At 69.2% G+C, this 55,413-nt stretch carries 57 protein-coding genes and 5 pseudogenes (2 of these 62 cut by a window edge); 37 read left to right on the forward strand and 25 right to left on the reverse strand.

The features are described from left to right. Positions 1-937: the 3' portion of an NAD(P)/FAD-dependent oxidoreductase gene (locus KVT45_RS27610; protein ID WP_217551803.1), read on the forward strand. 458 nt of this gene lie to the left of the window's left edge; only the last 937 of its 1,395 coding nucleotides appear in the window; the start codon falls outside the window, past its left edge; its stop codon occupies positions 935-937. A 34-nt stretch (positions 938-971) separates the two neighbouring features. After that, on the forward strand, positions 972-2,201 hold the full coding sequence (locus KVT45_RS27615) for a cytochrome P450 (protein ID WP_217551804.1): 1,230 nt from the start codon (positions 972-974) through the stop codon (positions 2,199-2,201). Between the two features lie 7 nt (positions 2,202-2,208). On the opposite strand, the gene KVT45_RS27620 is transcribed toward KVT45_RS27615, so the two are convergent. Beyond that, positions 2,209-2,724, reverse strand: coding sequence for an immunity 21 family protein (locus KVT45_RS27620; protein ID WP_217551805.1), 516 nt, complete (start codon positions 2,722-2,724; stop codon positions 2,209-2,211). A gap of 47 nt (positions 2,725-2,771) precedes the next feature. Beyond that, entirely contained in the window at positions 2,772-3,245 is a 474-nt protein-coding gene (locus tag KVT45_RS27625) for a rhodanese-like domain-containing protein (RefSeq protein WP_217551806.1), read from the reverse strand. A gap of 135 nt (positions 3,246-3,380) precedes the next feature. Here KVT45_RS27625 and KVT45_RS27630 point away from each other — a divergent pair, with 135 nt between their 5' ends. Beyond that, the gene (locus KVT45_RS27630) at positions 3,381-3,827 is read left to right on the forward strand and encodes an Lrp/AsnC family transcriptional regulator (protein ID WP_217551807.1); all 447 of its coding nucleotides are present in this window, start codon (positions 3,381-3,383) and stop codon (positions 3,825-3,827) included. Between the two features lie 132 nt (positions 3,828-3,959). On the opposite strand, the gene KVT45_RS27635 is transcribed toward KVT45_RS27630, so the two are convergent. From KVT45_RS27635 to KVT45_RS27660, 6 genes are all read right to left on the reverse strand, one after another. After that, entirely contained in the window at positions 3,960-6,950 is a 2,991-nt protein-coding gene (locus KVT45_RS27635) for an AAA family ATPase (RefSeq protein WP_217551808.1), read from the reverse strand. Positions 6,951-7,005: 55 nt separating this feature from the next. Beyond that, positions 7,006-8,169: an exonuclease SbcCD subunit D gene (locus KVT45_RS27640; RefSeq protein WP_217551809.1), complete on the reverse strand. Its 1,164-nt coding sequence runs from the start codon at positions 8,167-8,169 to the stop codon at positions 7,006-7,008. A 131-nt stretch (positions 8,170-8,300) separates the two neighbouring features. Beyond that, positions 8,301-8,927: a YigZ family protein gene (locus KVT45_RS27645; RefSeq protein ID WP_217551810.1), complete on the reverse strand. Its 627-nt coding sequence runs from the start codon at positions 8,925-8,927 to the stop codon at positions 8,301-8,303. Between the two features lie 26 nt (positions 8,928-8,953). Further along, positions 8,954-9,496 carry a histidine phosphatase family protein gene (locus KVT45_RS27650; RefSeq protein ID WP_217551811.1) on the reverse strand — a complete coding sequence of 181 codons (543 nt, stop codon included), beginning with the start codon at positions 9,494-9,496 and terminating at the stop codon, positions 8,954-8,956. Then, on the reverse strand, positions 9,493-10,224 hold the full coding sequence (locus tag KVT45_RS27655) for a hypothetical protein (RefSeq protein ID WP_217551812.1): 732 nt from the start codon (positions 10,222-10,224) through the stop codon (positions 9,493-9,495). The genes KVT45_RS27650 and KVT45_RS27655 overlap by 4 nt, the downstream gene beginning before the upstream one ends. 399 nt (positions 10,225-10,623) lie before the next feature. Further along, entirely contained in the window at positions 10,624-11,199 is a 576-nt protein-coding gene (locus KVT45_RS27660; RefSeq protein ID WP_217551813.1) for a hypothetical protein, read from the reverse strand. Between the two features lie 1,456 nt (positions 11,200-12,655). Between KVT45_RS27660 and KVT45_RS27665 the strand changes: the two genes are divergently transcribed. Beyond that, positions 12,656-13,579: an RNA polymerase sigma-70 factor gene (locus KVT45_RS27665; protein WP_217551814.1), complete on the forward strand. Its 924-nt coding sequence runs from the start codon at positions 12,656-12,658 to the stop codon at positions 13,577-13,579. Positions 13,580-13,711: 132 nt separating this feature from the next. On the opposite strand, the gene KVT45_RS27670 is transcribed toward KVT45_RS27665, so the two are convergent. Beyond that, entirely contained in the window at positions 13,712-14,602 is an 891-nt protein-coding gene (locus KVT45_RS27670) for a sigma factor-like helix-turn-helix DNA-binding protein (protein WP_217551815.1), read from the reverse strand. Between the two features lie 460 nt (positions 14,603-15,062). Beyond that, positions 15,063-15,236, reverse strand: a pseudogene (locus KVT45_RS56550) (transposase); the annotation flags it as partial. Between the two features lie 124 nt (positions 15,237-15,360). On the opposite strand from KVT45_RS56550, the gene KVT45_RS27675 reads away from it, so the two are divergent. Beyond that, on the forward strand, positions 15,361-15,735 hold the full coding sequence (locus KVT45_RS27675) for a hypothetical protein (protein ID WP_217551906.1): 375 nt from the start codon (positions 15,361-15,363) through the stop codon (positions 15,733-15,735). A 164-nt stretch (positions 15,736-15,899) separates the two neighbouring features. On the opposite strand, the pseudogene KVT45_RS27680 reads toward KVT45_RS27675, so the two are convergent. Then, positions 15,900-16,109: pseudogene (locus KVT45_RS27680) on the reverse strand (leucine zipper domain-containing protein); the annotation flags it as partial. Between the two features lie 71 nt (positions 16,110-16,180). Then, positions 16,181-16,546 (reverse strand): VOC family protein, encoded by a 366-nt coding sequence (locus KVT45_RS27685; RefSeq protein ID WP_217551900.1) that lies wholly within the window; start codon positions 16,544-16,546, stop codon positions 16,181-16,183. Between the two features lie 92 nt (positions 16,547-16,638). Here KVT45_RS27685 and KVT45_RS27690 point away from each other — a divergent pair, with 92 nt between their 5' ends. From KVT45_RS27690 to KVT45_RS27705, 4 genes and pseudogenes are all read left to right on the forward strand, one after another. Further along, positions 16,639-17,604 (forward strand): YafY family protein, encoded by a 966-nt coding sequence (locus KVT45_RS27690; protein ID WP_217551816.1) that lies wholly within the window; start codon positions 16,639-16,641, stop codon positions 17,602-17,604. A 46-nt stretch (positions 17,605-17,650) separates the two neighbouring features. Further along, a pseudogene (locus tag KVT45_RS27695) lies at positions 17,651-18,016 on the forward strand (PP2C family protein-serine/threonine phosphatase); the annotation flags it as partial. A 26-nt stretch (positions 18,017-18,042) separates the two neighbouring features. Next, a complete protein-coding gene (locus tag KVT45_RS58150) occupies positions 18,043-18,534 on the forward strand; it encodes a prolyl oligopeptidase family serine peptidase (RefSeq protein WP_308310876.1) in 492 nt (163 codons plus the stop codon). 240 nt (positions 18,535-18,774) lie between these two features. Beyond that, positions 18,775-19,452 carry a hypothetical protein gene (locus KVT45_RS27705; RefSeq protein WP_254647431.1) on the forward strand — a complete coding sequence of 226 codons (678 nt, stop codon included), beginning with the start codon at positions 18,775-18,777 and terminating at the stop codon, positions 19,450-19,452. On the opposite strand, the gene KVT45_RS27710 is transcribed toward KVT45_RS27705, so the two are convergent. The 6 genes from KVT45_RS27710 to KVT45_RS27735 all read right to left on the reverse strand — a co-directional run bounded on the left by KVT45_RS27710 (position 19,374) and on the right by KVT45_RS27735 (position 23,887). Then, positions 19,374-19,691, reverse strand: a complete 318-nt coding sequence (locus tag KVT45_RS27710; RefSeq protein ID WP_254647432.1) for a tyrosine-type recombinase/integrase — start codon at positions 19,689-19,691, stop codon at positions 19,374-19,376. The two genes, KVT45_RS27705 and KVT45_RS27710, sit on opposite strands and share 79 nt — an antisense overlap. Positions 19,692-19,762: 71 nt before the next feature. Further along, complete coding sequence (locus tag KVT45_RS27715) at positions 19,763-20,482, reverse strand: NADPH-dependent F420 reductase (RefSeq protein ID WP_217551819.1); 720 nt, start codon at positions 20,480-20,482, stop codon at positions 19,763-19,765. A gap of 49 nt (positions 20,483-20,531) precedes the next feature. Then, positions 20,532-20,873, reverse strand: coding sequence for a helix-turn-helix transcriptional regulator (locus KVT45_RS27720; protein ID WP_217551820.1), 342 nt, complete (start codon positions 20,871-20,873; stop codon positions 20,532-20,534). Between the two features lie 357 nt (positions 20,874-21,230). Beyond that, positions 21,231-21,569, reverse strand: a complete 339-nt coding sequence (locus tag KVT45_RS27725) for a hypothetical protein (protein WP_217551821.1) — start codon at positions 21,567-21,569, stop codon at positions 21,231-21,233. Next, a complete protein-coding gene (locus KVT45_RS27730) occupies positions 21,556-22,410 on the reverse strand; it encodes an SDR family oxidoreductase (protein ID WP_217551822.1) in 855 nt (284 codons plus the stop codon). Before KVT45_RS27730 ends, KVT45_RS27725 begins: the two co-directional genes overlap by 14 nt. A 121-nt stretch (positions 22,411-22,531) precedes the next feature. After that, on the reverse strand, positions 22,532-23,887 hold the full coding sequence (locus KVT45_RS27735) for an NAD(P)/FAD-dependent oxidoreductase (RefSeq protein WP_217551823.1): 1,356 nt from the start codon (positions 23,885-23,887) through the stop codon (positions 22,532-22,534). 231 nt (positions 23,888-24,118) lie between these two features. Here KVT45_RS27735 and KVT45_RS27740 point away from each other — a divergent pair, with 231 nt between their 5' ends. Then, positions 24,119-24,376, forward strand: coding sequence for a DUF5133 domain-containing protein (locus tag KVT45_RS27740; RefSeq protein ID WP_217551824.1), 258 nt, complete (start codon positions 24,119-24,121; stop codon positions 24,374-24,376). Between the two features lie 273 nt (positions 24,377-24,649). Here KVT45_RS27740 and KVT45_RS27745 read toward each other — a convergent pair whose 3' ends face one another. After that, entirely contained in the window at positions 24,650-25,015 is a 366-nt protein-coding gene (locus KVT45_RS27745) for a MarR family winged helix-turn-helix transcriptional regulator (RefSeq protein WP_254647433.1), read from the reverse strand. A gap of 181 nt (positions 25,016-25,196) precedes the next feature. Here KVT45_RS27745 and KVT45_RS56560 point away from each other — a divergent pair, with 181 nt between their 5' ends. The 5 genes from KVT45_RS56560 (at position 25,197) to KVT45_RS27770 (ending at position 28,822) form a co-directional block, all read left to right on the forward strand. Further along, a complete protein-coding gene (locus tag KVT45_RS56560; RefSeq protein WP_254647434.1) occupies positions 25,197-25,349 on the forward strand; it encodes a patatin-like phospholipase family protein in 153 nt (50 codons plus the stop codon). Positions 25,350-25,821: 472 nt separating this feature from the next. Then, a complete protein-coding gene (locus tag KVT45_RS27755) occupies positions 25,822-26,295 on the forward strand; it encodes a carboxymuconolactone decarboxylase family protein (protein ID WP_217551826.1) in 474 nt (157 codons plus the stop codon). A gap of 359 nt (positions 26,296-26,654) precedes the next feature. After that, entirely contained in the window at positions 26,655-27,056 is a 402-nt protein-coding gene (locus tag KVT45_RS27760; RefSeq protein WP_254647457.1) for a cupin domain-containing protein, read from the forward strand. Positions 27,057-27,123: 67 nt separating this feature from the next. After that, on the forward strand, positions 27,124-27,747 hold the full coding sequence (locus KVT45_RS27765; protein ID WP_217551827.1) for a DUF5134 domain-containing protein: 624 nt from the start codon (positions 27,124-27,126) through the stop codon (positions 27,745-27,747). Between the two features lie 577 nt (positions 27,748-28,324). Continuing rightward, positions 28,325-28,822, forward strand: coding sequence for an Ohr family peroxiredoxin (locus KVT45_RS27770; RefSeq protein ID WP_217551828.1), 498 nt, complete (start codon positions 28,325-28,327; stop codon positions 28,820-28,822). Between the two features lie 257 nt (positions 28,823-29,079). Here KVT45_RS27770 and KVT45_RS27775 read toward each other — a convergent pair whose 3' ends face one another. Continuing rightward, on the reverse strand, positions 29,080-29,610 hold the full coding sequence (locus KVT45_RS27775) for a DUF1003 domain-containing protein (protein WP_217551829.1): 531 nt from the start codon (positions 29,608-29,610) through the stop codon (positions 29,080-29,082). A 617-nt stretch (positions 29,611-30,227) separates the two neighbouring features. On the opposite strand from KVT45_RS27775, the gene KVT45_RS27780 reads away from it, so the two are divergent. The 3 genes from KVT45_RS27780 to KVT45_RS27790 all read left to right on the forward strand — a co-directional run bounded on the left by KVT45_RS27780 (position 30,228) and on the right by KVT45_RS27790 (position 33,485). After that, on the forward strand, positions 30,228-31,928 hold the full coding sequence (locus KVT45_RS27780) for an L-aspartate oxidase (RefSeq protein ID WP_217551902.1): 1,701 nt from the start codon (positions 30,228-30,230) through the stop codon (positions 31,926-31,928). 39 nt (positions 31,929-31,967) lie between these two features. Continuing rightward, positions 31,968-32,138 carry a hypothetical protein gene (locus tag KVT45_RS27785; RefSeq protein WP_217551830.1) on the forward strand — a complete coding sequence of 57 codons (171 nt, stop codon included), beginning with the start codon at positions 31,968-31,970 and terminating at the stop codon, positions 32,136-32,138. Between the two features lie 396 nt (positions 32,139-32,534). Further along, positions 32,535-33,485: an alpha/beta hydrolase gene (locus KVT45_RS27790; protein ID WP_217551831.1), complete on the forward strand. Its 951-nt coding sequence runs from the start codon at positions 32,535-32,537 to the stop codon at positions 33,483-33,485. 600 nt (positions 33,486-34,085) lie between these two features. On the opposite strand, the gene KVT45_RS27795 is transcribed toward KVT45_RS27790, so the two are convergent. Next, a complete protein-coding gene (locus tag KVT45_RS27795; protein WP_217551832.1) occupies positions 34,086-34,691 on the reverse strand; it encodes a TetR/AcrR family transcriptional regulator in 606 nt (201 codons plus the stop codon). 121 nt (positions 34,692-34,812) lie between these two features. Between KVT45_RS27795 and KVT45_RS27800 the strand changes: the two genes are divergently transcribed. After that, positions 34,813-36,030 carry an ABC transporter permease gene (locus tag KVT45_RS27800; RefSeq protein WP_217551833.1) on the forward strand — a complete coding sequence of 406 codons (1,218 nt, stop codon included), beginning with the start codon at positions 34,813-34,815 and terminating at the stop codon, positions 36,028-36,030. A gap of 151 nt (positions 36,031-36,181) precedes the next feature. Here KVT45_RS27800 and KVT45_RS27805 read toward each other — a convergent pair whose 3' ends face one another. Further along, positions 36,182-36,385, reverse strand: a complete 204-nt coding sequence (locus KVT45_RS27805) for a hypothetical protein (protein WP_217551834.1) — start codon at positions 36,383-36,385, stop codon at positions 36,182-36,184. A gap of 5 nt (positions 36,386-36,390) precedes the next feature. On the opposite strand from KVT45_RS27805, the gene KVT45_RS27810 reads away from it, so the two are divergent. From KVT45_RS27810 to KVT45_RS27820, 3 genes and pseudogenes are all read left to right on the forward strand, one after another. Beyond that, on the forward strand, positions 36,391-36,792 hold the full coding sequence (locus KVT45_RS27810; RefSeq protein ID WP_217551835.1) for a helix-turn-helix domain-containing protein: 402 nt from the start codon (positions 36,391-36,393) through the stop codon (positions 36,790-36,792). Positions 36,793-36,987: 195 nt separating this feature from the next. Beyond that, positions 36,988-37,653, forward strand: a complete 666-nt coding sequence (locus KVT45_RS27815) for a nitroreductase (protein WP_217551903.1) — start codon at positions 36,988-36,990, stop codon at positions 37,651-37,653. A gap of 46 nt (positions 37,654-37,699) precedes the next feature. Continuing rightward, positions 37,700-37,837: pseudogene (locus tag KVT45_RS27820) on the forward strand (transposase); the annotation flags it as partial. Positions 37,838-37,841: 4 nt separating this feature from the next. On the opposite strand, the gene KVT45_RS27825 reads toward KVT45_RS27820, so the two are convergent. Genes KVT45_RS27825 through KVT45_RS27835 form a run of 3 tightly spaced genes read right to left on the reverse strand, consistent with a single transcriptional unit; the run spans position 37,842 to position 41,775 of the window. After that, positions 37,842-38,636: a ferritin-like domain-containing protein gene (locus KVT45_RS27825; RefSeq protein ID WP_217551836.1), complete on the reverse strand. Its 795-nt coding sequence runs from the start codon at positions 38,634-38,636 to the stop codon at positions 37,842-37,844. Further along, positions 38,636-40,951, reverse strand: coding sequence for an HAD-IB family hydrolase (locus KVT45_RS27830; protein WP_217551837.1), 2,316 nt, complete (start codon positions 40,949-40,951; stop codon positions 38,636-38,638). Before KVT45_RS27830 ends, KVT45_RS27825 begins: the two co-directional genes overlap by 1 nt. After that, on the reverse strand, positions 40,948-41,775 hold the full coding sequence (locus KVT45_RS27835; RefSeq protein WP_217551838.1) for a hypothetical protein: 828 nt from the start codon (positions 41,773-41,775) through the stop codon (positions 40,948-40,950). Before KVT45_RS27835 ends, KVT45_RS27830 begins: the two co-directional genes overlap by 4 nt. 504 nt (positions 41,776-42,279) lie before the next feature. Here KVT45_RS27835 and KVT45_RS27840 point away from each other — a divergent pair. The 15 genes and pseudogenes from KVT45_RS27840 to KVT45_RS27905 all read left to right on the forward strand — a co-directional run. Further along, positions 42,280-43,059, forward strand: a complete 780-nt coding sequence (locus tag KVT45_RS27840; RefSeq protein WP_217551839.1) for an SDR family oxidoreductase — start codon at positions 42,280-42,282, stop codon at positions 43,057-43,059. A 51-nt stretch (positions 43,060-43,110) separates the two neighbouring features. Beyond that, entirely contained in the window at positions 43,111-43,821 is a 711-nt protein-coding gene (locus tag KVT45_RS27845) for a lysophospholipid acyltransferase family protein (protein ID WP_308310877.1), read from the forward strand. After that, complete coding sequence (locus tag KVT45_RS27850; RefSeq protein ID WP_217551841.1) at positions 43,818-45,518, forward strand: FAD-binding oxidoreductase; 1,701 nt, start codon at positions 43,818-43,820, stop codon at positions 45,516-45,518. The genes KVT45_RS27845 and KVT45_RS27850 overlap by 4 nt, the downstream gene beginning before the upstream one ends. Before the next feature lie 115 nt (positions 45,519-45,633). After that, positions 45,634-45,930 carry a WhiB family transcriptional regulator gene (locus KVT45_RS27855; RefSeq protein ID WP_217551842.1) on the forward strand — a complete coding sequence of 99 codons (297 nt, stop codon included), beginning with the start codon at positions 45,634-45,636 and terminating at the stop codon, positions 45,928-45,930. A gap of 198 nt (positions 45,931-46,128) precedes the next feature. Further along, entirely contained in the window at positions 46,129-47,754 is a 1,626-nt protein-coding gene (locus KVT45_RS27860; RefSeq protein WP_217551843.1) for a cytochrome b N-terminal domain-containing protein, read from the forward strand. 297 nt (positions 47,755-48,051) lie between these two features. Continuing rightward, positions 48,052-48,534, forward strand: coding sequence for an HAD-IA family hydrolase (locus KVT45_RS27865; RefSeq protein WP_308310878.1), 483 nt, complete (start codon positions 48,052-48,054; stop codon positions 48,532-48,534). A 620-nt stretch (positions 48,535-49,154) separates the two neighbouring features. Beyond that, positions 49,155-49,586: a GntR family transcriptional regulator gene (locus KVT45_RS27870; RefSeq protein WP_217551844.1), complete on the forward strand. Its 432-nt coding sequence runs from the start codon at positions 49,155-49,157 to the stop codon at positions 49,584-49,586. Next, positions 49,583-50,494: an ABC transporter ATP-binding protein gene (locus KVT45_RS27875; protein ID WP_217551845.1), complete on the forward strand. Its 912-nt coding sequence runs from the start codon at positions 49,583-49,585 to the stop codon at positions 50,492-50,494. The genes KVT45_RS27870 and KVT45_RS27875 overlap by 4 nt, the downstream gene beginning before the upstream one ends. Continuing rightward, a complete protein-coding gene (locus KVT45_RS27880) occupies positions 50,491-51,447 on the forward strand; it encodes a transporter (protein WP_217551846.1) in 957 nt (318 codons plus the stop codon). The genes KVT45_RS27875 and KVT45_RS27880 overlap by 4 nt, the downstream gene beginning before the upstream one ends. A 94-nt stretch (positions 51,448-51,541) precedes the next feature. After that, a complete protein-coding gene (locus tag KVT45_RS27885) occupies positions 51,542-51,925 on the forward strand; it encodes a hypothetical protein (protein ID WP_217551847.1) in 384 nt (127 codons plus the stop codon). Positions 51,926-51,943: 18 nt separating this feature from the next. Then, positions 51,944-53,092 carry an acyltransferase gene (locus tag KVT45_RS27890; protein WP_217551848.1) on the forward strand — a complete coding sequence of 383 codons (1,149 nt, stop codon included), beginning with the start codon at positions 51,944-51,946 and terminating at the stop codon, positions 53,090-53,092. 30 nt (positions 53,093-53,122) lie between these two features. Next, positions 53,123-53,902 (forward strand): polysaccharide deacetylase family protein, encoded by a 780-nt coding sequence (locus KVT45_RS27895; RefSeq protein ID WP_217551849.1) that lies wholly within the window; start codon positions 53,123-53,125, stop codon positions 53,900-53,902. 204 nt (positions 53,903-54,106) lie between these two features. Continuing rightward, on the forward strand, positions 54,107-54,514 hold the full coding sequence (locus tag KVT45_RS27900; protein WP_217551850.1) for a CoA-binding protein: 408 nt from the start codon (positions 54,107-54,109) through the stop codon (positions 54,512-54,514). A gap of 30 nt (positions 54,515-54,544) precedes the next feature. Further along, a pseudogene (locus KVT45_RS56565) lies at positions 54,545-54,628 on the forward strand (CoA-binding protein); the annotation flags it as partial. Positions 54,629-54,866: 238 nt separating this feature from the next. Next, a protein-coding gene (locus tag KVT45_RS27905; RefSeq protein WP_302832558.1) for an APC family permease crosses the window boundary here: on the forward strand, positions 54,867-55,413 show its start. 1,091 nt of this gene lie beyond the right edge of the window; only the first 547 of its 1,638 coding nucleotides appear in the window; the start codon lies at positions 54,867-54,869; its stop codon lies beyond the right edge, outside the window.

Below are 55,413 nucleotides of genomic sequence, written 5' to 3' on the forward strand. Positions count from 1 at the left end.
GCCGCGCCGGGTGTTCGTGATCGGCGCCGGGTTCACCGGGTCGGAGATCGCCTCGGCCTGCCGCGAGCAGGGCATCCCGGTCACCGTCGCGGAACGCGCCGGCGCACCGCTGGTGGGCGCCCTCGGCGGGGTGATCGGCGCGGTCGCGGCCGAGATGCACCGCGAGAACGGGGTGGACCTGCGCACCGGGGTCATGGTCACCGCGCTGGAGGGCGATCCGGTCGGGCGGGTGCGGGCGGTCCACCTGTCCGACGAGAGCATCGTCGAGGCGGACGTGGTGATCGTGTCGCTCGGCGCGACCCGCAACACCGAATGGCTGACCGGTTCCGGTCTCGGCGCGGGCCCGCGGGGCATCGCCTGCGACGCGGGCTGCCGTGCCTTCGACTTCCGGGGGATCGTCACCGACGACATCTTCGTCGCCGGCGATGTCGCCCGGTCCCCGCACGCGCTGTTCGGCTACCAGTTCCTGTCCCTGGAGCACTGGGGCAACGCGGTCGCCCAGGCCGAGATCGCCGCGCACAACATGATCAGCCCGAGCGCCGAGCGCAGGCCGCACCTGTGGGTGCCGGCGTTCTGGTCCTCGCAGTTCGGCGTGAACATCAAGTCGGTCGGAGTGCCGCCGATGGGCGAGCAGATCATGATCACGCAGGGTTCGCTGGCCGAACGCAGGTTCGTCGGGGTGTACGGCCACAACGGCCGGACGATCGCCGCGGTGAGCTTCGACAACACGCGGTGGCTGGAGTTCTACCAGCGGGAGATCGAGCGGGGCGCGCCGTTCCCGGTGGAGTTCCCGACGGTGGACCGCCGTCCCGAGGGCCGGGTGCCGGTCGACTCCGACTTCCCGGACCCCGCCCTGCCGACGCACGGCCCCATGGTGACCCTCAGCGGTTACTCGCCGACCGACCAGCAGCTGGTCTTCCACCCCGCCCGCCACTGACCGCGCCCCGGCCCCGACGCTGCAAGGAACTGTCATGACGCAGACCTCGATGTTGCGCCAGATCACCGACTTCGCGAACCGCGCCAACCCGTACCCGCTGTACGAGGAACTCCGCAAGACTCCGGTGCTGCACGAGGAGGAGGACGGCCCCTACATCATCAGCACCTACCACGACATCGAGGCCCTGCTCCATGATCCCCGGATCAGCTCCGACGAGTCCAACGTGACCGTCGGCAGGGACGACGAGCTGTCCGGCCCGGAGGCGACGGGACTGCCGCCGAGCTTCATCCGGCTCGACCCGCCGGAGCACGACCGGCTGCGCCGGATCGCCAACAGCTCCTTCGGGCCGCCGCACCGGCCGCACCGGATCGACGACATGCGGGGCCAGCTGGAGGAGATCATCACCGAGCTGATCGACGGCCTCGGGGACGCACGGGAGATCGACCTGGTCGACCAGGTCGCCTACCCCTTCCCGGTCACCGTGATCTGCCGGCTGCTCGGCGTGCCGCGCGAGGACGAGCCCCGCTTCCGGGCCTGGGTCGACCCGATCGTCGCCGGGCTGGATCCCGACTCCCGCACGGCCGCCGAATCCCAGCGGAGCGCGCAGGAGGCCCGGCTGCAGCTCGGCATGTACCTGAACGGGCTGGTGGAGCAGCGCACCAAGGAGCCGCACGAGGACATGCTGTCCGACCTCGTGCACAGCAGTGGTCCGGACGGCGCCATGACGACCATGGAAGTGCTCAGCACGGCGGTGCTGCTGCTCATCGCCGGGCACGAGACGACCGTCAACCTCATCACCAACGGCATGCTGACGCTGCTGCGGTACCCGCAGTACCTGGAGCGGCTGCGCGACGACCCTGGGCTGTCGGTGCGGATCGTGGAGGAGCTGCTGCGCTACGAGCCTCCGGTGCAGCTGCTGCCGCAGCGCACCTGCATCGCCGACCTGGAGGTGCACGGGGTGACCATCCCCAAGGGGTCGCGCATCTGGTTCGTGCTGGCCGCGGGCAACCGGGACCCGCACCGGTTCACGGATCCCGACCGCTTCGACCCGGACCGCCAGGACATCCAGCACCTCGGCTTCGGCAGCGGCATCCACAGCTGCTTCGGCGCCCCGCTGGCCCGCCTCGAGGCCCAGATCGCGCTGGCCCGGCTGGCCCGCCGGCTCGACAACCCGCGGCTCGTCGAGGACCCGCCGCCGTACCGTCCGAACGCGGTGCTGCGCGGTCCTCGGCACCTCAATATCTCGATCGACGGCATCAAGTGACGGTCGGTCAGGACGGGAGTCTGCGCAACTGCACCAGGCCCAGCCAGGTTTCCGGGCCGGGTCTGGTGTAGGCGGCCCGCACCTCGTAGGTGCCGGGCTCCAGCGGGACCCGCAGATGGTCGCCGCCCTCGGCCTCGCCGCCCGGCCAGGCCGAGTCGAACAGGACGACGGGGCCCGGAACATGCCAGCGGATCTCGTTCTCCCACACGGCGCCGTCGAGGGCGGCGGGCACCTGCGCCAGGAGTTCCTCCTCCGAGTTGGCGGCCGACCAGCGTACGAAGGTGCCGTGGTCCGGCAGGAAGGACGTCGAGGCGGGTTCGTCGCCGAGGACCAGGGCGGTGCTGTCCCCGACCGGGAGCAGTCCGACGTAGCCGTCGACCTCGCAGGCCCGGTCGTAGTCGGTGGCGAGGTCCTCGCTGTCGGCGCCGGCCCAGAACGGCAGGACCGTCTCCGGGACCGCCACCAGCGGGCCGCCGCCCGACTCCACCCACTCCACCGCGCCTGGATCCGCATAACGAGTCATGGGGTGAACCTACACGGACAGCGACGGCACAGGTTCGCCTCCGGGAATCAGCAACCGCAGTCGCCCGCGACGGGTGCCGTGAGCGGGTCCGGGGCGCGCCGCTCACGGCCCTGCCAGGTCTCGAACTCGAAGCCCTCACGCACCCAGTACTCGAATCCGCCGAGCATCTCCTTGACCTGGTAGCCGAGTTCGGCCAGCGCGAGGGCGGCGCGGGTCGCGCCGTTGCAGCCGGGACCCCAGCAGTACGTCACCACGGGCACGGCCTTGTCGAGGAGTTCGGCCGCCTGCTCGGGGATGAGCGCGGTGGGCAGGTGGATCGCGCCGGGGATGTGGCCCTGGTCCCAGGACTCGGTCGAGCGGGAGTCCAGGACGGCGAGGCCGGGGTCGCCGTCGGCGGCCAGGGCGGCGGCCACGTCGGAGACGTCGGCGTGGAAGGCGAGGCTCGCCCGGAAGTGGGCGGCGGCCTCGGCGGGCGCTGCGGGGGCGAAGCGCAGGACGGGGCTGACGGTGGTGACGGTCATGTCGGGCCTTTCGCTGACCGCCTGGGCGGCGGGATCTCCATGCCCGGAAATCTACGGCCGGTGATCCCGCTCCCTGAAGGTGCGATCCCCGGCTCCGCCCTTGTCCGGCCGGGGATTCCCTGTTATCCATCCCCCATGACCGACTTTTCCCCGGACGCCACCGACCGGCGCATTCTCGACGTCCTCCAGCGCGAGGGCCGGGCCAGCTTCGCCGAGCTGGCACGGGCCGTCGCGATGTCCCCGAGCGCGGTGACCGAACGGGTGCGCCGGCTCGAGGAGGCGGGCGTGATCCAGGGGTACGCGGCGGTGGTCGACCCGGAGCGCCTCGGCCTGCCGATCCTCGCCTTCGTCCGGCTGCGCTACCCGAACGGCAACTACAAGCCCTTCCACGACCTGGTCGCCGCCACCCCCGAGATCCTGGAGGCGCACCACGTCACGGGCGACGACTGCTTCGTCATCAAGGTCACCGCACGCTCCATGCGCCACCTGGAGGAGATCTCCGGCCGGATCGGCACCCTGGGCTCGGTGACGACGAGCGTCGTCTACTCCTCACCACTCCCCCGCCGGGCCGTCGGCACCTAGCGCTCCGCTGGAATTGCCGAGTCATGTCGTCGATCGTCTGCGGCGCCGTCGTGGCTGGTCGCGCAGTTCCTCCCCCAGCCTTCGGCCGGGGGTACCCCCAGCGCCCCTTTGGGGCGCTGCCGCCGGCCCCGCCTAGACCCCGCGCTGCCGCAGCGTCGAGCCCGATCTCCCCTTCACCACCTCCAGCTGGGCGTGGACGCGGCGGCGCAGGTCGGCGACGTGGCTGACGATGCCGACGCTGCGGTCGCGTTCGCGAAGGGAGTCGAGGACGTCGAGGACCTCGTCCAGGGTCTGGTCGTCGAGGCTGCCGAAGCCCTCGTCGATGAAGAGGGTGTCGAGGCTGACGCCGCCCGCCTCGTCGGTGACGACGTCCGCGAGGCCGAGGGCGAGCGCGAGCGAGGCGAAGAAGGTCTCGCCGCCGGACAGGGTGGCGGTGTCCCGCTCGCGTCCGGTCCAGGCGTCGACGACGTGCAGTCCGAGGCCGCTGCGGCCGCGTCCGGTGCGGTCGTCGGAGTGGACCAGGGTGTAGCGGCCGGACGACATGCGCTGCAGGCGTACGGTCGCGGCGGCGGCGACCTGTTCCAGGCGGGCGGCCAGGACGTACGACTCCAGGCGCATCCTGCGCTCGTTGTCGGCGGAGGTGCCGGCGGTGAGTCCGGCCATGCGGGCGACCCGGTCGTACTCCTCGCGCAGCGGGGCGAGTCGGCGTACGCCCTCGGTGGCGCGGGCGGACAGCCCGTCGAGTTCGGCGCAGCAGCGGGCGGCCCGGTCGCGGGCGGAGGCCGCGTCGCGCAGCCGCTGGGCGGCCAGGACGGCGGCGCCCTCGGCCTCTTCGAGTTCGGCGGGCGGCTGCTGGGCGGCGGCCGCGGTGTCGGCCTCCGCCAGTGCGGCACGCACCGCGGCCTCCTCGGACTGCCACTCGTCCAGGCGCCGTTGGAGTTCGCGGTGGGCGGTGTCGTCGAGGAGGGCGGCGGCCGCGGCCTGCGGGGTGTCGAAACCGGCCCGGTAGGCGGCGTCGGCGAGCCGGGCGTCGGTGTCCTTCAGATGCCGGGCGGTGTCCTCGGCGGCGCGTGCGGTGTCGGCGGCGTCGGTGAGCAGCGCCATCTGCCGCTCCAGCTGCGCGGACCGTGCGGACACGCTGGCGGCGCTCCCCCGGGCCCGGGTCAACTCATCTTCCAGGGCGGTCTGTTCCGCGTCGAGACCCTCGCGCCTGGTCAGCCGTGCGGCGGCCCGGACCTCGGCCTGCTGCCGCTCGGCCAGCCGGCGCTCGCGTTCCTGCTCGGCCAGCCGCAGCTCCTCGTGCGCCGCGTGCAGGGCGGATCCGGCCCGCCGGGCCTGGGCGTACTCCCGCTCCAACTCGTCCGCCTGGGAAGCAAGTTGCTCGGTCGGGGTGTCTCCCGCCTCGGCGGTGGCGGCGGCCAGTGCCTCGCGTACGGTGCCGAGCCGCCGCTCGTCCCGGTCGCGTTGCTCGTCGGCGCGCTGCTGGGCGGCGAGCGCGCGTTCCTCGGCCTCGCGGTCGACGTGGCCCGCGAACTTCTCGGCCGGCGCCGGGTGTTCGGTGGCCCCGCAGACGGCGCACGGCTCCCCCTCGGCGAGTTGCGCGGCCAGCTCGGCGGCGATGCCGTTCAGCCGCTGTTCCTTGAGGTCGAGCCAGTGCGTCCGCGCCGCCACGGCCCGCTGCGCGGAGGCGAGAGCCGCGCGCTGGGCCTCCTCGGTGTCCCGGCCCAGCTCGTCCCGCAGCCGCGCCGCCGCCAGCCGCCGGCGGGCGGGGTCGCGCTGCACGGCGAGCTGCTCGGCGCGGGTCGCGGCCTCCTGGGCGGCGTCGATACCGGACTGGAGTCCCGCGCGCCTGGCGTCCCAGCCGGCGAGCCAGCCCGCGGCCTCGCGCAGGACGTCCTCGTCGTCCCGTTCCTGCCGGTCGAGGCGGCCGCGCTCGTCGACGACCCCGGCGAGCCGTCGCTCGGCCCGGCGCGCGGCCTCCAGCCCGCCCAGCTCCTCGGCGGCCCGGCGGGCCGCACCGGCGAGCCCCCCCGCACCGGCTCCCGCGAAGGTCTCCGGCAGCAGGCCACGCGCGCGCAGCTCGGCGGCGGCCGCGCCGCGGTGCCCCGCCTCGGCGGCATCCCGCAGCTCCAGCGCCGGCGCCACCGCCGCCGCCTTCCGGGCCCGCTCCATCCGCGCCTGCGCCGCCCGGTGCTCCCCAGCCCGGTCCTCCAGCCGTACGGCCCGCTGCCGCGCCTCGGCGAACCGGGCCTGCAACCGCGCCAGTTCGCGTACGTCGGCCAGTGCGCGGTCGGCCGCGAACTGGGCCGACTCGGCGGCGGTGAGCCGGCAGTGGGCGACGGTGAGGCGCTCCCGTGCGGTGCTGCGGGCCACGGCCGCGGCGGCGAGGACGGCCGAGGCCAGGCCAGGCTCGCCGGGGGTCAGGTCCGGCAGCTCCATCGCGTCGCCGGCCTCCTGCTGCATGCGGTGCGCGTCGGCCAGCAGCGCCGAGTCGCCCTCCCGGACCCGGGCCTCGGTCGTCTTCCGGCGCTCGGCGAGACGCTTCTCGACGTCGGCGAAGCGCTGGGTGTCGAAGAGCCGGCCGAGCAGCTGGCCGCGTGCGCCGGCGTCGGCGCGCAGGAAGCGGGCGAAGTCGCCCTGGGGCAACAGCACGACCTGGCAGAACTGCTCGCGGCTCATGCCGAGCAGCTGGGTGATCTCCTCGCCGATCTCCTGGTGCGAGCGGCTGAGGTCCTTCCAGGCGCCGGCCGTCGCGTCGTACTCGCGCAGCCAGGTCTGGGCCTTGTCCAGAGTGGTGCCCGCGCCGCGCTTCTTGGGGCGCTCCCAGGGCGGCTGCCGGGTGATCTCCAACCGGCGTCCGGCGACGGTGAGTTCGAGGCGGACCTCGGTGCGGGTGGCCGGGTCGGCGTGGTCGCTGCGCAGGGTGAGGCCCTGGCCGCTCTGGCGGGCGCCGGGGACGGTGCCGTAGAGGGCGTAGCAGACGGCGTCCAGGACGGAGGTCTTTCCGGCGCCGGTGGGGCCGTGCAGGAGGAAGAGCCCGGCGGCGGAGAGCGCGTCGAAGTCGACGCCCTGGGAGCCGCCGAAGGGGCCGAAGGCGGTGATGTCGAGCCGGTGGAGTCTCACGCGGCCACCTCTGCGGGGCGGGGGCGCGCTGTCACCGGGCGGTGCGCGGGGTCGGTCACCGGGCCACCTCGCGTACCGCGCCGTCCGCGCGCACCGCGTCGAACGCCTCGCCCAGGACGGCCAGTTCACGTTCGTCGGGGCCCGCGCCGCGCACATGGGCGACGAAGTCCTCGGCGATCTGCCGGTCGGTGCGGCCGGCCAGCCGGCGGGCGTAGGAGACGTCGGGGTCGTCCGGGGCACGGTCGGGGGCGAAGACCAGGCTGAGGGTGTGCGGGAAGCGGTCGGTGAGGCGGGCCATGGGGTCGGCGGGGCGGACCGGGTCGGTGAGGGTGGCCTCGACCCAGGCGTCCTCGAGGGGGGTGAGGGCGGGGTCGGCGAGCAGGTCGTCCAGGGTGCCGCGGATGCGGGCCAGCGGGCGCGGGACCGGGCAGTCGAGGCGCTCGGCGGTGACCGTGCCGTCCGCGGCGAGGTCGACGAGCCACATGCTCTTGCGGTGGTCGGCCTCGGAGAAGGAGTAGGCCAGCGGGGAGCCGGAGTAGCGGACGCGTTCGGTGAGGGTCTGGCAGCCGTGCAGGTGGCCGAGGGCCACGTAGTCGACGCCGTCGAAGACGCCGGCCGGGACGGCGGCCACTCCGCCCACCGTGATGTCCCGTTCGCTGTCGCTGGGCTCGCCGCCGGTGACGAAGGCGTGTGCGAGGACGACGGAGCGGGTGCCGGGCGCGCGGGCGGAGAGGTCGGCGCGGACCCGGTCCATGGCGGCGGCCAGCACGGTCTCGTGCCCTGCCTTCTCGACGGCGAACTCGTCCTTCACCAGGGCGGGTTCGAGATACGGCAGACCGTAGAACGCGACGTCCCCGAAGGCGTCGGCGAGCACCACCGGGGTGCCGCAGGCCGCCGGCTCGGTGCGCAGATGGATGCCCGCGCGGTCGATGAGACCGGCGCCGACGCCGAGGCGGCGGGCGGAGTCGTGATTGCCGGAGATCATCACCGTGGGCACGCCGAGATCGGCGAGCCGGTGCAGGGCGTCGTCGAACAGCTCGACAGCGGCGAGCGGCGGCACCGCGCGGTCGTACACGTCGCCTGCCACCACCACGGCGTCGACGGAGTGCTCGCGCACGGTCGCCACGAGGTGGCCGATGAACTCGGTCTGCGCGCCGAGCATGTTCACGCGGTGGAACGCCCGGCCCAGATGCCAGTCGGACGTGTGCAGGATTCTCACGAGACCACCCCGACCTGCACGCTTGCCCCTATTTCACGCATTCGACCCGAACAAACCGGCATGAAATGGCATGAACCGGTACGAGGACTTCCCCGTCAACACCCGCCACGCTAACGCATTTCACCCCCGGCTCACGCGTCTCCGTACGCCTCTCCGCCCAGTTCGAGGCCGGCCGTGCCCGCCGTCGCGTCGGCGAGCCAGGCGCGGAAGGCGGGCACGTCGGCGTCCGGCAGGCCGATCTCGATGGTGACGGCCTCGCCGTAGCGGACGTCGCGGACCTCGCGGCCGGTGGCGCGCAGGTCGTTCTGGACCTTGCCGGCGCGCTGGTGGTCGACAGTCACGGTGGCCAGCCGGAAGCGGCGCCGGGTGAGGGTGCCGAGGGTGTCGAGGGCCTCGCCGACCGCACCGCCGTAGGCGCGGATGAGCCCGCCGGCGCCGAGCTTGACGCCGCCGTAGTAGCGGGTGACGACGGCGACGACGTACCGCATGTCGCGGCGCAGCAGCATCTGGAGCATGGGGACGCCGGCGGTGCCGCCCGGTTCGCCGTCGTCGCTGGCCCGCTGGGTGCCGGCGTCGGCGCCGATGACGTAGGCCCAGCAGTTGTGGGTGGCGTCGGCGTGCTCCTTGCGGACCGCCGCGACGAATTCCTGGGCCTCCTGCTCGGTGGCCGCCGGGGCGAGGGCGCACAGGAAGCGGGAGCGGTTGACCTCGGTCTCGTGCGTGCCCGCGCGGGCGACTGTGCGGTACTCGTCCTGCATCCGCCCAGCCTATGCGGACCCGTGCCCTACTCCTTCCGCCCCCGGGCCACCGTCACCTCCGTCAGCAGCGCCGTCCCCGGGGCCAGGGCCGCCCACGCCGTGCCGTGCCAGGCCAGGACGGCGATCGCGGACGTCGGGAACTTCTTGCGCACCTGCTCCAGGGTGTCGTCGAGGCCGTCGCCCGCGAGGTCGAGGACGAGTTCCTCCAGACCGGGGTTGTGCCCGACCAGCAGCAGCGTCTCCACCTCGGCCGGCACCTCGCGCACGACCGCCAGCAGGTCGGGCACGTCGGCCGCGTACACCCGCCGGTCGTAGCGGACCGGTGGTGGAGTGCCCCACTGGCCGGCGGCCAGCTCCCAGGTCTGCCGGGCACGTACCGCGGTGGAGCACACCGCGAGGTCGGGCAGGCAGTCGGACTCGGCGAGGGCACGGCCGGCGGCGGGGGCGTCGCGGCGGCCGCGGTCCGCGAGCGGGCGCAGCCGGTCCGGGACGCCCTCGGGCCAGGCCGACTTGGCGTGCCGCAGGACGACCAGGCGGCGCAGCGGGCCCGCACCCGCCCGGGTGATCACGCCGACCGCCCGAGATCGCTGGTGAGGTCGAGGGCGAGCAGCCGGTCGGCGTAGGCGCAGGTCTCGAAGCGGGCGCCGGGCGGGATCTCGGGCTGGTCCTCCATCCAGCGCAGCACGCCGAGCACCCCCGGTACGTCCAGGTCGTCCTCCCAGGCGTCCCGCAGCCGGCCCCGGACCTTCTCGGGCACCGGCCGCGAGGGGCTGCGTGCCCACCGCGCCACCGACTGCCGCAGCCTGCCGAGCCGCCGTCCGGCCGCGTCGAGGGCGCCGGCGCCGAGGTGGACGGCCGTGCCGCGCGGGGCGTCGAGGAGGGCGAGCCGGAGTGCGGCGGGGTCGTCGAGCGTGTTGAGGACACCGGCGTCGGGTCCGTCGGCGGGGGCGACGGCGATGGTCACGCCGGCGCCGTCCACGGTCCCGCCCACGGCCGTGACGTGGACGACCTGTGCCTCGCCCAGTCCAGCGGCGAGGTCGCGGCCGTCCTCGAAGGGGCGGATGCCGAGGGTGGTGGCGGCGGCGTGCAGTTCGGCCTGGTGGTGGTCGGCGCTGAGCAGGGGCAGGACCGGGGTGCCGCCGAGTTCCAGCGCGCGCAGCAGGAGGTCGGTGGTGAGCAGGACCCGCAGGGCCGTCAGGTCGTACCCGGAGGCATGGACCTCGACCCGGGTCAGGGCACGGCGGGCGGGGACGGCGGGGACGGTCTCACCGGTCTTGGCGTCGAGGATGCGCAGCACGGGCTGAGCGTAGGCGGACGGAGGACCGTACGGAGGCACCTTGCGACGATTCAGGTCACCGTGGCGGGACATGCGGGACATGCGACACCCCCTGTCGCGCGGACTGTCCCGACACTACTGCGCGCCCCCGGTCCGGGCCGGGTACGGGGCGCAGGTGAACCGCTCCAGGACTGTCCGGAGCCGCCGCCGATCCCGGAGTGGTTCAGTCCCCAGGTGCTGACGGTCGCCGCTCGCCGCTACAGAAGGCCGGGCATGAGCGCGTTCTCGGACGTCGGGCTGCCGGATGCACCGCCTCCGGCCATACGGGGACTGCCCGCAGCTGCACGCCATCCGGGCGGGATACGTGCGAAGACGCTGCGACACCATCTCGGCGTAACCCCCGGGTCGCTCCAGAGGCCGTCAAGCGTCCTTGGTTCCCCTCGAGTCCGGCTCAATGCTGCTCGCTGGTGCCAGGGCGACAAACAGCGGCAGCCTGTACAGCGGCGGAGGCTCGCCCGCCAGGCCCAGGCTCCGCCAGGCCAGCCGAGCCGAGATCTTCAGCACCCTGCGCGCACGCATGACGAGCAAGAAGGCGAGGGGCAGTTCTACCAGCACGGCCGAGGCTATGCTTCCCCACACGTCGCCTCGCCCCCAGCTCAGGGAAACGTCGAACCAGGCATCGCAGACCAGGAGCGTGGCCGCCACGAAAGACAGGGGAATCAGGGCCTGCCGTCTCAGCCAGACCGCCGCCCCGGCGCCGGCCAGCGACACGAGCAGCATGACGTCGAAGCCCACCCACACCATGGGCCAGTACCGAGCCTCAAAGCGATCGGGCAGCGAGACGGCCAGGTAGACGGTCCAGGGGACGAGCACGAACACGCACAAGGCAAGTTGCCCCACCGCCCGCCGGTGGCGGCGGCGCAGCGTGGAACTGTCTGGCGGAAACGCCTTGACCGTCATGTTCGTCGAGGCGGTTGGGGTGCTCTGCTCGTTCATCCTTGCCTGTCCCTGATATCAGCTCACGGCCCGAGCCAACTCCGTCGGTGACCGCACTGCTGATCGCGTCACACAGGCCACACGTGGACATCGGTCCATGCCGCGAAACCTGTCGCTCGCTCCCCGATGGTACGGCGAGCCTTCATACCGCCTGTCGGCAGAGCCACCTGCCCGCTCATGATTCGTCCTCTCTCGTCTTCCCGTCGCGACGGCCACTGATCGGTTTCCACAGAGCCGTGAATTGGGCAACGGTCGGTTCAGAAGGTCCTCACCAGCTCCGGTAGATCGGGGTACTACAAGCCTGGGACCGGCCGAGGCCCGATACATCAGTCAAGTGACTACGAGCGGACGGGCCAGGCCGGATCGCCGCTCCGGCGCGGTCGAGCAGTCCAGGGGGCCGCCGACCCGGTTCGCCCATCCCGCAGAGGGTGAGGCGCAGGCGCGTCCGCGTGGCGGTTACCGGGGCGTGGGGCTACGGGCAGGACGGTCGAAGGCTTCATCACCGGCGGGGACCGGACCGCCCTCACCGATGCGGCAGCTCCGCAGCATGACCTCGCGGCCGGCCACCTGCCCCTGGAGCCGACAGCCTCGCAATCGCCCTGAAGTGGCGGACCGAAGCGGCCACAGACCTGCCGGCACGAAGATCACTCCCGCACGGCTCCGCTTCTCCATGCGCGCCACCCCACCCGCAAGCCAGATGGTATCGAATGATACTGTCATGATCGTGACGGTAATAGATGCATCGGGCAGGGCGAGATGCAGGCGCTCATGAACGTCTGTGCGGCGGTCGCGAGCCGGCCGTCGGCTGAGCTCGAAAGGCGCGCCGGCGAGCGCACAGCCGCAGGCGACCCCTGGGACGAACCGGAGTACGGGCAGTACCCGCCGGCGCTGGAAGGCCCCTACCGGGAGCGCCCATCCCCCTTCGGTGAGCAGCGCTACGGCGCACCCGGCATTCCGCGTGAGGACCTTTGTCACAGGACCGTCGCGGAGGTCGTGTCGCCCCCGGATGAACTCCTCCCGTGCCGGCCGGGCGCCCCTCGACGTAGCAGTCACGTCCGTCGACGGTTGGCGACACCGCCGGCGCATGGGGGCCGCGCCGGTGCAGCGGCTCCGCGAGCTGACGAGCTGCTCAGATCATCACTCCCCGGCTCCGTGAAGAACTGTTCAACGGCCTCGGCCCCGGCCCCGGCCCTGCGCGCCCCTTTTCTGCCCCGGTCGTGTCACAGGAAGGGGCCGATCCCGGTCCATGGAAGAGATGCGATGGGAGCAGCCGTGACTTTCAGTGACCACAGTTCCGGTACCACCCGGACGAGTCGTACAGCGCCCTGTGCCCGGCAGCACCTCGGTCTTCGGGAGAGCGCCCGGCATCGCAGGCCGGAGCCGTCCGCAACCGCGCGGTAGCCGCGTGGTCCCGCCACTAGACAGCCGTAACCGGAGGAACGGAGAGCGCAGGGTCATGGATCTCGAACTGTCCCCCCCGAGAGGGGGCCTTGAAGAGGCTGTCTCTGTCTTTGTGCAGCACCGAGCGCGTCTGTTCGGAATCGCCTACCGTGTGCTCGGCAGCGTGGTCGAGGCCGAGGACGTGGTCCAGGAGGTGTGGCTGCGCTGGCAGAAGACGGACCGCTCCGCGGTGGTCAGCCCGGTCGCCTTCCTCTCGAGCGCCACGACCCGTTTGGCGATCAACGTCACGCAATCGGCGCGAGTGCGCCGGGAGACGTACATCGGCCCCTGGCTGCCCGAGCCCGTCGACACCGGCTCCGATCCGGAGGTGGGCGCACAGCGCGCGGAGGCCCTCGAACTGGCGCTGCTGCTGGTGCTGGAGAAGCTGAGCCCCACCGAACGCGCGGCGTACGTGCTGCGTGAAGCGTTCGATTACGCCTACCCCGAGATCGCTCAAATCCTTCAGCTCAGCGCCGTCAACGTACGGAAGATCGTCAGCCGTGCTCGCAAGCACCTGTCGGACGAGCAGCGGGAGAGCGTGGACACGGCGGAGCACCGGCGCCTTTTGAACGCCTTCGTCTCAGCGGCTCAAACGGGAGATGTGGCTTCACTGGAGACCCTTCTCACCGCCGATGCCGTCAGTCTGTCCGACGGAAACGGCCTCCAGGGCTGTGCTCGTGTACCTGTGCTGGGCCGTGTACGTATCGCCAAGATGTCGACCTATCCGCGGCTGTGGCGGGAAGCGAAGCCCAGGTTGGTCGACGCCAACGGCCTGACGGGCGTGACGATCTACCGTGACGGCCGACCCATGGCGTTCATGACGATAGCCGCCTCGAAGGAGGGCATCCACAAGGTGATGTGGGTGTTCAACCCGAGCAAGATCGCCGCGTTCCTCGGATCGCGTTCCCGCTGTGTGACGGCTCCGCCCTGTCTCCGTTGATGCGTGACCACCCCAGGTGTGACGCGGCGCTCGTCGTACGGTCAACGCAGGGGCGCTGATGCAGCCGGCCTGCCCAGAAGCGCTCAGGTCCAGCCGTCGCCCTGCTGTGACGGGTCCCGGTGCGAGCCGGGGTCACCGGTGGTGGGGGGGCTGGTTCCAGGAGCGTAGCTTGTCGGGATTGAGGACGACCCAGACCTGGGCGACGTGGTGGTCGGCGACGTCGAGACTGATGACGGTCGCGACCTGGTGGTCGTAGCGGGCGACAAGGCCGGTGCGCCCGTTGACGGAGTGGGTGGTCAGGGTGGTGCGGGGGTGGCGGGCCAGGAGTGTCAGCAGGCTGTGGGCGACCTGACGGCTGCCGTGCACGGGCCTGCTCAGTGCGCGGACCTTGCCGCCGCCGTCGAAGAACGCCGTGGCGTCCGGAGACAGCAGCGACTCGAGCAGTTCGGCGTCCTCGTCCACGCAGGCCTGGAGGACGGTGCGAGCGAGGAGATCGTGTTCGCCCGGCGGGGTGGGGCGTGAGCGCTGCATCCGAAGACTGCGGCGGGCCCGGTCGGCAAGCTCGACGCACTCGGACTCCGGGCGTCCCACGATGTCGGCCACCGTGTCGGAAGCCATCCCGAAGACGTCATTGAGCACGAACGCCGCCCGCTCGGCCGGAGACAGAGAGTCCAGCGCGTTCAGCAGAACCCGGCTGACCTCCTCCTCCAGGCTCGTCTGCGCCCCCTCGGCGTCTCCCGTCTTCGTATGGTGCTCCTCTCTCCGGTCCCGCTGGCCGGTCGCACCCCAGTGAGGCTCGGCGAGCAGGCCCAGACAGATCCCGCCCGCGGTCTTCGCGAGCCAGTATCGAGGTGCGGTGATCCGCCCACGCTCCGCGTCGGACAGCCCGTACCACCGACGGTAGGTCTCACCGACGACACTCTCCGCCTCGCGGGAGCTGCCCAGCATCCAGTAGGTGACTTCCAGCAGGTGCCGACGCTCGTCAAGCAGCTCCGCGACCGGCACCGCGTCAGCATGGTCCATACGACGTCCTCCCCCTCACAAGGCACAGCACGACACGACCGCACACAGTGATCCCTTCGACCTTCACGAGGGCTTCAGAGATGTCTGCGTGCCGATGGCAGGGTGCCGCCATGCAGCCCCTGCGCCCGGCAAAGGGACTCCGGCGGTCGATGACCGAGTCCTCGCACCCGGGCCACCTCCTTCATCCCTCGACTCAATCCTTTGACCGGGCATGCACGCGTGTTGTGACATCCCCCTGTCCCGCACGCTCCCACGTCGTGCTGAACAGCGCCGAGATGCAGAAGACGCGTTGGAGACAGCGGTTGTGTCGCTGTGGGCGCCGCAGGTTCCAGCTGGTCTTCCGGCCAGGAACTCGGCGCCGAGAACGGCGCCCAGGCCGGGCCTGGTGATCACATCGCAGGTGTGGTGGCCACGGAACCGGACCAGGGCCGCCACCGCGGGGCGACCGGCATACATCTGTCCTTGGGACCGACACATCGTCAATCACCCATGCTGCCAGGGCGATCAGCGGCGGCATCCGTTCGACGATCCGTCACCGCACCGGCATCGGATCCCACGTGGACCGGTTCACGAACTGCTCCAGGATCTGCCCGTTGCCGTCCGGCTGCCGCGAGGCCATGGCCTGGATCGACCTACACGGCCGTCCAGCACCAGTCCCCCGCCGACGGCAGTCGCCTCTGGGTGCGGCTCGTTTCGAGTGACGGCCGCGATGGTGGGCGACCTTGACCGTGTCCCGCGGCGAGCTGCATCGTCGAGCCATGAACTCAGATACCGGTCGCAGTCATAACGAGGCGTGGGTTGAGCTGTTGGACAGCCATCGTCCACCCCATTCGGCAGGTGACTGGGCGTCGCCTTCGATGTGGCTGCTGCTTCAGGCCGCAGTGGCCGATCCGCTGTTGTCCTCGCTCTACCCGTGGAAGGGCATGAACACCCTGAGCGTGTGTACGTCCGATGCATGGCGTGACTTCGGTACGGAGGGGTTCCCGGGAGTCGCGGCCGGTTCCGGTGTGTACTCGGTGATCGCCCACCCGCTGGGCGAGGGCCGAGTCGTTCTGGAGACCGATGATCCGGCCGTCGCGGTCGAGGTCATGGCTCGGGAGGTCCGGAGTCGGTTGGTGAGGCGCACGATGTGAGCGTGCCTGGGGGAAAGCGGTGAGGGCTCCGGGCAGGTTGTGGAATTCGGGTCGCGGGCCTGGGCCTGGTCGAAGGCGCCGGCGATGACCTGCTCGGGCGGGCGGACCGGTGAGGCGGTGCACCACTAGTTCTCGGCCCTCGGCACTCGGCCCCGGATGACCCATGCTGGAGTCGCGTTCGGACTCCGGTGCGGACTCGACGGCCGGTCTTGCAATCCCGCATCACCGTGGAGCCGCCGGCGATTTACCCACTTGCCGGCGCATGCGCGAGAGATGCCCGTCTCAGCGGCGACGTGGGCGAGGGGACGTGTCCGGCACCGCTTCACGAGCCGCCTACGGCCCTCGACGCTCAGGGGTGCATTCGCGTGGGGCACTCGTCGTCCTCTCGAAGTCGGACGCCGGCAGGCGCGACACCTGTCGTGCGCGCCTGCCACATTGCGGCCTTTCAGCCCCGCGGTGCGACGCGGATACGGTTCCCGTCAGGATCGGCCGCGAGGAAGGTCAGCCCGAACCCCGCATCATGAGGCTCGCGCAGGATCGTGACCCCCTTGGAATTCCACTGCTCAAAGATCGCGTTGAGCTCCTCGGGTCCACCGTCGACGGCCAGGCAGACCTCACTGGTGCGCGGGACGTCCGGTGACAGATCCTCGAACTGGCCGGACCACACACCGAGGTCAGCGCCTGGCCCGAGGTCGAAGGTGATGTATCCCGAAGTCTCGAACGAGGGGCTCATGCCGAGGAGGTCGCCGTAGAAACGAGCTGCGGCGGGAGCGTCGTTCACGTAGACGATGGACACGACGGATGTGGTCATGGTTGTTCCTTCTCCCAGGTCGTAGGTACGCATCCACCAGCCTGACCGGGATATGCGCCGCATCGTGTCGCAATTCCTGAAAAAATTGGTGTGTGACCCCGGATCGCTTCTTCACCCTGATGTTGCTCCTCGAATCGAGGGAAGCCGTGACCACACAGGAACTTGCCTCAGCGCTCGGAGTGTCCCTTCGAACCATCACCCGAGACCTGAACTGGCTCCGCGACGCCGGTCTGCCGGTGACCGCACACCGGGGCCGCCTCGGCGGCGTGACCATGCTGCCCGGGTCCGGGCTCGACCTCACGCGGCTCACACCGGGCGAGCGTGATCATCTGTCGCTCACCGGGCTGGACGAGAAGCAACGTGCGGAGCTCGACGCATCGGCAGAAAGCCGGCGCGCGCTCTCCAAGATCGCCGCCGCACAGCCGCGTCGAGTTCATGAGCTCCTGCCGCTCACCGACGTAGTGCACGTGGACAGCCGTCCCTGGCGTCAGGCACGGGCTTCCGGTACGACTCCAGCTGCGCTGATCGGCGCGGTGCGGCGAGGTCGCCGGCTACGGATCGAGTACGACAGCCCACGCGCGTCATGCCCACGCGACCTGGTCGTGGATCCCTACGGGCTGTTCGCCAAGGCCGGCGTCTGGTACCTCGTCGCCGACCGTGCCCGAGTGCCACGGATGTACCGACTCGAACGGATCACGACGTGGAAAGAAGTCGACCAGCCACGACGGATCCGCGAGAGCCAGACCCTGGCCACCGTCGCCGCAGCGCTCATCGATCAGTGGGAGCACAACCACGCGATAGAGGTCAGCGCCACCATCGACCAGACCCAGATCGAGCGAGCGCAACGGATCTTTGGCCTACGACTCGTCCCGGACGACCACGAAGAATCCACCACCGGCCGCAAGGTAACGATCCGCTTCCTGCATCTGGAGGACGTGCGAGCACTACTGCCGTTCGGGAGCGCCATCACTGTGCACGGCCCCACCGAAGCCAGGGCTCGCCTCCGCGCCCTCGCCACCAGTCTTGCCCACCACTATGCGCCGTCACCACCATCCTGACCCGCAACATCTAGCGGTTCACCTGCGCGTGGCTTGGCGGACTGCCGTTCTTAGCGCAGGGCACCCGGGGCTTCTGCTACGCAGCGACGGGGAAATCCGCTGGGTCGAGCCTCGGGACGGAAGTGCCCTGGGCCTGTTTCCTGAATGCGAGGACTGGACTCAGACCGATGTCTCGCTTTGCCCGCACGACAGCGTGGTTCTCTTCACCGACGGACTGTTCGAAGGAAGGACTGGCCCCTCCACCCGACTTGGCGAAGAAGGCCTGCTACGGCCGGCGACGCGGCACGAACACCTGCCGGGGCAGGAGTTCATCGACGCCCTGGTCCACGGTGCTGTGTCCGGGGCGGCACCCTTCGGGGGCCTGGTGGACGACGTAGCTGTTCTTCATCTGGGCTGGAACGCAGGGAGCTGACCGTCCGTATCGGTATGCCATTGGCGGTGATCGACTACGCCTGCACCGTGGTCTTCTGCTTCAGACGTTCGCATGCCGACGGTCCGGCCGACTCACTGTCAGGACAGCGGAGGGAAGACCGTGGAATCGCCGGCAACCACGTGGGACTCACCGGCACGTCCAGCTACGGCGGCACCCCCGGATACGGGCGCGCCTATCGTGAACGGCTGCGCGGACAGTGGGGTGGGGTCGACGTCGAGGACTGCGCCGCGGTCGCGCAGGCCCTGGTCGACGAGGGTACGGCGGCCGCCGGCCGCGTGGCGATCCGTGGCTCCAGCGCAGGAGGGTTCACCGCAGCGCTCTCGGTGGCGGCAGGCGGTCTCTACGCCTGTGCCGCCCTGTTCTATCCAGTGGTGGACCCTGTCTCTCTCGCCGCGGGAGGGGCGCATGACTTCGAGTCGCACTACCTGGACGCGCTCATCGGCCCGAAAGACCGGCACGCGGACCGTATCAGAGCGCAGTCGACCGTTCGCGGATGAGCGGACTGGCCTTCGTGGCCCTGGCCGGCGGCAACCTCTCGGTGTCCGTGACCGGGCAGCGTCCAGGCGCTGCACTTGCGGGCTTCAGTCGCAGGGGCAACGTTCCGGACACCTGTCAAGGGGGATGTGTCCACGGTTGGCTTTATCGAGCAGTAGTGACGTCACTTGTCGATGAGTTTGGGAGGCACCAGGGCCCTTGCCAGGGCAGCATCGGGATGCTCTTGGTGAAAGGTGCTGGTCATGCCGAAGATGTCGAAGGTCGAGCTATACGCGGCGATCCGGCGTGACCATCGCGACGGCATGTCCATGCAGGAGCTTGAGCGCAAGTACGGCGTGACATGGCGGACGGTACGAAAGGCGTTGGACTCGGCCTGGCCAGAGCCGCGCAAGAAGCTCCCGCCGCGGGCCACCGGCCTGGATCCGTTCAAGCCGGTGATCGACGAGATCCTGCGAACGGATCTGGACGCGCCACGCAAGCAGCGGCACACGGTGACCCGGATCTATCACCGGCTGGTCGAGGAGCACAGTGCGGACGTCTCCTATGGCATGGTCCGCTACTACGTCGCGGGCCGGAAGCCCGAGATCCTCGTCGAGTCCGGCAAGGCTCCATTGGAAGCGTTCATCCCGCAGACGCATCAGCCCGGGCATGAGGCGGAGGTCGACTTCGGTGATGTGACGGTGCGGCTGGCCGGCGAGCTGGTGACCTGCTACCTGTTCTCTTTCCGATTGTCGTATTCGGGCAAGGCCGTCCACCGCGTGTTCGCCTCGGCCGGCCAGGAAGCCTTCTTCGAAGGCCACGTCCACGCACTGCGGACGCTGCAAAGTCCGCTACGACAACCTCAAGGCCGCTGTCGCCCGCGTGCTCGGCCACATCCAAAGGGGCCGACAAGACCGGCGCGACGCTCGTGCATGACGTAGCGACCGACCGCGTCCAGGGTGCGAGGCTCGTGCAGGTCCACCGCCCGCTCGGTGCGGGACTTGCCGCGGGCCCCGCGCGGGTGGTCGTCGCGCTCGCGGACCGTCACCCGGCGGCGGCCGTAGGAGATGTCGTCCAGGTGTAGCGACAGCACCTCGCCCGGCCGCAGCCCGCCATCCAGCATCAGCAGGAACGCGGCGTCGGAGGTGTCGTCGCGGCCGAGCATCTCGTTGATGACCATGACGCGTACCGGTCTCGCCGGACCCCGCCTCAATGGTCGCCGGCGCGCTGGAGGCGCACGGCCCGGCAGAGTCAGGCCATGACCTGCCGCATGTGGTCGTTCGCCGCGGCGAACTGCTCGGCCGTCATCGAGTCCCGAGCCGCGTGGTAGCTCTCGACGTCTGTCTGGACGGTCGCCGCCAGGCCGGTGCGGAACTGCTCGGCGCTCATGTCCTGGCAGTAGGTCGGGGTGCCGGGCTGCAGCCGCCAGGAGTCCTCAAGGGTGCCCGCATCGACCGGGTCGAAGCCGATCTCCTCGACCAGCGCCATCACCCGCTGCTTGGAGTCGCCGTCGGGGCCGGCGACCGTGAGGCCGAGACGCCGAGCGGCGTCGTCGGTCGCCTTGTCCTTGAGGCTCGGGGCGCTGATGTTGTTGAAGACCTTGTATACGGGGCGGCCGAGGCGGGCGGCGACCCAGGCGCTGTCAGCCATCCCCTGATCCAGCTCGTCGATGTTGCCGTCGCGCACCGGGTAGTAGTTGCCCGTGTCGATCACGACCGGCACAGACGCGAGCGCGGCGGTCACGTCCTCGGGGAACGCCCCGACCGCCTTCACAGGGACGCTCGCGATCGCGACGTCCACGCCGGTGACGGCGTCCACAGCCCACGTCGGCCGGATCGAGTCGTCGCTGTCGAACTCGGTCAGGGTCTCCGGCCCGCGGGAGTTGGCGATCCGGACGTGGTGCCCGACGGCCACGAGTTTCCTGGCGAGCGTGCCTCCGATGAACCCTGCTCCGATGATGCCGATCTCCATGCCACTCTCCTTGTGTCCCTGCGCGTCATGGGGGTTCGTCAGTGGTGAGTCACCGGTCAGCGACCTCGGGTCCCGAGCCCGGCTGGTCCAGGACGAGCGCGAGCAGGCCCGGGAAGCGCCGGTCGATCTCCTCACGACGCAGCCAGTTGCGGTGCCTGGTGCCGTGGACCTCCTGCCGGATGAGCCCCGCCTCCCGCAGCACACGCCAGTGCCTGGTCAGCGTCGACTTGGAGACGCCGAAGTCCGAGGTGCTGCACGGACCGCCCGGTGTGGCGGCGATGTGTCGCACGAGCGCTCGCCGGACGGGGTCGGTCAGCGCCGACATGACCTCATAAAGGTCGATCTCTTCCTCGTTCGGGATCGTGAGCGGCCGAGCCAGCCGACTAGCCATGACCAACCTCCTATGTACCGGATCCAGCGTACATGCATGTACCGCTTCGCGCGTACATGAGCCCGGGGAAGGCGTACGAGGGCTCTGAGCGTCGTCTTGGACCGGTGCACGTTCGGCTGTACCCGGCGGGACACGTTGACCTGTCCGCTGACATCCCGCTTTGCGGACACGGCAGTGCCGTCATTTCACCTCAACATCTCCGAGCTCGCTGATCACTAACTGCCTCCGGAAACCGTCGACAAACGCTGTCCCTAGACATCAACGAAGCCACCACGGTGCTCGGAACGATGTGATCGGCCAGCCAAACACATGCTTCCGTATGCCGGATCAGACATGAGCGGAGCGAACGCCGGTGGGTCAGTTCAACGTCCCCAGGAGCACAGCGGCACACAGCATCGCGGCGGTGATCAGAGCCATCGCGGTCGCCGTTCCGCGCAGCCAGTGTCCGAAGCGCACATGGTGCTGCTCTTCCGCCAGGCTGATGCGGTCCGAGATGTGCTCCGTGACCATACGGGCGACGTACTTCTGCTCGTCGAGATACCACCGCTCGATATCCGTCTTCTGCCCCTGGGTCAGCCCTGAGGCCCGCGCGGTGAAAGCTGCCACACGCTGACGCGCTGCGTGCAGATGAGCCTCCCGGTAGAGGTGCATCTCGATGTCGGTGAGGCCGCGTTCGGCCTCCTTACTCGCGTCCATGATGTCCTCCAGCGAGAGAGTGGGACGGCCAGTTGTGTTGCTTGCGGGAGCCAGGAGTGAGTCGGCTGTCAAGCCAGTCGCCGTAGTGAGTAGGCGCGGTGTAGGCGTCAGCACCGGGAAGGAGGTCATGACGCCGGAGTCCGGCGCCGAAGTAAGGACTGCGGTCGTCGGGGAAGACTCGGCGGTACTCCCCGCTGCCGGTGAGGGAGGCACGAACGAACGCATCCAGCCGGAACTGGTCGGGGCCGGCGATCTCACGAACGCCGAGGAGAGGCCTGGAAGAAGCAGTGTGAGCAACAAGTGCGGCAACTTCCGCGCAGGACACCGGCCGGATCTGGACGGGCGCCACCCAGATGATCCAGTCTTCCGTGGCAGCATCGGCGATGTCACCAGCGGACTCAAAGAGCTGGGTCGCGCGGATGATCGAGTAGGGCATCCGAGACTGCCTGATCAGGGCCTCCTTGGCGTACAGGGCTCGGAAGCAACCGCCCTTACTCAACCGATCCACACCGACCACAGACAACGCGACATAGTGTTCTACGCCGGCAGCGGCGGCCGCCGAAGCCAGGTTGGTCGTGGAGCGGCACAACGTCTGCAAGACGGCCTCCTCATCGATGACCAGGCCGAAATCCTCGGTGAGGACCCCGTCATCAAGTGAGGGCGGCCCGGACAGGTCGACCACTACGGAGCAGTCCTCGAGGGCCTCGGAAAGGCCTTCTCCCGTAAGGAGATTGACGCCGCTCGAAGCGGAGACCAGATTGGCGTCATTCCCGTGCGCGTTGACTCTGGCAACGGTCTCGACCCCTGTGGATCCACCGTCGTCGATGACAACGACCTTCATGGCGAGAGGCCCTCCCTTCGCACCGAGGCCACCTGGGACGCGGCCATGACGTCATCCACTGCGGCCTTCGCCGTGGACCTTCAGATCAGACAGGCCGTCCTGCCGAGCCCTTCCGGCATGCTCATGCGGCCGGATGTTCGCTCGCTCGGCTCTCACGGGGCCGGTTCGGACCGGCGTTCGTGACGAACGCGTCCCGTGGATGCTGGACGGAGGCAAGGGAGACGAGGTCCCTGCCCCACAGTGCGGCGGTGAGCCAGACGGCGAGAACGCGGACCTTGCGCTCCCAGCTGGGCACAGCCAGGACGTGATAGCCCCGGTGCATGAGCCAGGCGGGAAGTCCCTTGATGACGATGCCCTTGTACTGGAAGATGCCACGCCCCAGCCCCAGCGTCGCCACCACTCCCAGACTGCTGTGGCGATAGTTCCGGATCCCGCCTCCTCGGAGGCTTGCTGTGATGTTCTTCGCAAGGCGCTTGCCCTGCCGCACGGCATGCTGGGCGTTGGGCACCGTACGTGCGCCCGGTACAGGAGACGCGAGGTCCGGAACGGCCGCATCGTCTCCGGCCGCCCACGCATCCGGCACGGGATCGCTGTCGGTGCCCACGCGCAGATCGGGCCGTACGACGATCAGGCCGCGCTCGTCGACGGGCAGGTCCGTGTGGTTGTGCACGACCGGATTCGAAGCGTTCCCGGCGGCCCAGACGATCAGCGCGGAATCGAATTCCGCTCCGTCGGACAGCACGACGTGGCCGTCTTCGGCGGAGAGCAGCTGCGTGTTCAGGTGGACTTGCGCGCCGCGCTGTTCCAAAGAGCGCACGACCCAGGCACCGGGCTTGTCTCCCACCTCGGGCAGGATTCGGCCTCGGGCCTCGACCAGGTGGAACGACACCTCGTCGAAGCTCAGTTCCGGGTAGAACCTGACCATCGCAGCCGCCAGCGACAGCAGTTCGCCGAAGCCCTCGACGCCGGAGAACCCGCCGCCCACGAACGTGACGGTGAGCAGCCTTCGCCGCTCGGCACCGGGCGGCAGTGACGCCGCCTGATCGAACGCCGTCATCAGCCGGTCGCGGATGGCCACCGCCTCCTCGACATGCTTCAGGCCTATCGCCTGCTCCGCCAGCCCGGGTACCGGGAAGGTGCGGGTCACAGCACCGGCAGTGACCACAAGGGTGTCGTATGCGAGTTCGTAGTCTGCTCCGCTCGTAGAGCGCACGGACACCGTCCGGTCTGCGTGGCGGATCTCGGTCACGCTCCCCGCGATCAGCCGGGTGCTGCGCAGGTGCCGTCGCAACGACACGGCAGCGTGACGCGCCTCGACCGATCCGGCCGTCACCTCCGGCAGGAAGGGTTGGTACGTCATGTAAGGACGCGGGTCGACCACCGTGACCCGTGCCTCGCCCTTGCGCAGCTTCTTCTCAAGGCGCCAGGCAGTGTAGAAGCCCGCATAGCCCCCACCGACAATCAGAATCTCACGCATAGGTCCCTCTGTCTGTTGTTCGACATCAGATAGACCAGGCGGGCCAGGACGGTGTGACACGGCCGTGGCGATGGAGCGATGGAGTCAGTCTCGTCACACAAGTCGGGGGCATCCGGTCTTCACTCGAGGCAGCGGGGTGAGCCATGGAGGCGCACGAACGCTGTCGTCGCCAAGCGTGAGTTGGCATCAGGTGCCGGCGTGACTCGAACATAAGAGAGAGAAGGCCTGACTGTGCTCGTTGTTCCGGATCCGAAGGTCGTCAGAAGGCTGCTGACCCGGTACGCGTCCCTGCAGATCGCGCTCGCCGAAAGCGAGGTGCGGGAAAGGGCACGCGAGCTCGAGGACGTGAGTTACACGCTGTGCATCACGATGGGAGCCCGGAACGTGCGCGAGGCCATAGCGGCCGCGGACACGCTGCTCGTGGCCCGGGCCGGGCGCGGCGGTGTCCGGGAGCCGGACGGCGAGGACGGTTTGCCGGTGCTCGTCTGAGGCATTGTCAGGACGGCGACGCCTGGCCGGCGGGGCGGAGCAGGCCCCCGCCGAGCGCACCCCGGAGCAGGCGGACGCCGTCCTCTACGAGACCTCCCGCAAGCGCGCCCTCGAGGACGCGGCCGCCAAGGCCAAAGTGACCGAGACGGAGGGTCGGCCCGCCTCCGGGGTGGTCCAGGTGTTCGGCGGCCGCAGCCGTCGGGGCCGGGTTCGCCACGAAAGCCGTACGGCACACAACCCGCCCACGCCCCGGCAACCGCCACGCGGACGCGCCTACGCCTCACCCTCTGCGGGATGGGCGAACCGGGTCAGCAGCCCCCTCAGCTGCTCGGCCTCGCCCGGTCCCAGCGCGGCCACCAGACGCTCGGCCAGCGGCTCCGCCGCCATATGCGCCGCATCGAAAAGCTCGACACCCTCAGGCGTGATCTCCACCGCCCGCACCCGCCGGTCTCCCGGAACCGCCCTGCGGACAGCCAGCCCCATGCGTTCCAGGTCGTCCACGACCCGCATGATCCCCGCCTTGTCCGACCCCGTCGCCGTCACCAGATCCCGCTGCACGGTGGGCCCGCGGTCCATCAGCACGAGCAGCACCGCGAAATGCCGCATCTCGACGCCCAGCGGGCGCAGCGCCTCCGTCATCACCGCAGCCGCACGCCAGTGCGCCCGCCGCAACAGCAGACCGAGAGCGAAAGGCGAGGGATCCCCAGGACGGTCAGTCGCACGCGAGCCGGCGGAGGGAGGAGGAACGTCGGCAGTCACAACCCGAGATTACCAGCCATCCATTCATCCGATACGGTATCGTTTGAAACAAAATGCGGCTGTGCCCGCCTCTGTGAAGAGCGCCGGTGGCGTACTCGGAGCGGCGTATGTCGGGATCGGGTACGCGCTGGAACAGCTCGGATTCGTCCCGGACATGATCATCGGAACGTCGGTGGGTGCTCTCGACGGAGCCATCGCGGCCTGCGTCGGCTGATCGCCCGGGCCGGGCTGCCGTCGCGGATCGAGCAGTTGCTCGACCGCGGAGACCCCGAGTCCGCGCTGCTCGCCGGCGCGGCCATTCCTGGGCTGCTGCCCCCGGTGGATCGGGAGGGGCGGGTGCTCGTCGACGGTGAGGTGATCGCCTGTCTCCCGGTACTGGCGGCCCTGAAGGCCGAGGCGGCAAGCGTGGTTGTGCGGGCCACCGGACCGGAGAGCTCCTGGGCCTCCAGCACCCAGTGGACGGCCGTGCCGGAAGCCAGCAACTGGATCCGCGGTCCCGAGCCGGGTGCCTCCGACCCGTCTGGCGCCCGAGCCCATCGGCACCGGCCCGATCCGGAGGTGGACGCACAGCGGGCAGGCCCTCGAACTGACGCTGCTGCCGGCCTTCTGGGCACGGACCTCGGTGTCACACGTTGCCGGGCTGTCCGGTCAGTAGTGCGTACCAGCAATTCTGGCCAGGAGGGCCAATGAACGCACGCCTCAACTACTACGGCAATCCCCTCGCGGGCAAGGTGCTGAAGCACCTCTTCTCCGCCAGCAAGGCGCTGTCGGACTCGACGCTGCCGGCCACCGTTCAGTATCTGGTGGAGATCCGCGCCAGCCAGATCAACGGCTGCGGCTTCTGCACCGACATGCACACCAAGGAGGCCGCCCACGCGGGCGAGACCTCGGTACGGCTCAACCTGGTCGCCGCCTGGCGGGAGGCGACGGTCTTCACCGAGGCCGAGCGCGCCGCGCTGGAGCTGGCCGAACAGGGCACCCGCGTCGCGGACGCGGCCGGCGGGGTCACCGACGAGGCCTGGGCGGATGCCGCCAAGCACTTCGATGAGGACCAGCTCGCCGCGCTGACGACCCTCATTGCCGTGATCAACGCCTACAACCGCATCAACATCATCACCCAGCAGCCGGCCGGCAGCTACAAGGTCGGCATGTTCGGCTGAGCCAGGGTCCGGCCCAGCCCGACGCGGACGGTCCTTCTCCGCGTCACCGCTGCCTTCGGCGGAAGACGGACTTCGGGCGCCGGCGGACTGCGCTCGACCGCGCGGTCAGCTGAGCCCGTTTCCCCGACCCTGCCTGTCGGCCCACTCAATGCTGCGCAGCCAGCCGAATTGTGGGGACCGCCGGCAGGGGGCAGGGTGATATGAGGACTCGCTGTGCGTAAGGCAGGAGATGCGCGGCCTGTCACAGATACGGGCCGCGCTTTGTCTTCACTGTAAAGCAAGTTGTTGTGGGCCCGGAATTGCCGACGTGAGATCGTCCGCTCCGGGCACGTTCACGGAGGTGTAACACCATGCACGAAATGCACTCAGAGGACGGCTTCGGACCCAAGATGCTGGCGGATATCAAGCCGCCTTTCATTCCCGAGGGCGCTTCGGGAATGACTGTCCTTGTCGAGTGGGCCCCCGGCCACCCTGGGACTCCCCCGCACCGCCACTCGGGGCCGTGTTTCGGCTACGTGCTCGAGGGAGCGGTCCGGTGGGAGCTCGAGGGTGAGCCAGAGCACGTGATCAAGGCCGGTGAGACGTTCTGGGAGCCGGGCGGTGATGTGATCCACTACCAGAACGGCAACGCCTCGTCGGACGCGCCGGCCAAGTACATCGTGTTCATGATGTGCGCGCCGGGCCAGCCGATGCTCACGCTGGTCGACGACGAGGAACTGGAGAAGCGGGCCCATCTGCGTGCCCCGCGGCCCACCGACTGACCCACCGCCTGCGCACAGACCGGTTCCGAACGGAGCCCGTTCGCTCCGTGGGAGGACGCGGTAAGGCATGACCGCCACTGATGTCGTGTCCTGCATGCTGACAGCGCTGTTCGCGGCCGCGGCCGTCCGCGCACTGCGGTATGCCCTCGTGTCACGGAGCCTTGAATGGCGTGGCCGAGTCGACCATCTCCTGCACACCGCCATGGCCCTGGCCATGGCGGTGATGCCGTGGAACCGCGGCCCCGGGCTGCCGGAGCTGCCGCAGACGGCCTTCTTCGCAACCGCTGCTCTGTGGTTCCCGCTGACCGCGGCCGGCTGCCGTCAGCGGTCGAGACTGGCCGCGGCCGCACGGAGGCTGCCGTACGCGGTCGGCATGGCCGCGATGGCCTGGATGACGCTCTCCATGGCGGGCCCGTCGCACACACCCGTGGCCGAAGGTCTCCCGTCGGAGCACCAGGCCCTGCATCTCAGCCACTCCGCGGGGGAATTGAAGGCCGGCACCGTGGTCACCGGAGTGCTGGCGCTGTACCTGCTTGTGGTCGCTCTTCGGTCACTGACCCGTAGCATGCCCACGCTACGCAGCGTTTCGGACGCCGTAGCCATCTCCACCAGCAGGAGGGAGCTTTACGGCTGCTTCTGGGACGGATCGATGGCTTTGGGAACTGTCATCATGCTGCTCATGCACCCCTGACCGCCGTCAGCACCCGGACCGCGCAGATGCGGCCGACATCGGGGTCGGCAGCGTTACCGGCGATGGTGCGGTCTGCCGACATCAATGCTGCGAGTGGTTCTTCACTCTGCTCGCCAGGTTTTCGAACCGTCGACAACCGCACCGCCCCGGTCACCACCATGAACGGCCATGAGTCGAAGGGGATTCAGAGCCTTGGGCAAGTGTGTCCGAGCCGACACCCACACGGACATCCACCAAGCCGCGGTGACCGACCCGGTCGGCCGCCACCTGGACACGCAGTCGTTCGAGACGACCCGTTCGCCGGGCGGGCCGCATACCGACGGCTGTCACAACAGGGGGGACGTGTCGGTCAACTAACTGTCCGCATCTGGAAACCCTCCATACGCGAAGGTGCACCAAATATGGCATTCAATATTATTGGCCCGTTGGGATCTGCCCACTCCCCGGAATCCGGTATCGCATGGCGGCGCGACGCAAAAAGGCCGCGCGACGTAAAAAGGCCGACGGACGCCAGCTTTTCCGCGTCGATTTCGGCTCACTGCCCGGCCGTGTACCGCAACGCTGACGGAGTCATGCCGTGAACGAGTGGACCCGGTTGCCCAATCTGTCCATCGACAAAGACTTCGACGGAGCGACCTTCGCCCCGATCTACACCACGAAGGTGACGGTGAGCGGGGGGATGGCGAGTCACGGGCGGGCCTCGGGAAGGGCACGCTCGGCCGACGGAGTCCTGGATCTCAACCTGCGTATGCCCACGGAACTGGGCGGAGACGGCAAGGGGACGAATCCCGAGCAGTTGTTCGCCGCCGGTTTCGCCGCCTGTTTCCACGGGGCGCTGAGTCTGGCCGCACGGCAGGCCGCGCTCGACCCCGCAGCGATCTCCGTGGAGGCAACCGTGGCCTTTGGACGGGACCCGGAAGACGGCGGCTACTTGTTGCACGTCGACCTCGAGGTCAAGTGGCCGGACATCGACCCTGTCGTCGCCGCCCCGCTCGTGAAGAAGGCCGATTCGCTGTGCCCTTACACGAAGATGGCGCTACGGGGAACGCCGACAAGCATCAGGCTGGCCTCGTAGCCGACGGCATCGGCTGTCTGTCCTGCTGTATGTCCTGCTGTATGTCGCCTGAAGCCGTCGTGTGCCTTCTGCCGGCACACGACGGCTCTTCGCACGACAGCCCAGCCGCCGACCGGCGCTCCACCGACGGAAACGGCACGCCGCTGCCGGTCATCTGACCGGCAGCAACCGAAACGACCTCACCCGACCGCCACCGCAAGCAGGCCCGCACCCGAAGCAAAGCACCATCCCGTGGCGGAGCCGTTGCAAGGCCACGTTCACAGAGCATCCGGGGCCACCGGCGGAACCCCGGACCCCGGTTCCACCGCGCTCTTGCTCTGCTGGATGATCTCCTGGACGTGAAGCTCGATCTCCTGCGGATTCAGGCCGAGCGCCTTGCCTATGTGCACGGCCCAGACCTCGGCGCGAAGATTGGTCTCAAAATCCAGATCGGCCCGGACGTTCTCACGAGCGGCTTGCCGATTCTGGCTCACCATGACGAATGTGGACAGGAAGATGGCCTCCAGGCTCACGACCATGGTGAGCAGCCCGAACGGGTAGGGGTCGAAGACCGCTGCGGAGCCGAACAGCCTGAGGTTGAGGGCGATCCACACCGCGAACCAGACGACATGGACGTACACGAAACCCATCGTGCCCGCGAAGGCTGTGATCGCGTCGGCAAACCGGTCCTGCGACGTGCGCCTCCTGGCGAACACCAGCCGCTCGTGGCGCGAGCGGAGGTCGAGGCGACGAGTGCCGCCGGAAGCGGACCTCGACCGGAAGGCTCGGCCTCCGGAGTGAACGGTCATACCCACTTACTGCCTCATTCCCTCGCCGGGGACGCCACCGCCCCCAGCCATCGATGGCCCCGCAGCTTGCCTGCTGGGAACCGCTGCACGTGCGCTTCGCCATGGAGGTGACATCGCGTACGGTGCAAGGCCCCGACCCGACCCGCCGGGGGGCAACCGGGCCACTGCATTCGCTTCGGGCGGTGCCGACTCCCCGAGGTGCAGCCGGTGTCCTGTCAGCAGGGCAACCACAGAGAGCACTCGATGAGGCAGGCTCTGTCCTCGACGTCGACGCAAGGCAGTGTTCGACCGGAAGTATGACCATGAAACCCACGAGGTTGTGACAGCTGGCGGGGAAGCACCTGCCGGCAGGCACGGGTGTCAACGTCTGGGACTTCATCACCCCGGCATCTCCCTGGACCGCATCCTGCCGTGAGGCCCCGGCACGCGCGGGAGTGGGAGTGGGCCGGACTGCGCATCGCATCGTCTTTCGCCCACGTCGATGCCAGTGGACACCACCCGCCATGGGAGCGGCCACGAAAGGTGTCACAGATTCCGGAACACCCCGGTCCTACTGAGTGACAATCCCTCGGCGATCGGAGTAGATCGTGGCTATCACCGAACAACGTCTTTCCACCATGGTGCTGGTGATCGGAACCGGAGGTGCCGGGCTGCGAGCGGCCATCGAACTGGCCGAGGCCGGTGTCGATGTCCTCGCCGTCGGCAAGCGTCCCAAGGAGGACGCCCATACGGCACTTGCCGCCGGAGGAATCAACGCCGCCCTCGGCACCATGGATCCCGAGGACAGCTGGCAGCAGCATGCGGCCGACACGCTCAAGGAGAGCTATCTGCTGGCCGATCCCCGCACCGTGGAGATCGTCACCCAGGGCGCCGCTCGGGGCATCGGCGACCTGGAGCGCTTCGGTATGGCCTTCGCCCGGGAGGAGGACGGCCGGATCTCCCAGCGTTTCTTCGGCGCGCACAAGTTCCGGCGAACCGCGTTTGCCGGCGACTACACCGGCCTGGAGATCCAGCGCACGCTGATCCGGCGCGCGGACCAGCTGAACGTTCCGGTGCTCGACGGCGTCTACATCACCCGGCTTCTGGTCCACGACGGCGCCGTCTTCGGCGCCTACGGCTTCGACCTCACCCATGGCACCCGGTACCTGATCCACGCCGACGCCGTCATCCTCGCCGCGGGCGGCCACACCCGCATCTGGCGGCGGACCTCCTCGCGTCGCGACGAGAACACAGGCGACTCGTTCCGCCTGGCCGTGGAGGCCGGCGCACGCCTGCGCGACCCCGAACTGGTCCAGTTCCACCCGTCCGGAATCATCGAACCGGAGAACGCGGCCGGCACTCTCGTCAGCGAGGCCGCACGCGGTGAAGGCGGCATCCTGCGCAACGCCCTCGGGGAACGGTTCATGAACCGCTACGACCCCGTCCGCATGGAGCTGTCCACCCGCGACCGCGTCGCCCTGGCCTCCTACACGGAGATCAAGGAGGGGCGCGGCACTCCCAAGGGCGGAGTATGGCTCGACGTCTCCCATCTGCCCCGGCAGACGATCATGACGCGGCTCCCCCGCGTCTACCAGACCCTGCTGGACCTCCAGATGCTGGACATCACCCGCGACCCCATCGAGATCGCGCCCACCGCGCACTACTCGATGGGCGGGGTATGGGTGCGTCCCGAGGACCACAGCACCGACGTACGCGGCCTGTACGCCATCGGCGAGGCGTCCAGCGGCCTGCACGGTGCCAACCGCCTGGGCGGGAACAGCCTCATCGAGCTGCTGGTCATCGGCCGTCTCACGGGCCGGGCGGCCGCCGCCTACTCGCAGTCCCTGACCGCCCAGCCACGCTCGGCGTCGGCGATCGCGGCCGCCCGCGCGGAGATCGACGAGCTGCTCGCGGCCGACGGGCCGGAGAACGTACGCGCCCTGCAGCGCGCCATCCGCAACACCATGACCGAGCACGCGGGAGTCGTACGCGACGAGGCAGGCCTGCGCGCCGGCCTGGCGGAGCTCGCGACCATCGAGAAGCGGATGGAGGACGTCGGTGTCCACCCGGACATCGCCGGCTTCCAGGACCTCGCCCACGCCTTCGATCTCAAGTCCGCCGCGCTGGCCGCCCGGGCCACCCTCGAAGCGGCGCTGGAGCGCCGCGAGACCCGCGGCTGCCACAACCGCAGCGACCACCCCCACCTGGACCCCGCCCAGCAGGTCAACCTCGTGTGGTCGCCCACGACCGGTATCACCCGCGAGAGTATTCCGGCCATCCCCGACGAGATCTCCTCGCTGATGACAGAGGTCTCAACCGACGGAAAGCTCGCCGAATAACCTCGCGCAACGCTGCGAAGCATGCACTGACGCGACCGGGTGAACAGCCTCACCTTCGCGGGCGGGGCTCTGATCAGCGACAAGGTGAAGCTGATTCTCGACATCCGCGCTGTGCGACTTGACCAGGTAGAAGGCGCAGAGGCCGAGCAACGCCTGCCGGCGTATCCAGCGCGCTTCGCCCAGAGCACGTGGCACGCGACGGGCGGATGAAAGCCATCTCCGCGGTTCTGCGGCGGCCTCCTTCCAGTTGAGCGGCCGAACGGAGCGTAGCCGTCCGGCACTCGGCCGACCCCAACCGGCCGGTGTCCTCAACCACAACACGACCGCTGAGGCGTTCCCGGACCCGCCGGCAAGGTCTTCCATCGGCCTCCAGGTCACGAGCGGCGGCCGACTCCTGGCATGGCCAAACCTGCATGTGCTGGTGATGTCGGCGAGGCCGCCGTCTTCGACACGGCGGTGGCAGTCGTCGTCGGAGCAGAGGCGGTGTTCGACGGGTCATGGGAGTGCATGGCCTGGAGCAGAAGGGCATATGTCACAAATTCGACCGCTTCCCGGTCATAAGTATCGGAGCGGGCAAGAGCGCCCGCCGACCCAAGGAGCGCAGTGATGACACATCCCGTTCTCGAACCTGAGGCTCAAGAATTCGCAGACGCCACGGCAAGCCCGCCGTTCCTGTACGAGCTGGGCCCGGAGGGCGCCCGGAAGGTCCTGGACGAGCTACAGGCGGCGCCGGTGCCGAAGCTCGACGTGGAGGAGAAGTGGGTCAAGGTGCCCGCCGAGGTGGGTGATGTGCGGGTACGCATCGTCAAACCGGTCGGCAGCCAGGGCACACTGCCGGCCGTGCTCTACATGCACGGCGGGGGCTGGGTCCTGGGCAACGCCGGCACTCATGACCGTCTGGTGCGTGAGCTGGCCGTGGGGGCGAATGTCGCCATCGTGTTCGTCGAGTACGACCGTTCACCCGAGGCCAGGTACCCGGTCGCCATCGAGCAGGCCTACGCGGCTGCTCGGTGGATCACCGCGAAGGGCGCCGGGGAAGGCCTGGACGCCTCCCGCCTGGCGGTGGCCGGCGATTCCGTCGGCGGCAACATGGCCGCTGCACTGACCCACCTGGCCAAGCAGCGCGGCGACGTGACCTTCGTGCACCAGTCGCTGTACTACCCGGTCACGGACGCGGCCCAGGACACCGACAGCTACCGCGAGTTCGCCAACGGGCCCTTCCTCACAGCAAAGGGCATGGCCTGGTTCTGGGACTGCTACACCACCGATCCCGCGCAGCGCGCGGAGATCACCGCCTCCCCGCTGCGGGCGAGCCTGCACCAACTGGAGGGGCTGCCGCCCGCGCTGGTCATCGTCGACGAGAACGACGTACTGCGGGACGAGGGAGAGGCCTACGCCCGTAAGCTGACACAAGCCGGCGTTTCCACCACCAGCATCCGCTACAACGGCATCATCCACGACTTCATGATGCTCAACCCCATCCGGCCCACCCGCGCCGCGAGCGCCGCGACAGAGCAGGCGATTCGCGCCCTGCGCGCCGCACTGCACGCCGACTGAGATCTGCCACGGCTGAATTGCCGCAGCCGAGGACCAGCAGCCTCTGCATCCGCAACCGTGGTACCCGTGGACCTGGGCTTGAAGGCCGCGAGCGATGACCGGTCCCGGCCGCCCGTGCTGATCGGCCCCGTCCCTACCCGACGAGCGCCGACGGACACGATGAACACCTGAGGTGTTGCCGCGATCAGAGCGGTCGCCCGGCACCCGGCCGATCCACGCACGGGAAGCCCGATCGATTCACTGATCCGAGTCGATCCGCGGCGACAGCGCGCTGTCGCGACAAACGCCGCTCCGGCTTTCCGGAAGCGGCAGAAATTCAGTCCCTGCCTCGAAGGGGCCTTTCATGAACCGTCGTTCTCTGCACCGACGCACCCGCACTCCGCTCGCCGTCCTGGCTACGGCGAGCGTCGGAGCCGCTCTCCTCATCACCGCGGCCCGCGCGCGCTGATCATCCGGCACCTGCCGGGCGAGGGCGACCTGGCCGTCAGAAGGGGTACCTCTCTCCGGAGCGGTACCCCTTCCGCATGACCTCGCCTCACCCCGGCCCTCGGATGTCCCACCTCTGACCAGCGCGTGCAGCCCGGTAAGTGGCGAGACCGCTCAGCGCTCACCGGCCGGCCCCGGCCACAACGCCCGCACCGCGTCAGGCACCTCGGCCACAACAGCCGGATCGAGCAGGGCCACTTGGAGGATGTAGCCGGGGAGGATGGAGAGCATCGTCGAGGCGATCGCCTCGGCCGTCACGTTCGCGGGCAGACCGCCGCGTTCCTGGTGGTCACGGACCAGGGTGACCAGATTGGCGCGGATGCGGCCCATGAGGTGGTCGAGCTTGCCCGCCAGCGAGCGGTTGCGCATGGCCTCTCCCCAGACCAGAACCGCTAGGCCGGCCACGTCTTCCTCGACGGACTTCGCCCGAATCACATCGAGCAGTTCCGCCATGACCGCCCCCATGGACTGGCCCTGCCGGTTCGTGGCGACGGCGAGCGTGATGTCGAGGACATCGCGCATGTTCTCCTCGGCGATCGCGAGGATCATCTCGTCCTTGCTGGTGAAGTATCGATACACCGCACCCGCGGACAGCCCCGCCTCCGCGAACAGGTCCTGCATGGAAGTGGAGTGGAACCCGTCACGGAGGAAACAACGGCGCGCCGCGTCCAGGATCTGCTCGCGGCGGGCGTCCATGTGCTGCTGGGTGACCTTGGGCATGAGGCCAGCCTAGCAAAGAAAACGAACATTCGTGTTGACGTCCACCCGCGCGCAGGCCAAACTGAGGTCCAAGAAAAACGATCATTCTTTTTTGCGAGAAGAGTGAGCTGTGAGGAACCCCTTGTCAGGACACCAGGCATGGCGGGAAGTAGCCATTGCCGCCATCGTGCTGCCCATAGTGATCACTCTGGCGGTGATGGCGTTCGCCTGGCCGGCGGGGCGGATCTCGCCACGCGACGTCCCGGTCGGGATCGTGGGCACCGGACCGGCCAGTCAGCACGCGGTGGAGGGACTGACCCGTGGGAAGCCCGGCGCGTTCGACTTCCGCCTCTATCCCGACCAGCAGGCCGCGCGGTCGGCGATCAAGCACCGGGATGTCTACGGCGCCTTCGCCATCTCCGGCCACAGCATCACCGTACTGAAGGCCACCGCCGCCAGCCCCTCCGTGGCCCAGCTTCTGACCGATGTCGGACAGCAGTTGGCCGACCAGGCCACCCGGCAGATCGCCCAGCAGAAAGCCGCCCTGACCAAGGCGGACGGCGCACAGTCCCCGGCGAAGGCCCACAAGCAAGCAGCCGCCCGGCAAAGGGCCGCCAAGCAGGGGGCCGCCGGTGCCGACTCCTCGGTGAGGATCCTCGTGAAGGCGGTCGACGTGGTGCCCGTCGCCGCCGAGGACCCCCGGGGCGTGGTGTTCAGCTCATCGGTCTTCCCGCTCACGATCTGCGGCATCATGATCGGAGCATTTGTCACGATGGCTCGCGGCCTGGCCCGCCCGCGGCACCGCCTGCTGACGCTTCTCGTCGCATGCGCCGTCGCGGCCCTGGGCATCTACCTCGTGGCCCAGGGTTTCCTCGGGGCGCTGCCTCATAATCACGTGGCCACGTGGGCGATTCTGTCCCTCGACCTGCTCTCCATCAGCGCCACCGCTGCCGGCGTGATCCGACTCCTCGGGCCGGCGGGCCTCGGGCTCAGCGCCGCGCTCATGGTCTTCGTCGGAAACGCCTTCTCCGGCGCCACCTCCGCTCCGGAGATGCTCCCCAAGGGCGTGGACCACGTCGGCCAGTGGCTGCCCCCCGGCGCCGGAGCCAGCCTGCTTCGCGACACCACGTATTTCGACGGCAACGCCGACGCTGGCCACCTTGCCGTCCTCGCTCTGTGGACCGTCTGCGGGCTCACAGCAGTCATGTGCGGCCACTGGGTCATCAGGGAAGCCCGCGGTACGAAGACCGGTGCGACGACTTCCGGGGAGTTGCTCCCGGCCTTGCCGGGGTCCGGCGCCGCTCTGCCGGCTCGGCGTCACGCGCACGCCCACGCCCGTCGCCATGACGGTGACGACTGATACTGCACGCTTCCTGCGCGCGATCAGGCCCCGGCAGTCAAGGACTTCGGCTCGGTGTCGAAGGTGAACGAGGCGCTGGCGCACGGCTGCTCCCCGGCCTTCATCGTCTCTGACGCCGTGTTCCCTGCCGGGACGGATCGCGGTCTGGCTGTCAACGCGTGCCCGGCAGCACACCGAGGGCGCGGCCGTCCGCATGAGCCGACATCACGAAGGTGCGCCCCCTCCGCGGGGCCGCACCGACACCCAAGAGCGCGGCCCTGCGGACACCCGGGCCGACTTTCGGTACGACCACGACCACGGAGTACTGCGCGAGGTTGTTGTGCCGCGATGCCTCGCGCCGTACCAGAGCGGACACACACCATGCCTACCCCACAACACCCGCAGCCCGCACGCCGGTCCGACCATCTGCAGTCGGCCGACACCTCTCCGGCCATCGCCCGGGCCTTCGCTCTGCTCAGCAGACGCTGGAACGGCCTGATCCTCATGGCTCTGGCCAAAGGCCCGGCCGACCTCGCACAGATTCGCGCGCGCGTACCCGGCATCAGCGACCGCATGCTCACCCAGCGCCTCCAGGAACTGACCGCGATCGGCCTGGTCGCCGAGGACATCCGGCCCACACTGTCATCGCGAACCCGTTACGCGCTCTCCGCGCACGGCAAGGCCTTCCTCATCCCCCTGGCCGTCTTGTTCTTGTGGGCGGAGGACCACCTTCCGGCGAGCAGTTCGTCGGCATCGGACCAACCGGCCACGCCAGACCGCTGACCTCCTTTCCGCCCCGGTAGGGGGAGCTGGAGCTGGGCGCGTGAGGCGTCTGCCTGACGGCGGACCAGGGAGTCGACGTGCCGGGCGTCCCAGCACTACTGCCACCCATGCCATTTGGTGAATATTGTTACGTTCTGCGATCCACCGGCTGTCAAGAGGGGAGGCATGGAGAGCGGATAAGGGAGGTTGATGATCTTGGACGTCTACGAGGCAGTCACAAGCCGACGAGCGGTACGTGGATTCATCGACCGGCCCGTCTCCAGGGAGGTACTGGAACGGGTGCTGTCCGCCGCGGCCTGGGCGCCGTCCGGGTCGAACCTCCAGCCCTGGCACGTCTACGTGCTGACCGGCCGACCACTGAGCGAACTCAAGGAGCTCGCCGGCGGGCGCGTGGCCGCATCCGATCCCTGGGACGAGCGGGAGTACGAGATGTACCCGGATGCACTCCACTCCCCGTACCGCGAGCGCCGATCCGCCTTCGGCGCGGAGCGCTACAGCGCACTCGGCATCGCGCGCGAGGACTGGGAGGCACGTCAGAGGGCCGCTTCCGCGAACTGGAACTGCTTCGGCGCGCCCGCCGCCCTGTTCTGCTACATCGACCGAGGTCTGGGCCGGCCCCAGTGGTCCGACGTAGGCATGTATCTACAGACCGTGATGCTGCTGCTCCGCGCCGAAGGCCTGCACAGCTGCCCGCAGATGGCGTGGTCGGTGTATCGCAAGACCGTCGCGGAGGTCCTGTCACCCCCGGACGACCTCATCCTCTTCTGCGGCATGTCGATCGGATTCGAAGACGCCGCGGTGCCCTACACCCGTACAGGCCGAGCACCGCTCGACGAGACGGTCACGTTCGTCGATGACTAGGGCCTGGCGTTTGGATCATGCCGGCGTCGCGGGCCACGGCCGCTGCCCCGGTGAGTCGAAGACCGACGCCCGCGACGCGTTCGTCATCGCCGACGGCGCCCGCGCCATGGCGCACACCCTTGGCGGACCGGCATCGGGCGACGAGACCGTTGCCGAGCTGAACATGCTCCTGGGCTTCGACGACAGCTTCAGGAAGCGATGCCCCGCTTGTCCATGGCGTCCTCGACTATGCGCAGCCCGTCCATGCCCGGCAGCTTCGCGATGTGCGAGTCGACGTCGCGGATGAGTCTGCGGCCCTCGGAGCCCGCGAAGAGGTGAGTCATGACGTGCGTGACCTCGGCGTCGGGCATGACGCCCGAGCCGACCGGGCCCCAGGACCTTTCGAGCGCGAACCGGGCGATCACGCGGGCCTTCTTGCTGGCCGCGAGCCGGTCACGCGCCTGCGATGCGTAGAACGCGACGTGCTTCGTCTCCTGCCGCGCGATCCGCCTCAGCAGCGGTACCAGCACGGGGTGACTCTCCAGCGCCGCGAGCCGGTGGTACGCCGCTGTCGCCGACCACTCGTTCGCCGCACCCCACGCCATGTGGACGGCGACGAAGTCGTTTCCGACCAGCCGGCCTATCGCCGTCAGCTTCACCGGCGCCAAGCGGTCTCTCCAGCCGAGCTTCAGACGGGTCGCCTTGAGCTCGTCGAAGTCGACTCGGAGGCCGTGGCGCTCCAGCACGGCCGCGAGCGCTTCGCCGTGCCAGAACTCCTCGCGGTTCCACATCGTCATGAAAGCGCCCACCGCGGGCTCGTTGTGAGACGGGGTCGTCAGCAGGTTACGCATGTAGCAGACCGTGTGGTACTCGATGTCGCACATGTAGCGCAGCGTGCGCAACGTCTCCTCGGGCAGCGGGTTGCGCTCGAACTCGTCGAAGTCGAGGTCGGCCCACTGCACGCCGGTGGAGTTCTTCGTGTACTTGTCCATGTCGAAAGCCATCAGTCACTCTTCTCGTCAGTGCGCGCCGGAATCGTCGCCCGTGCCGCGATGACGTCGCGGCGCACACCCGAACCGCCGCTCTTCCAGCGGTGGATGTTCCAGCTCCTCCTGTGCGACTCGCGCGCCAGTCCGGCGTCGGGGTTGATCGCCGAGGGCTTGCCCAGCAGCGACAGCCACGGCAGGTCGGAGTGGCTGTCGCCGTAGCCGTAGGAGGCCGCGAGGTCGTAGCCGCCCTCCTCGGCGTACCGCTGGAGCCATGCGGCCCTCGCCTCGTCGACGAGCGGCGGCTTCGCGAGGTAGCCGGTGAGCACACCGTCCTTCACGTGCATGGAACTTCCGACGACCTCGTCGAACAGGTCGGCGAGCGGAGCGGCGAGAAGGCCGATGGAGCCGGTGACCAGGACGGTGCGGTGACCCGCCGCACGGTGCTCGCGGATGCGGGCCAGGGCGTCCGCGCTCGTGTGCCGCAGCATCGTGTCGGCGTAGCCGCGCCGCACGACCTCCTCAAGACGGGTGATGGGCATACCGCGGTAGCGGCGCAGGAACGCACGGATGAACTCGCCGCGGTCACGCTTCTCGGTGCGGAGGTAGCCGGGCAGCGAGGCGAGCAGGTCCGCCGCCTCCTTCGGCCAGGCCGCCTTGCGGAAACCCGAGGTACGCACCCAGAGGTACTGCTCGACGATGTTGGAGTCGACGACGGTCCGTTCGAGGTCGAAGACCGCGAGTACGTCGGTACGCTGCGGCAGTTCGCGCCTCGGGCGGGCGTTCGCCGGCCGGGCGGCCGCGGCCTTCCGGCGACGGTAGGCCGCTGTCAGCTCGCTGATGGCGGGGAGATGCACCTTCTGCAGGTACTCCTCCCAGTCGATCCGCTCCACATCGAAGCCACGGTCCTCACGCTCCTCGGCCGGAAGCGCGTTGTTCAGCGCGCGGGCGTTGCGGTCGTCGAAGATGATCTCGGTCTGCGCATACGCGCGGTAGAGGTCGGTGAAGTTGCTGAGGGTGGCGATGCCGGCGCGCAGCCTGGCGTTCTCGGTCGCGAGAGCGCGCTTGCGCCCGTCGTTCGGCATCAGCCGCAGAGCGGCGTCCCGCAGGTCGGCCTTCCTCTTCGCGAGCAGAAGACCTCGGTTGAACCTGCGCTCGCCCGAGAACTTCCAGGTCGGTACTTCGACGAATCCGTCGCCCTTGGGCAGCGGGTGCCGGGTGTAGTAGTCGCGTACGTTCTCGTACATGCGGTGGAAAGGCAGCGGGTTCGACGCGCCCGAGGCGATGTGGAAGTACTTCGGCTCGTCGACGGGGGTCGGGTCGGCCGCCGCGGCGAGGATGGCGTTGACGACGAAGTCGACGGGGATCACATCGAGGATCGAGTCGGGCAGCCCCGGGAAGTCCGGCAGCTGGCCGCGGCCGTAGGCGAAGATCAGCGGATCAGCGACCTTGAAGCCGTCGATCCAGCCGGGGAACGGATGCTGGAGGGCGCTCTCGATGATCGAGGGCCGGACCACCGAAAGCCGGTGTCCGACCTCGCCCCAGAGGTCTTCCGCGGCACGTTCGGCGAGCGCCTTCGTCAGCGTGTAGACGTCGGTCCACCCCAGACTCTGCGCGCGCCTGCGGCCGGCGGCGACGAGTTGGGAACGCACCCACTCGCGCCGCGCGTCCTCGCTCGCGCGGGCCGCCGCGATCGGGCCCTCCTTGCCGTGGCTGGCACGGGCGCGGGACATGAACCGCTCGAGCATCGCCGGCTCCCGCGAGGTGAGTTCGGTGCGCTCGTGGGTCCGTGTCGCCAGGGTCCACTCGGTGTGCCAGTCGACGTCGTGCTCGAGCTTGGCCTCGGGCACCACACCGCGACGCAGTCCCCCGACGTAGCAGGTCGACACGTGGACGACGTGCGGGTCGGATCCGGAGGCGAGCAGGGCCTCGTAGAGGCTCACGGTGCCGTTGACGTTCGTGTCGAACGCCTCGTGGATGGGCGGGTCGAACGAGACGGTCGACGCCGAGTGGATGACGACGTCGAGGTGGGAAGGCAGCTCGGGAATGCCGGTCATGCTGCCGTCGAGCACGGTGATCCGCTCACGGACGACGCGCTCGGCCTCTTCGGCCCCCACAGCGTCCCGCCAGCGCTCGAACACGGGTTTGCGCAGCAGCTGCTGGAGCCGGTCCTGCCCGGTCTGGCTGCCCTTCCCGCGTACGAGGAGCGAGATGTGGGTGGCGGGGTGATCGGTGAGCAGCCGTTCAAGCACGGCCTGTCCGACGAAGCCGGTCGCGCCGGTCAGCAGGACGTGCGCGGTGCCGAGTTCGGTCTTCGCGTTGTGCGGTTTCACGGAAGGAGCCTCGATTCCACGGTGGCTGCGACACCGGGACGGATGCCGGGGAGCGCGGCGACCCTCGCGCGGATACGGCCTGCCTCGGCCCGTCCGCTCTGGTCGCCGAAGACATGGCGTTCGAAGAAGGCACGCTCGTGACTTGAGCGGTCGACCGAGCCGAGCGGCCAGGCGGCGTGCCGGAGGGCGCGACGGGTGAGGCGCTGGGCGCGGGCCGAGCGTCCAAGTCGCCGCTCCGCCTCCTCGGCGAGGAAGCGGATGTGGCGATGCTTGATCTCCACCACGGGGTTGATGACCGACGCCATCGCGGGGGACGCGCCGGCCAGACGCCGGTAGGCCGCCTGCGTGATCCATTCGTCCACGAGGACCGTCGTCACGTGTTCGGCGACGATCTGCGTACCGGTGATGTTGGCGATGAGGGAGCGAAGGAGCGGGCCACGGCGCTCGCGGCGCTCCGCCAGTACCCACCGTGCCGGACCGGCGCTCGACGGCAGGTCGCGGGTGGCGGGCGAAGCGTCCAGGACGGCGTCGAGGGTGTCGGCGATCCAGAACCTCTCGAACATCCATGTGGTGAGGAACGCGGTGACCCGGGCGTCCTGGTGGGTCGCCGTGACGAGGAGGTCGCGTACGCGGTGCAGCGTCGCGCGTTCCAGGTCGCGCAGCGCGCGGACGAGCCGGACGGATTCGGCGTCGAGCGGCTCTTCGGTGAGCGGCCCGAGGTCGAGCGTTCCGCGGTGGTTGCCGTGTGCCGTACGCGCGAACTCACGTACGTCGAAGCCCGCTGTCTCGGGCGGCGCGGTCGTCGTCTCGTTGTCTGAGTTCATGCACGGACTTTCTGGGCGGGAGCGGGGGTGTCTCTGAAGAAGCCCCGGAGCGCGCGAAAAGCCGTCGGGGGCCGCCACGTGAGACCGGGCAACCGGCGTATGTGTGACACATGGCTTGGTTGCGCATGGAGGCGGACGGTGCGGCTGACGGGATGTTCCGGAGCAGACCGGCCGACCATGGCGGCCGGACCGCAACCGGGGCGTTGAGCGATTCCTGAGTCCGCATGAGCGTGTGCGGAAGCTCGTGTCACAAGACGGATGTGTGCCCGGTCTAACGGAATGAGCCGCGAACGAAAGGTGTGTCATGCGCGAGGACTCAGCCGTCGGCTGCCGCACGACCGTAGCGATTCACCTGGGCCGGGCTCGTCGGACATCGCATACGGAAGCCTTTTCGGACCTTCAAGTTCCCATGCGGAAGCGGGTTGTCGACCAGGTGGCTCGGAAGGCCTGCGAGCGGGGAGCGCGGATGTCGGGTGGACGGCATGTGAAACCGTGCTGAGCCGTATGCGGGTCGCACTGGTCACCGGTGCCACGTCGGGTATCGGCGCAGCGTTCGCCCGCGCTCTGGCAGACCGCGGATGGGACCTTGTCCTGGTGGCGCGCGACAGGGAGCGGCTCGGCCGGATGGCGGTCGAACTCGAATCCCGGGGCCGTGCTGTGGAGGTGCTGCCCGCCGACCTGTCCGATCGTGCCGACGTCGACCGTGTCGCCGCCCGGCTGGAGGACCCCGCCCGTCCGGTGGACATGCTCGTGAACAACGCCGGTTTCGGCATGCACGCACCGATCACCTCGGCCGACATCGCCCCGCACGACCGGGCGATCGAGGTCATGGGGCGTGCGGTGCTGGTGCTCGCCGGCGCCGCCGGACGGGCCATGCGCGAACGCGGGCACGGTGCGATCGTCAATGTGTCGAGCACGGCCGGGTTCGTCACCATGGGGAGTTATTCGGCCGTCAAGGCCTTCGTGACCTCGCTCACCGAGGCACTGGCGAACGAGCTCCATGGCACGGGCGTCACCGTGACGGCGCTCTGTCCGGGCTGGGTCCGCACGGAATTCCACACGCGGGCCGGAATCCGGTCGTCGAGCATTCCGAACTTCCTCTGGCTCGACGCCCGGCGACTCGTCGAGACGAGTCTGCGCGACGTGCGCCGCGGACGGGTGATCTCCCTGCCGAGCTTCCGGTACCGGCTGCTCATCTGGTTCACACGTCATCTTCCGCGCCGCACGGTGCGGTGGATCTCGCGACGGATCTCGTCCAGCCGCAACGGCAGTCTCACTCACTGAAAGAATCAGTGCGGGCGAGCCCGCACGGGAAGGAAGCGGATGCCTGCGACGGTGCGCGACCGTTTCACGTCACGCTCTCACGCTGCGGCGCGTTTCGTCGCGGAGCGGGGGCTGCTGAAGCCCGTCGTCTGGAGCGTGACCAGCGTCACGGTACTTGGGCGCGAGCGCTTGGCGAACGTCGAGGACGCATATGCCGTCGTCGCCAATCACACCTCGCACCTCGACACGCCACTCATCATGGGCGCGCTGCCCCGCCGGCTGGCGCGCTACCTCGCGGTGGGAGCCGCCGCCGACTACTTCTTCGACGTGTGGCGGCGGCGCGGCCTCACGGCTCTCTTCTTCAACGCCTTCCCGGTCGACCGCACCGGAAGGAACACGCGCAGAGTGAGCGCCAAGGCCCTGCTGAACCGGGGAGTGCCGCTCCTGATCTATCCCGAAGGCACCCGCTCGCGTGACGGATCGCTCGGGGCTTTCAAGCCGGGGGCGGCGGCGCTCGCCTCGTCGGCCGAGGTGCCGGTGCTCCCCGTCGCCGTCATCGGCGCGCATGCGGCACATCCTCGCGGATCGAACTGGCCGAAACCGGGCCGCCTGCCGGTCGGGGTCGTCTTCGGCGAACCGCTCACTGCCCAACCCGGCGAGTTGCGGAGCGAGTTCACCGAGCGCATCCGCTCGGCGATCGCCGCCCTGGCCGAGGAGCACTCCGACCGCATCCTCGGCGCGGATGCCACCTCACGTCGTGTACTCGAAGGAGACCGTTCATGACCGAACCCACCCGCCGCACCGACGCGGTGCACACCGGTGCGGTGAAACACATGAAGTGGTGGGGCTGGGGTGTGGACGGTGTCGGCTTCCGGCACGAGGACAAACCTGGCTTCGCGCCGTTCGTGCAGAAGGCCATCGGTCTCGATCTCTGGGCGGCCGAGCGCACCGAACAGTCCGACTTCTCGCAGCTGAAGGTGGAGCCCTCGACGGCACCCGAGGAGTTCGTGACGGCTCTGAGCGGCATCGTGGGAGCCGGGTACACCGCCGTCGACGACCTGTCCCGGGTCGTCCACACGTACGGCAAGAGCCTGCGTGACCTGGTCCGCATCCGGACCGGCGAGATCGCGCGCACTCCCGATGTGGTCGTCTACCCGGCCGACGAGGCGGAGGTGCGACGTGTCGTCGACACGGCCGTCGAGGCGGACGCCGTGATCATCCCTTTCGGGGGCGGCAGCAATATCGCGGGCAGCCTTGAACCGCACCCGGACGAGTCACGGGTGGTCGTCTCACTCGACCTCGGCCGCCTCGACCGGGTGCTGGAGATCGACGCCGACTCCGGCCTGGCGCGCATCCAGGCCGGGGCGCTGGGCCCCGGTCTCGAGGCCCAACTCAACCGGGACGGCTGGACGATGGGACACTTTCCCGACTCGTTCACCCACTCGACACTCGGCGGGTGGGTCGCCACGCGCTCGTCCGGCATGCAGTCGGACAAGTACGGCGACATCGCGGACATCGTCAAGGGGCTGCGTGTCGTACGGGCCGGCGGGGTCCTCGTGATCCGTGCCGTTCCGAGCGCGTCGACCGGGCCGAGCGTGCGGGAGATGGTGGTGGGCTCGGAGGGGCGGCTCGGCGTCATCACCGAGGTCACGGCGCAGGTGCACCGGCTCCCCGAGAAGCGGGCCATCTACGCCTACTTCTTCAAGAACCTCGATCACGGCCTCGCCGCGATGCAGGAGATCGCCGAGAGCGATGTCTCGCCCTCGGTCACCCGTATCTCGGACGCGCACGAGACGGGCTTCTCCCTGGCGACGAGCAAGGAGTCGAAGGGCATTCAGAAGAAGGTACAGGCCGGCCTCATGGCGTATCTCAGGAGACGTGGCTGGAACCTCGACGAGATGTGCCTCTCCTTCATCGGCTTCGAGGGCGGCGCGGCGCACGCGAAACGGCAGAAGTCGCTCGTCGACCGGATGGTGCGCAGGCATCAGGGCATCGGCGTCGGCAAGGGACCCGGTGCGCTCTACGACCAGAAGAAGTTCGACACGCCGTACATCCGCGACTTCCTGCTCGACCGCGGTGCCGCCGGCGACGTGAGCGAGACCGCCGGTCCGTGGTCGAAGCTGCGTGGCATCCACGCGGCGGTCTACGAGGCGGCCGACCGCGCCTACGAGAAGATCGGCCACAAGGGCTGGACCATGTCGCACCTGTCGCACTCGTACCACTCGGGAGCCTGCCTCTACTTCACTTTCGCCTTCGCGTTCGGCGACGATCCGCTCGGCGAGTACGACACCGTCAAGCGCGCCATCCAGCAGGCGTTCGTCGACGCCGGCGGCACGATCTCGCACCACCACGGGGTGGGCCTGGAGCACGCGCCGTGGTTGGCGGAGGACATCTCGACGCAGGGCGTCGCGATCATGTCGGGCCTCCTCGACGCCGCCGACCCTGGCCGCAACTTCAACCCGCGCAAGATCGTGGTCTGAGCGCGGCGGTCCGCGGACCCGCGCGCGTGGCCGGTGCGCGGACACGGAGACGAGAAACCGTGACCGCATTCCAGGTCCTCGTGTCGAGCGACGAATCCCGGAGATTTTCATTGCCATGGCTACGGAACAACGCGACCACGCAACGCATTGGCGCGAACAGGGAGCCTGCGTGCGCATCGACCCCGACCTGTTCTTCCCCATAGGAGACGGCGTCCTGACGCACGTTCAGACCGCCGAGGCCAAGGCCGTCTGCCGCCGTTGCCCGGTCATGGAGCAGTGTCTCGACTGGGCCATGCGGGTCGGGCAGGTGGAGGGCATCTGGGGTGGAAAGACGGAGAGCGAACGCCGCCTTGCCGCCGTGCGTGTCACATCCGTGCCTCCTGCCCGGTCATATGGGTGGCGGCAGTCATGAGCCTGCTCGCCCAAGGAGTGCGGCCACCAGGAAGACCTTGCGCAGGACGCCAGAAAGGCTGACGTCTCAGTTTTCCTACACGCACGCAGAACACGGATGGAAACAGAATTGGCGCCCCGCCCGCCAGGTCAGGAAACGTGGAATCCGTAAGGCCAAGAGCGTCCCTTTTCGGGCCGGATGAGGAATGGTTGCAGGGGCATGGACGATCAGAGTCGAAAAAAGGAAGCAGGCGAAGGAGGCGGCGGGGAGAGGATTGCCCGCTGGGCAGACGAGCGCCTGGGCCCGTACAGCCTGATCCGGGCCAAAGCGCGTAGAGCTTTCCCGGACCACTGGTCTTTCCTGTTGGGCGAGATCTGTCTGTACAGTTTCATCGTCATTGTCGTGACAGGAGTCTATCTGACCCTGTACTTCCATCCGTCGATGAAAGAGGTGCAGTACCACGGCAGTTACCTGCCGTTGCGGGGGCAGGAGGTGTCGGAGGCGTTCGACTCGACCATGCACCTCTCCTTCGACGTCCGGGGCGGCCTGTTGATCCGACAGGCCCATCACTGGGCGGCCCTGGTGTTCATCGGGGCCATGCTGGTCCACATGCTGCGCGTGTTCTTCACCGGCGCCTTCCGCAAGCCCCGCGAATTCCAGTGGCTGTTCGGGTTCCTGCTGCTGGTCCTCGGAATGTTCGGAGGGCTGACCGGATACGACCTGCCGGATGACCTGCTCTCCGGAACCGGGCTCGCCGTCGTGAACGGAACGATCCTTTCCATACCGATCGTCGGAACCTACCTCTCGATGTTTCTCTTCGGAGGCGAGTTCCCGGGCGGTGAACTGGTGGCGCGCTTCAACGCAATCCATGTTCTGATCATCCCTGCCCTCATGGTGGGACTGCTCGTCGCCCATCTGCTCCTTCTGCTCCACCACAGGCACACGCAGTATCCAGGCCCGGGACGGAGCAACAGGAATGTCGTGGGCCTACCGCTCAAGGTGCGGGCGGTGAAGTCCGCGGGCCTCTTCTTGCTGGTCGCCGGTGCCATCCTCGCCATCGCCGCAGTCGCGCAGATCAATCCCATCTGGCTGTACGGCCCCTACCGTGCCGACCAGGTCTCGGCCGGATCGCAGCCCGACTGGTACATGGGCGTGGCGGACGGACTGCTGCGCGTCATGCCAGGCTGGGAAATCGACTTCTGGGGCCACACTCTTGCACTGGACAACCTGATTCCGCTGGCGGCAGGCGTCGGCCTCTTCCTGGTCATGGGCGCGTATCCGTTTATCGAGTCCTGGGTGACTGGGGACGATCGCGAGCAGCACCTTCTGGACAGACCGCGCAACCGCCCCGTGCGAACTGCACTCGGTGTCGCATGGATCGGCTTCTATCTGGTGTCGCTCATCGGCGCCGCGAACGACATCATCGCCACCCGCTTCCATGTCTCCGTCGAATCAGTGACATGGGCGGTCCGTATCGGCCTCTTCGTCGTGCCTCTCGCGGCGTACGCCGTGGCGAAGCGCTGTGCCCTCGGTCTGCAGCGCGGAGATCGCGACAAGGTACTGCACGGCCGAGAGACCGGCGTCCTCAAGCGCTTGCCGCACGGCGAGTTCGTCGAGGTGCACGAGCCGCTCGGCCAGGAGGAACTCAACCTCCTTACCCAGCATGAGCAATACGCGCCGATCGCCCCCGGCTCGAACGGCGACGCGGGGGGACCGGGCGCCGGCACCAGCCTTGCCGGGCGCCTGCGTGTCCGAGTCAGCCGCGCCCTCTACGGCGAAGGCTCGCAGATCCCCAAGCCGACCGCGCAGGAGTACCGGGAGATCGCCGACAGGCACCTGCGCTGAACAGTGCGGCCACCAGTACCTCACCGACATCGCCGGCGCGGTCACCTGGAAGGCCCGCCATCACAAGCACCACTCCACGGTCCATCCAACGACATGAGTCAACCTGCTGGTGCAGGAGAGAGGTTCGTAAGACTGTGCCGAGGACATGTCTCATAGTCGACTTCGGCGGTGTCCTCACGACACCGCTCGATGATGCGGTGCGTAACTTCGAAGCCCGTGAGGGTCTTTCCGAGGGAGCGGTGGAGCAGGCCTGGTTCCGGGACCCGGCGATGGTCGAGTTCACTCACGACCTCGAACGTGGCGGGGCCACTCAGTTCGACTGGAACCGTCGCATGGGCCGAGGCGCTGGGTATCGACAGCACCGACCTTCTGGGCCGGATCTTCGCGGATTCCCGGCTCGATGAATCCATGGTGTCGGTAGTGGCTCGGGCGCGCGCCTCCGGACTGAGGACCGGCCTGTTGTCCAACAGCATGGGCCTGGCGCCGTGGAACATGTATCGCGGCTTCGACATCGACGCGGCCTTCGACGCGGCGCTCATTTCCGAGCAGCACGGACTGCGCAAACCGGAGCCGGCTGTGTACGAGCTCATTCTCAAGATGCTCGAAGTGTCCGGCGAGGAATGCGTCTTCGTCGATGACAACGCGGAGAACCTGCCGCCCGCCGAGGCGCTGGGCATGGCCACTGTCCTGCACCGCGGCGTGGAGCACACCACGACGCGGCTCGAGGCGCTGCTGGGCGTCGGCCTCGGGCCGAGGTCCGTAAGCCTGGAGACTGCTTGACGGCGGAAGCGGCGACGCCGCGAGCCACCTCGCCGCAGCCCGCCGCCCGGCGCTGAGCGAGTCCCGTGCGTAGGCAGTCGTTCGCGGGCGAACCACGTGGTGGTCGCCCCGCACCGCGATGAGGTGTCCGATTCCCGCCGGTCTTGGTCAACCCGGTCCTGACCGGCTGACGAGCGGCAGTCGACCGTCTTGGCCCCGGCCCCGGCACGACACGCCCAACCGGGCTGCGGAACGCTCAGCAGGTTTCTGACGCCGGTCGTCATTCCGCGGCACGGCCGGAAGGACTCCCTGCGCAACGTCCGGACGGCGTTGTCGTCGGACAGGCTGACGGCACGGCATGGCGCGCGACGCGCCGAAGTCCGGCTCAGAGACCAGAGGCTGACCGAATCGCCTTCGGGTTGTAGCTGCCGGACGTGATCTTCACCGTCGGGCCGTCCGCGAAGAGGACGGCCCAGCGCCACGCGTGGGCTCCCGGCCCTCATGTCCCACCTGTGCGGCATGACCCGACGGCGGTGCCCCCTCGTGCTCGCGCGCTCATGGGTGTTTGACAGCTCCGTCACCTATCCACCATGCTTCCATTAATTCATTAGTACAAGCATGGTGGAACCGAGGAAGGCGACGTGATCGACTACCGGATCGACCGTGGCAGCGGCGTGCCGGCCTACGTGCAGATCATCGAGCAGACCGAACGGGCGCTCCGGATGGGTTTTCTGAAGGTCGGGGACAAGCTGCCCACGGCCAAGGAAGTGGTGGCGGCGACGGCCATCAACCCCAACACCGTGCTCCGGGCCTACCGCGACCTGGAGCAGGCCGGCCTGGTCGAACTGCGCCGCGGACTCGGAACCTTCGTGACGCGATCACTCGCCCGGCCCGGCGCGGAGGACGACTCGCCGCTGCGCCGGGAGGTCACCGACTGGGTGGCACGCGCACGGGCCGCGGGCCTGGAGCGGGCCGATGTCCTCGCCATGGTCACCGCGGTCCTGGACGCCTACGACGACGAGCACGACAGCCGCACCCCGGGCGACCGGGAACGGAAGAAGGAGGACGTATGACCGGGCCTGACGCGCCGGCCGCGCTGTGCGCCACGGGACTCGGATTCCGGTACCGGAGGCGGGGCGACTGGGCCCTGCGGGACTGCGAGTTCACCGTGCCCGGCGGTCGCATCGCCGCCCTCGTCGGACGCAACGGCGCCGGCAAGAGCACCCTCCTGCACCTGGCCGGCGGCCTGCTGCGGGCCGACTCCGGGGAACTGCGTGCACAGGGCGCCGTACCCGGTACGTCCGAGGCCCGCGCCCGGGTCGCCCTGCTGACCCAGGACAAGCCGCTCTACCCCCGCTTCACCGTGGCGGACACCCTGCTGATGGGCGCGAAGCTGAACTCCTCGTGGGACCGGACGGCGGCCGAGCGGATCGTCCGCGAGGGCGGTATCCCGCTCGGCGCCCGCGTCGGCGAGCTGTCCCCCGGGCGGCGCACCCGCGTCGCGCTCGCCCTGGCGCTGGGCAAGCGGCCCGAACTCCTGCTTCTCGACGAGCCGTTGGCCGACCTCGATCCCGTGGCCCGAGGCGAGATCATGGCGGAGCTCATGGCCGAGGCCGCCGAGCGCGGCACGAGCATCGTGCTGTCCTCGCACGTCCTGCCCGAGTTGGAGGAGACCTGCGACTGGGTGCTGGTACTGCGCGACGGCCGCGCCGAGTTGAGCGAGGACGCCGAGGCACTGCGCGAGAGTCACGCCGTACTGACCGGACCCGCCGACCGGGCTAACACCCTGACCGGACAGCACACCGTCGTACAGCGCCGTACCGCCGGCAGACAGCTGACCGCCCTGATACGGCAGCAGGGACCACTGCGCGGCGACTGGCATGTCGAACGACCCAGGCTGGAGGACGTCCTGGTCGGCTATCTCCAGGCCGGTGAGCCGGGGCACCCCGCCTCGGGCGAGCGGACGGAGGCGGCGGCGTGAGAGGCTCCCTCTGGCTCGCCTGGCGCCAGCAGCGCGTACCGGCCGGCATCGGTGCGGCCGCCCTGGTCCTGGCCGCGGCCATCGCCGCCTACTGCCGCTCGGGCATGCTGGACGCCCTGCACAGCGGGCTGTTCGACCACTGCGCCACCGGGCCGCTGTTCTGCACCCGGTCCGACACCGGCCAGCTCCTCCTGCTGGACGTCGCGCCGCTGAAGTACCTCGGGGCGCTGAACATCGCCCTGCCCGTCGTCATCGGGGTCTTCTGGGGCACCCCGCTGCTGGGCCGCGACCGGGAACTGGGCACCCACCGCGTGGTCCTCGCCCAGGGCGTGAGCCGCGGTCAGTGGTTCGCCTCCCGGTTCGCCCTGGCCGCGGCGACCACCACCGTCCTCTCCGGCCTGCTCGCGGCAGTGTTCGCGTGGTGGTGGCGGCCGGCCGCCGACCGGAGCTACGGCCTGTTCTGGTACGACGACACCGCCCTGAGCGGCTCGGGCCCCCGCGTCGTCGCGGCCGCCCTGTTCGGCCTGGCGGCCGGCACCCTGCTCGGTCTGCTGGTCCGCAGGGTCCTGGCGGCGATGGGCCTGACCCTGCTGGTGACGGGGGTGATGACGCTCCTGCTGGAGTGGACCCACTGGGCCCGGCTGCTGGTCCCGCCGCACACCTACGTCAGTGCCGGCATCATCCCCAAAGCGCCGATGGGCGAGAAGTGGTCGACCGGCGACTACGGCCTGATCACCGCCTCCGGCCGCCACGACTCCGTGTTCAACTGCCCCTTCCCGTCAGGCGCCCAGCTCAAGGAGTGCATGACGGCGCACGGGTACGTCGCCCGTTTCTACGAAGCCAACCCGGCCGGTGACTACTGGGCCTTCCAGTGGACCGACACCGCCGTCCTCGGCGGCCTGGCCGTCCTGCTCACGGCCGCCACCGTGCTGCTCCTGCGCCGCCGCGTCTGACCACGGCGTCCGCATCGAGGCACATCCGCTTCACCACGTCATCGCCTTCATCCCCCACCGGGATCCCCCTCTTCTGCACGGAGGTTGCTTCATCATGCCCGCCGACGCCAAGTCGCCGAAGAAACTGCGCAGCAACCGCGCCGCCCTCACCCACAAGACCGGTTACGCCCTGCGCCACCCCGGCCGCGTCGGCTACTACCGGGCCGTGATGGCCTCGGACACCCGCCGCAGCCCGGAGGCCGCGGTCGGCAGTCAGACCCACGACCGCTGGCTGGCGCTCGGGCAGATGCAGTTCGACCACCTCGTCGAACACGGGCTGCGCCCCGAAGTGCGCGAGGACTTCTCCTACCGCACCGAGACCCTCCTGGACCTGGCACAGCGGCACGGCCTGCACACGCGGTTCATGGAGGACTGGGAGAAGCGCCCGCACGGCCGGTCGAGGATACGTGTCAGCCGCTCGCCCCTGCCCACCGCCTGAGACGGCCCTGGCTCCGACATGCCGTCCGACATACCGTCCGCCGAACCTCACAGCGGGCAGTCGCGCCTCACCGCGATAGACGGGCTCCGCCTGGTGGCAGCGATGATGGTGGCCGCCTACCACTTCCTGGGCACGCCCACCCCGCACTTCTGGGGCAGGGCCGAGCTCCGGGACTCCGCCCCGCTCCTGCACGAGATCAGCCGCTACGGCTGGCTCGGCGTCGAGTTCTTCTTCCTCATCAGCGGATTCGTGATCTGCATGAGCTGCTGGGGGCGCACTCCCGCACAGTTCGCCGTCTCCCGGATCTCACGGCTCTTCCCGGCCTACTGGTGCGCGGTACTCCTGGTCGTCCTGCTCGTCCTGGTCTCGCGGCTGGGCCATCGGCCCGCCGCCACCCGCATCGACCCCCGTACGGTCCTGGGGAACCTGACGATGGCCCCGGGACCGCTGGGCCTCGATCCGGTCGACGGAGTCAGCTGGACGCTCTGGGTGGAGGCGCGTTTCTACCTGCTGATGGCCGCGTTGCTGGTCTTCGGCCTGTCCTACCGGAGGGTGGTGGCGTTCTGCGGAGTCTGGCTCCTGGCCGGTGTCATCGTCTTTGAACTCCACTCACCGCTGCTCGACGAGTTCGTACTGACCCGGTACACCGGCCTCTTCGTCGCCGGGATCGTGCTCCACCTCATGCACAGGTTCGGACAGAACCTCCTGCTCTGGCTGCTGCTCGGCTTCGCCTGGTGCTACCAACTCACCGTGCTCGAACTGCGGGTGGCCGACCACGCGGCCGTGCCCCCTGGCGAGGGCCGGCCCTCCTGGGCCGTCTGCGCGGTCGTACTCACCCTCTGCCTAGGGCTGCTGGCCCTCGCCGGAATCGGCCCGCTCGCCGGACTGCGATGGCGTTGGCCGGTGACCGCCGGGGCGCTCACCTACCCCTTCTACCTCGTCCACCAGAGCCTCGGCATTCCCCTGGCCAAAGGCCTGATCCGGGCGTTCCCGGGGCTGGGGCCACTGCCCTCGATGGCACTGTCCGTCATCTGCATGCTGGGGCTGTCCCTGCTCGTCCACACCCTGGTGGAACGTCGGCTCGGCCGCCTCCTGAGACATCACCTGACGCTCGACACACACCTGCGGGACCTCACCGCGAAGCCGGCTCTCACCCGCACGCGGTGACCCCGGAACTCCACCGAAGAAAGGGCTCGCATGCTCTTCAGCTCGCGTACCAGACGATCACGCATACTCATCGCCGTCGCGACAGCGGCGGCCGCCGTCCTGGCCGTCGCCGTGACTCTGGCCCTGACGGTCACCACCTACGACCACACCTCGCCACGCGCCGCCCGCGCCAAGGCATCGGGATCGGTGTCCGGAAGCGTCGACTGCCGCAAGGCGAAGTGCGTGGCCCTCAGCTTCGACGGCGGCCCCAGCCCGACGACCCCCAGGCTGCTGGACATCCTCAAGCAGCGGGGTCTGCACGCCACGTTCTTCGTGCAGGGCAAGGGCCATATCTCGAAATACCCCGACATCCTCCGGCGCATCGCGGAAGAGGGGAACGAGATCGGCAATCACACCTGGAATCACAAGAGGTTGACGGACCTCGACGAGGACGACGCCCGTCAGGAGCTGGCCCGGACGCAGGACGCCATCGAGAGGATCACCGGCGTCAAGCCCGTCCTGATGCGTCCGCCGGAGGGCCGTACCAGCCGCAAAGTGGCCAAGGTCTGCCGGGAGCTGGGGCTGGCCCAGGTGCTGTGGAGCGTCACCGCCAAGGACTACGAGACGACCGACTCGGCCCTGATCACCAGGCGGGTGCTCGACCAGACCCACCGCGACGGCATCATCCTGCTGCACGACCTGCACAAGGGGACCGTGCCCGCCGTCCCGGGGATCCTCAAGGCGCTCAAGCAGCGCGGGTACACCATCGTCACGGTGTCCCAGCTCCTCGCCCCCGCCAAGCCACAGCCGGGGATGGTCTACCGGCCCTGACCGACCGAGACGGGCACACGCCGCCGCGCGTCGAATCGCGACGCCTCGGCCAGGGGGCGGGACCGCCGGGGAGCACCGCGAAGGTGAGCCCGGCGTCGCCGTCGGAGCCGGCCCGGACGTCCCGTCACGGCCGAGAGGAATCGCCACGGTCCACCGGCTGTTGTCGGGCGCACAGTCTCTGCATCGACCTCAAGGAGCCCTAGCGTGTACGCCGACGAAGGTACAGTCCGCAAGATCCTCACCGAGCTCGGCGACACCTGGGCGGTCGTCGGCCTGTCGACGAACCAGCGGCGTCCGGCATACGGCGTCGCCGCGGTGCTCCAGCGCTTCGGCAAGCGCATCGTGCCGGTGCACCCGAAGGCCGAGACGGTCCACGGCGAGGTGGGGTACCCCTCGCTTGACGCGATCCCCTTCGAAATCGATGTTGTCGATGTTTTCGTCAACAGCGGCCTCGCCGGCGCCGTCGCCGACGAGGCCGTCTCCATCGGAGCCAAGGCCGTCTGGTTCCAGCTCGGCGTGATCGACGAGGCCGCGTACGAGCGCACCCGCGACGCCGGCCTCGCCATGGTCATGGACCGCTGCCCGGCCATCGAGATCCCTCTGCTCGGCTGATCAGCCCAGCTCACCGGCCCACCTCCACACGAGGCGGCGTACGAGCGGGCGGGGGCCGCCGGTCTTGACATGGTCATCGATCGCTGCCCGGCCATCGAAATCCCCCGCCCAGGCCAGATCCGAGGCAGATTTGAGGAAAATCTGAGCTTGCCTGTCTCACCCTCTTCTCACATATCGCCACTGAATACGGACATTCCGTGACCCGCACTGACCAGTGCAAAAGCTTTGGCCAAGACAAGAAAGATCGAGGGTCAAATCTTCGGAAACACTCTTCACTGCCTGCGGCGTGCGCCCTTAAGTTGTGCCCTCTTGCTCGTTAAATCTGCGTTCAGAAACTGAGAGGCCACTTGACATGGTGAGTGTCGAGAAAGCCGCGACGGAGGACATCACACCTTCGGGCGGTCTGAGGCGGGACGTCGGGCTCATCGGCCTGATGTGGGCCTCTGTGGGCTCGATCATCGGCTCCGGATGGCTGTACGGCGCCGAGAAGGCGGTCGGCGTGGCCGGCCCCGCGGCGATCATCTCGTGGGTGATCGGCGCGATCGCGATCGTGCTCCTGGCACTGGTGCACGCCGAGCTCGGCGGCATGTTCCCGGTGGCGGGCGGCACGGCCCGCTACCCGCACTACGCGTTCGGCGGCCTGGCCGGCATGTCCTTCGGCTGGTTCTCCTGGCTCCAGGCCGCGACCGTGGCCCCGATCGAGGTCGAGGCCATGATCGGTTACGCCGGTCACTGGAAGTGGGCCCAGCACCTCCAGCACGCCGACGGCACCCTGACCGCGAGCGGCCTGCTGGCGGCTGTCGTGCTCATGGCACTGTTCGTCGGCGTCAACTTCTTCGGCGTCCGGGTGCTCGCGCACACCAACAGCGCCGCGACCTGGTGGAAGATCGCCGTGCCGC

This window comes from Streptomyces sp. GbtcB6, assembly GCF_019091475.1.
GTDB lineage: Bacteria > Actinomycetota > Actinomycetes > Streptomycetales > Streptomycetaceae > Streptomyces > Streptomyces hyaluromycini.

What these genes read in the sequence shown, in the direction of transcription:
- KVT45_RS27615 (WP_217551804.1), top strand. Translation starts at nt 972, where the DNA reads ATGACGCAGACCTCGATGTTGCGCCAGATCACCGACTTCGCGAACCGC.
- KVT45_RS27620 (WP_217551805.1), bottom strand. Translation starts at nt 2,724, where the DNA reads ATGACTCGTTATGCGGATCCAGGCGCGGTGGAGTGGGTGGAGTCGGGC.
- KVT45_RS27625 (WP_217551806.1), bottom strand. Translation starts at nt 3,245, where the DNA reads ATGACCGTCACCACCGTCAGCCCCGTCCTGCGCTTCGCCCCCGCAGCG.
- KVT45_RS27630 (WP_217551807.1), top strand. Translation starts at nt 3,381, where the DNA reads ATGACCGACTTTTCCCCGGACGCCACCGACCGGCGCATTCTCGACGTC.
- KVT45_RS27645 (WP_217551810.1), bottom strand. Translation starts at nt 8,927, where the DNA reads ATGCAGGACGAGTACCGCACAGTCGCCCGCGCGGGCACGCACGAGACC.
- KVT45_RS27660 (WP_217551813.1), bottom strand. Translation starts at nt 11,199, where the DNA reads ATGAACGAGCAGAGCACCCCAACCGCCTCGACGAACATGACGGTCAAG.
- KVT45_RS27665 (WP_217551814.1), top strand. Translation starts at nt 12,656, where the DNA reads ATGGATCTCGAACTGTCCCCCCCGAGAGGGGGCCTTGAAGAGGCTGTC.
- KVT45_RS27670 (WP_217551815.1), bottom strand. Translation starts at nt 14,602, where the DNA reads ATGGACCATGCTGACGCGGTGCCGGTCGCGGAGCTGCTTGACGAGCGT.
- KVT45_RS27675 (WP_217551906.1), top strand. Translation starts at nt 15,361, where the DNA reads ATGAACTCAGATACCGGTCGCAGTCATAACGAGGCGTGGGTTGAGCTG.
- KVT45_RS27685 (WP_217551900.1), bottom strand. Translation starts at nt 16,546, where the DNA reads ATGACCACATCCGTCGTGTCCATCGTCTACGTGAACGACGCTCCCGCC.
- KVT45_RS27705 (WP_254647431.1), top strand. Translation starts at nt 18,775, where the DNA reads ATGCCGAAGATGTCGAAGGTCGAGCTATACGCGGCGATCCGGCGTGAC.
- KVT45_RS27710 (WP_254647432.1), bottom strand. Translation starts at nt 19,691, where the DNA reads ATGGTCATCAACGAGATGCTCGGCCGCGACGACACCTCCGACGCCGCG.
- KVT45_RS27715 (WP_217551819.1), bottom strand. Translation starts at nt 20,482, where the DNA reads ATGGAGATCGGCATCATCGGAGCAGGGTTCATCGGAGGCACGCTCGCC.
- KVT45_RS27720 (WP_217551820.1), bottom strand. Translation starts at nt 20,873, where the DNA reads ATGGCTAGTCGGCTGGCTCGGCCGCTCACGATCCCGAACGAGGAAGAG.
- KVT45_RS27725 (WP_217551821.1), bottom strand. Translation starts at nt 21,569, where the DNA reads ATGGACGCGAGTAAGGAGGCCGAACGCGGCCTCACCGACATCGAGATG.
- KVT45_RS27730 (WP_217551822.1), bottom strand. Translation starts at nt 22,410, where the DNA reads ATGAAGGTCGTTGTCATCGACGACGGTGGATCCACAGGGGTCGAGACC.
- KVT45_RS27735 (WP_217551823.1), bottom strand. Translation starts at nt 23,887, where the DNA reads ATGCGTGAGATTCTGATTGTCGGTGGGGGCTATGCGGGCTTCTACACT.
- KVT45_RS27745 (WP_254647433.1), bottom strand. Translation starts at nt 25,015, where the DNA reads ATGACGGAGGCGCTGCGCCCGCTGGGCGTCGAGATGCGGCATTTCGCG.
- KVT45_RS27755 (WP_217551826.1), top strand. Translation starts at nt 25,822, where the DNA reads ATGAACGCACGCCTCAACTACTACGGCAATCCCCTCGCGGGCAAGGTG.
- KVT45_RS27760 (WP_254647457.1), top strand. Translation starts at nt 26,655, where the DNA reads ATGCACTCAGAGGACGGCTTCGGACCCAAGATGCTGGCGGATATCAAG.
- KVT45_RS27765 (WP_217551827.1), top strand. Translation starts at nt 27,124, where the DNA reads ATGACCGCCACTGATGTCGTGTCCTGCATGCTGACAGCGCTGTTCGCG.
- KVT45_RS27775 (WP_217551829.1), bottom strand. Translation starts at nt 29,610, where the DNA reads ATGACCGTTCACTCCGGAGGCCGAGCCTTCCGGTCGAGGTCCGCTTCC.
- KVT45_RS27780 (WP_217551902.1), top strand. Translation starts at nt 30,228, where the DNA reads ATGGTGCTGGTGATCGGAACCGGAGGTGCCGGGCTGCGAGCGGCCATC.
- KVT45_RS27790 (WP_217551831.1), top strand. Translation starts at nt 32,535, where the DNA reads ATGACACATCCCGTTCTCGAACCTGAGGCTCAAGAATTCGCAGACGCC.
- KVT45_RS27795 (WP_217551832.1), bottom strand. Translation starts at nt 34,691, where the DNA reads ATGCCCAAGGTCACCCAGCAGCACATGGACGCCCGCCGCGAGCAGATC.
- KVT45_RS27810 (WP_217551835.1), top strand. Translation starts at nt 36,391, where the DNA reads ATGCCTACCCCACAACACCCGCAGCCCGCACGCCGGTCCGACCATCTG.
- KVT45_RS27825 (WP_217551836.1), bottom strand. Translation starts at nt 38,636, where the DNA reads ATGGCTTTCGACATGGACAAGTACACGAAGAACTCCACCGGCGTGCAG.
- KVT45_RS27835 (WP_217551838.1), bottom strand. Translation starts at nt 41,775, where the DNA reads ATGAACTCAGACAACGAGACGACGACCGCGCCGCCCGAGACAGCGGGC.
- KVT45_RS27840 (WP_217551839.1), top strand. Translation starts at nt 42,280, where the DNA reads ATGCGGGTCGCACTGGTCACCGGTGCCACGTCGGGTATCGGCGCAGCG.
- KVT45_RS27850 (WP_217551841.1), top strand. Translation starts at nt 43,818, where the DNA reads ATGACCGAACCCACCCGCCGCACCGACGCGGTGCACACCGGTGCGGTG.
- KVT45_RS27855 (WP_217551842.1), top strand. Translation starts at nt 45,634, where the DNA reads ATGGCTACGGAACAACGCGACCACGCAACGCATTGGCGCGAACAGGGA.
- KVT45_RS27860 (WP_217551843.1), top strand. Translation starts at nt 46,129, where the DNA reads ATGGACGATCAGAGTCGAAAAAAGGAAGCAGGCGAAGGAGGCGGCGGG.
- KVT45_RS27875 (WP_217551845.1), top strand. Translation starts at nt 49,583, where the DNA reads ATGACCGGGCCTGACGCGCCGGCCGCGCTGTGCGCCACGGGACTCGGA.
- KVT45_RS27885 (WP_217551847.1), top strand. Translation starts at nt 51,542, where the DNA reads ATGCCCGCCGACGCCAAGTCGCCGAAGAAACTGCGCAGCAACCGCGCC.
- KVT45_RS27890 (WP_217551848.1), top strand. Translation starts at nt 51,944, where the DNA reads ATGCCGTCCGACATACCGTCCGCCGAACCTCACAGCGGGCAGTCGCGC.
- KVT45_RS27895 (WP_217551849.1), top strand. Translation starts at nt 53,123, where the DNA reads ATGCTCTTCAGCTCGCGTACCAGACGATCACGCATACTCATCGCCGTC.